Source organism: Pseudobacillus sp. FSL P4-0506 (assembly GCF_038003025.1).
Taxonomy (GTDB): Bacteria; Bacillota; Bacilli; order Bacillales; family Domibacillaceae; genus Pseudobacillus.
Genome location: NZ_JBBOOI010000001.1, coordinates 4,045,256 through 4,098,448, shown reverse-complemented (window position 1 = coordinate 4,098,448; position 53,193 = coordinate 4,045,256). Strand labels below are relative to the sequence as shown.

The 53,193-nt window shown below is 40.6% G+C and carries 76 protein-coding genes and 1 tRNA gene (2 of these 77 only partly in view); 59 read left to right on the top strand and 18 right to left on the bottom strand.

Going from position 1 to position 53,193, the window contains the following annotated elements; genetic code table 11:
- On the top strand, positions 1–516 hold the 3' end of the coding sequence (clpB, locus tag MKZ02_RS20550) for an ATP-dependent chaperone ClpB (RefSeq protein ID WP_340855955.1). It extends 2,082 nt beyond the left edge of the window; the window shows 516 of its 2,598 coding nt (coding positions 2,083–2,598); the start codon falls outside the window, past its left edge; the stop codon is at positions 514–516.
- Positions 517–651: 135 nt separating this feature from the next.
- Here clpB and MKZ02_RS20545 read toward each other — a convergent pair whose 3' ends face one another.
- Positions 652–834, bottom strand: coding sequence for a YjzD family protein (locus tag MKZ02_RS20545; protein ID WP_120036480.1), 183 nt, complete (start codon positions 832–834; stop codon positions 652–654).
- Between the two features lie 195 nt (positions 835–1,029).
- On the opposite strand from MKZ02_RS20545, the gene MKZ02_RS20540 reads away from it, so the two are divergent.
- The 6 genes from MKZ02_RS20540 (at position 1,030) to MKZ02_RS20515 (ending at position 5,925) form a co-directional block, all read left to right on the top strand.
- Positions 1,030–1,989, top strand: coding sequence for a BMP family ABC transporter substrate-binding protein (locus tag MKZ02_RS20540; RefSeq protein WP_340855953.1), 960 nt, complete (start codon positions 1,030–1,032; stop codon positions 1,987–1,989).
- Positions 1,990–2,003: 14 nt separating this feature from the next.
- Entirely contained in the window at positions 2,004–2,195 is a 192-nt protein-coding gene (locus MKZ02_RS20535) for a ComZ family protein (RefSeq protein WP_120036482.1), read from the top strand.
- 260 nt (positions 2,196–2,455) lie between these two features.
- Positions 2,456–3,388: a beta-ketoacyl-ACP synthase III gene (locus tag MKZ02_RS20530; protein ID WP_120036483.1), complete on the top strand. Its 933-nt coding sequence runs from the start codon at positions 2,456–2,458 to the stop codon at positions 3,386–3,388.
- A 43-nt stretch (positions 3,389–3,431) separates the two neighbouring features.
- A complete protein-coding gene (gene fabF / locus MKZ02_RS20525) occupies positions 3,432–4,676 on the top strand; it encodes a beta-ketoacyl-ACP synthase II (RefSeq protein ID WP_340855951.1) in 1,245 nt (414 codons plus the stop codon).
- 201 nt (positions 4,677–4,877) lie between these two features.
- Positions 4,878–5,084, top strand: a complete 207-nt coding sequence (locus MKZ02_RS20520) for a hypothetical protein (RefSeq protein ID WP_120036485.1) — start codon at positions 4,878–4,880, stop codon at positions 5,082–5,084.
- A gap of 85 nt (positions 5,085–5,169) precedes the next feature.
- Positions 5,170–5,925, top strand: a complete 756-nt coding sequence (locus tag MKZ02_RS20515; RefSeq protein ID WP_120036486.1) for a YjbA family protein — start codon at positions 5,170–5,172, stop codon at positions 5,923–5,925.
- Between the two features lie 82 nt (positions 5,926–6,007).
- Here the strand turns inward: MKZ02_RS20515 and trpS are convergent, their stop codons facing one another.
- A complete protein-coding gene (gene trpS / locus MKZ02_RS20510; RefSeq protein WP_142927240.1) occupies positions 6,008–7,000 on the bottom strand; it encodes a tryptophan--tRNA ligase in 993 nt (330 codons plus the stop codon).
- Between the two features lie 685 nt (positions 7,001–7,685).
- Between trpS and MKZ02_RS20505 the strand changes: the two genes are divergently transcribed.
- The 12 genes from MKZ02_RS20505 to pepF all read left to right on the top strand — a co-directional run bounded on the left by MKZ02_RS20505 (position 7,686) and on the right by pepF (position 21,725).
- On the top strand, positions 7,686–9,329 hold the full coding sequence (locus MKZ02_RS20505) for a peptide ABC transporter substrate-binding protein (RefSeq protein WP_340855945.1): 1,644 nt from the start codon (positions 7,686–7,688) through the stop codon (positions 9,327–9,329).
- An 85-nt stretch (positions 9,330–9,414) separates the two neighbouring features.
- Positions 9,415–10,350, top strand: coding sequence for an ABC transporter permease (locus MKZ02_RS20500; RefSeq protein ID WP_340855943.1), 936 nt, complete (start codon positions 9,415–9,417; stop codon positions 10,348–10,350).
- 15 nt (positions 10,351–10,365) lie between these two features.
- Entirely contained in the window at positions 10,366–11,280 is a 915-nt protein-coding gene (locus MKZ02_RS20495; RefSeq protein ID WP_340856464.1) for an ABC transporter permease, read from the top strand.
- 13 nt (positions 11,281–11,293) lie between these two features.
- Entirely contained in the window at positions 11,294–12,358 is a 1,065-nt protein-coding gene (locus MKZ02_RS20490) for an ABC transporter ATP-binding protein (RefSeq protein WP_340855941.1), read from the top strand.
- 2 nt (positions 12,359–12,360) lie between these two features.
- Positions 12,361–13,290 (top strand): ABC transporter ATP-binding protein, encoded by a 930-nt coding sequence (locus tag MKZ02_RS20485; RefSeq protein WP_340855939.1) that lies wholly within the window; start codon positions 12,361–12,363, stop codon positions 13,288–13,290.
- A 172-nt stretch (positions 13,291–13,462) separates the two neighbouring features.
- Positions 13,463–14,671 (top strand): putative glycoside hydrolase, encoded by a 1,209-nt coding sequence (locus MKZ02_RS20480; protein ID WP_340855937.1) that lies wholly within the window; start codon positions 13,463–13,465, stop codon positions 14,669–14,671.
- Positions 14,672–15,247, top strand: a complete 576-nt coding sequence (locus MKZ02_RS20475; protein WP_120036495.1) for a GNAT family N-acetyltransferase — start codon at positions 14,672–14,674, stop codon at positions 15,245–15,247.
- A gap of 370 nt (positions 15,248–15,617) precedes the next feature.
- Positions 15,618–16,013: a transcriptional regulator SpxA gene (spxA, locus tag MKZ02_RS20470; protein WP_041099230.1), complete on the top strand. Its 396-nt coding sequence runs from the start codon at positions 15,618–15,620 to the stop codon at positions 16,011–16,013.
- Positions 16,014–16,256: 243 nt separating this feature from the next.
- On the top strand, positions 16,257–16,916 hold the full coding sequence (gene mecA / locus MKZ02_RS20465) for an adaptor protein MecA (RefSeq protein WP_120036496.1): 660 nt from the start codon (positions 16,257–16,259) through the stop codon (positions 16,914–16,916).
- A gap of 137 nt (positions 16,917–17,053) precedes the next feature.
- A complete protein-coding gene (cls, locus tag MKZ02_RS20460; RefSeq protein WP_340855928.1) occupies positions 17,054–18,568 on the top strand; it encodes a cardiolipin synthase in 1,515 nt (504 codons plus the stop codon).
- Positions 18,569–18,697: 129 nt separating this feature from the next.
- Positions 18,698–19,843, top strand: coding sequence for a competence protein CoiA (locus MKZ02_RS20455; protein WP_340855926.1), 1,146 nt, complete (start codon positions 18,698–18,700; stop codon positions 19,841–19,843).
- Positions 19,844–19,907: 64 nt separating this feature from the next.
- On the top strand, positions 19,908–21,725 hold the full coding sequence (pepF, locus tag MKZ02_RS20450) for an oligoendopeptidase F (protein ID WP_120036499.1): 1,818 nt from the start codon (positions 19,908–19,910) through the stop codon (positions 21,723–21,725).
- A 49-nt stretch (positions 21,726–21,774) separates the two neighbouring features.
- On the opposite strand, the gene MKZ02_RS20445 is transcribed toward pepF, so the two are convergent.
- The 5 genes from MKZ02_RS20445 to MKZ02_RS20425 form a co-directional block, all read right to left on the bottom strand.
- Positions 21,775–21,936 carry a hypothetical protein gene (locus MKZ02_RS20445; RefSeq protein WP_182917102.1) on the bottom strand — a complete coding sequence of 54 codons (162 nt, stop codon included), beginning with the start codon at positions 21,934–21,936 and terminating at the stop codon, positions 21,775–21,777.
- A gap of 322 nt (positions 21,937–22,258) precedes the next feature.
- The gene (locus tag MKZ02_RS20440) at positions 22,259–23,077 is read right to left on the bottom strand and encodes a ClpXP adapter SpxH family protein (RefSeq protein WP_120038145.1); all 819 of its coding nucleotides are present in this window, start codon (positions 23,075–23,077) and stop codon (positions 22,259–22,261) included.
- Positions 23,078–23,100: 23 nt separating this feature from the next.
- The gene (locus MKZ02_RS20435) at positions 23,101–23,499 is read right to left on the bottom strand and encodes a globin domain-containing protein (protein WP_120036500.1); all 399 of its coding nucleotides are present in this window, start codon (positions 23,497–23,499) and stop codon (positions 23,101–23,103) included.
- Positions 23,500–23,661: 162 nt separating this feature from the next.
- Positions 23,662–24,321, bottom strand: coding sequence for a lytic transglycosylase domain-containing protein (locus MKZ02_RS20430; RefSeq protein WP_120036501.1), 660 nt, complete (start codon positions 24,319–24,321; stop codon positions 23,662–23,664).
- Between the two features lie 10 nt (positions 24,322–24,331).
- Positions 24,332–24,925, bottom strand: a complete 594-nt coding sequence (locus MKZ02_RS20425) for a CYTH domain-containing protein (RefSeq protein WP_340855922.1) — start codon at positions 24,923–24,925, stop codon at positions 24,332–24,334.
- 256 nt (positions 24,926–25,181) lie between these two features.
- On the opposite strand from MKZ02_RS20425, the gene MKZ02_RS20420 reads away from it, so the two are divergent.
- From MKZ02_RS20420 to MKZ02_RS20405, 4 genes are read left to right on the top strand one after another with little or no spacing between them, the layout of a single operon-like run.
- The gene (locus MKZ02_RS20420) at positions 25,182–25,559 is read left to right on the top strand and encodes a UPF0738 family protein (RefSeq protein ID WP_340855920.1); all 378 of its coding nucleotides are present in this window, start codon (positions 25,182–25,184) and stop codon (positions 25,557–25,559) included.
- Positions 25,560–25,586: 27 nt separating this feature from the next.
- Positions 25,587–26,231, top strand: a complete 645-nt coding sequence (locus MKZ02_RS20415) for a GTP pyrophosphokinase (protein WP_120036503.1) — start codon at positions 25,587–25,589, stop codon at positions 26,229–26,231.
- Between the two features lie 17 nt (positions 26,232–26,248).
- Positions 26,249–27,043 (top strand): NAD kinase, encoded by a 795-nt coding sequence (locus MKZ02_RS20410; protein ID WP_120036504.1) that lies wholly within the window; start codon positions 26,249–26,251, stop codon positions 27,041–27,043.
- 4 nt (positions 27,044–27,047) lie between these two features.
- Positions 27,048–27,947 carry an RluA family pseudouridine synthase gene (locus tag MKZ02_RS20405; RefSeq protein ID WP_340855915.1) on the top strand — a complete coding sequence of 300 codons (900 nt, stop codon included), beginning with the start codon at positions 27,048–27,050 and terminating at the stop codon, positions 27,945–27,947.
- A 118-nt stretch (positions 27,948–28,065) separates the two neighbouring features.
- Here the strand turns inward: MKZ02_RS20405 and prpE are convergent, their stop codons facing one another.
- Positions 28,066–28,803: a bis(5'-nucleosyl)-tetraphosphatase PrpE gene (gene prpE / locus MKZ02_RS20400; RefSeq protein WP_340855913.1), complete on the bottom strand. Its 738-nt coding sequence runs from the start codon at positions 28,801–28,803 to the stop codon at positions 28,066–28,068.
- A 122-nt stretch (positions 28,804–28,925) separates the two neighbouring features.
- On the opposite strand from prpE, the gene MKZ02_RS20395 reads away from it, so the two are divergent.
- A complete protein-coding gene (locus MKZ02_RS20395; RefSeq protein ID WP_120036507.1) occupies positions 28,926–30,782 on the top strand; it encodes a monovalent cation:proton antiporter family protein in 1,857 nt (618 codons plus the stop codon).
- Between the two features lie 173 nt (positions 30,783–30,955).
- Here the strand turns inward: MKZ02_RS20395 and MKZ02_RS20390 are convergent, their stop codons facing one another.
- Complete coding sequence (locus MKZ02_RS20390) at positions 30,956–31,735, bottom strand: enoyl-ACP reductase FabI (RefSeq protein ID WP_340855909.1); 780 nt, start codon at positions 31,733–31,735, stop codon at positions 30,956–30,958.
- A 289-nt stretch (positions 31,736–32,024) separates the two neighbouring features.
- Here MKZ02_RS20390 and MKZ02_RS20385 point away from each other — a divergent pair, with 289 nt between their 5' ends.
- Positions 32,025–32,561 (top strand): CotO family spore coat protein, encoded by a 537-nt coding sequence (locus MKZ02_RS20385; protein ID WP_340855908.1) that lies wholly within the window; start codon positions 32,025–32,027, stop codon positions 32,559–32,561.
- Between the two features lie 139 nt (positions 32,562–32,700).
- On the opposite strand, the gene MKZ02_RS20380 is transcribed toward MKZ02_RS20385, so the two are convergent.
- Positions 32,701–33,192 carry a CotY/CotZ family spore coat protein gene (locus MKZ02_RS20380; RefSeq protein WP_120036510.1) on the bottom strand — a complete coding sequence of 164 codons (492 nt, stop codon included), beginning with the start codon at positions 33,190–33,192 and terminating at the stop codon, positions 32,701–32,703.
- Between the two features lie 122 nt (positions 33,193–33,314).
- On the opposite strand from MKZ02_RS20380, the gene MKZ02_RS20375 reads away from it, so the two are divergent.
- From MKZ02_RS20375 to MKZ02_RS20345, 7 genes are all read left to right on the top strand, one after another.
- Entirely contained in the window at positions 33,315–33,677 is a 363-nt protein-coding gene (locus MKZ02_RS20375; protein WP_340855904.1) for a DUF1360 domain-containing protein, read from the top strand.
- Positions 33,678–33,923: 246 nt separating this feature from the next.
- Entirely contained in the window at positions 33,924–34,376 is a 453-nt protein-coding gene (locus tag MKZ02_RS20370) for a YhcN/YlaJ family sporulation lipoprotein (protein ID WP_120036511.1), read from the top strand.
- A gap of 12 nt (positions 34,377–34,388) precedes the next feature.
- Positions 34,389–34,865: a stage V sporulation protein AC gene (gene spoVAC, locus MKZ02_RS20365; protein ID WP_340855900.1), complete on the top strand. Its 477-nt coding sequence runs from the start codon at positions 34,389–34,391 to the stop codon at positions 34,863–34,865.
- Between the two features lie 26 nt (positions 34,866–34,891).
- Positions 34,892–35,248, top strand: coding sequence for a stage V sporulation protein AE (spoVAE, locus tag MKZ02_RS20360; RefSeq protein WP_120036512.1), 357 nt, complete (start codon positions 34,892–34,894; stop codon positions 35,246–35,248).
- Between the two features lie 79 nt (positions 35,249–35,327).
- Positions 35,328–35,459 carry a YjcZ family sporulation protein gene (locus MKZ02_RS20355; RefSeq protein WP_340855897.1) on the top strand — a complete coding sequence of 44 codons (132 nt, stop codon included), beginning with the start codon at positions 35,328–35,330 and terminating at the stop codon, positions 35,457–35,459.
- 185 nt (positions 35,460–35,644) lie between these two features.
- Entirely contained in the window at positions 35,645–35,902 is a 258-nt protein-coding gene (locus MKZ02_RS20350) for a stage VI sporulation protein F (protein ID WP_120036514.1), read from the top strand.
- An 86-nt stretch (positions 35,903–35,988) separates the two neighbouring features.
- Positions 35,989–36,252, top strand: coding sequence for a hypothetical protein (locus MKZ02_RS20345; RefSeq protein WP_340855895.1), 264 nt, complete (start codon positions 35,989–35,991; stop codon positions 36,250–36,252).
- Between the two features lie 108 nt (positions 36,253–36,360).
- On the opposite strand, the gene MKZ02_RS20340 is transcribed toward MKZ02_RS20345, so the two are convergent.
- The 4 genes from MKZ02_RS20340 to MKZ02_RS20325 all read right to left on the bottom strand — a co-directional run bounded on the left by MKZ02_RS20340 (position 36,361) and on the right by MKZ02_RS20325 (position 38,686).
- Positions 36,361–36,783 (bottom strand): GNAT family N-acetyltransferase, encoded by a 423-nt coding sequence (locus MKZ02_RS20340; protein ID WP_120036516.1) that lies wholly within the window; start codon positions 36,781–36,783, stop codon positions 36,361–36,363.
- A gap of 6 nt (positions 36,784–36,789) precedes the next feature.
- Positions 36,790–37,305, bottom strand: a complete 516-nt coding sequence (locus MKZ02_RS20335) for a YjcG family protein (RefSeq protein ID WP_120036517.1) — start codon at positions 37,303–37,305, stop codon at positions 36,790–36,792.
- Between the two features lie 106 nt (positions 37,306–37,411).
- Complete coding sequence (locus MKZ02_RS20330; RefSeq protein WP_120036518.1) at positions 37,412–38,137, bottom strand: alpha/beta hydrolase; 726 nt, start codon at positions 38,135–38,137, stop codon at positions 37,412–37,414.
- A gap of 321 nt (positions 38,138–38,458) precedes the next feature.
- Positions 38,459–38,686 carry a hypothetical protein gene (locus tag MKZ02_RS20325; protein WP_340855891.1) on the bottom strand — a complete coding sequence of 76 codons (228 nt, stop codon included), beginning with the start codon at positions 38,684–38,686 and terminating at the stop codon, positions 38,459–38,461.
- An 80-nt stretch (positions 38,687–38,766) separates the two neighbouring features.
- Here MKZ02_RS20325 and MKZ02_RS20320 point away from each other — a divergent pair, with 80 nt between their 5' ends.
- From MKZ02_RS20320 to MKZ02_RS20310, 3 genes are all read left to right on the top strand, one after another.
- Positions 38,767–39,555: an ABC transporter ATP-binding protein gene (locus MKZ02_RS20320; RefSeq protein ID WP_340855890.1), complete on the top strand. Its 789-nt coding sequence runs from the start codon at positions 38,767–38,769 to the stop codon at positions 39,553–39,555.
- On the top strand, positions 39,552–40,250 hold the full coding sequence (locus tag MKZ02_RS20315) for a hypothetical protein (RefSeq protein WP_340855887.1): 699 nt from the start codon (positions 39,552–39,554) through the stop codon (positions 40,248–40,250). Before MKZ02_RS20320 ends, MKZ02_RS20315 begins: the two co-directional genes overlap by 4 nt.
- 87 nt (positions 40,251–40,337) lie before the next feature.
- Positions 40,338–40,410, top strand: a tRNA-Val gene (locus MKZ02_RS20310).
- Between the two features lie 94 nt (positions 40,411–40,504).
- Here MKZ02_RS20310 and MKZ02_RS20305 read toward each other — a convergent pair.
- The 3 genes from MKZ02_RS20305 to MKZ02_RS20295 form a co-directional block, all read right to left on the bottom strand.
- Positions 40,505–41,704 (bottom strand): tyrosine-type recombinase/integrase, encoded by a 1,200-nt coding sequence (locus MKZ02_RS20305; protein WP_340855886.1) that lies wholly within the window; start codon positions 41,702–41,704, stop codon positions 40,505–40,507.
- A 119-nt stretch (positions 41,705–41,823) separates the two neighbouring features.
- Entirely contained in the window at positions 41,824–42,348 is a 525-nt protein-coding gene (locus tag MKZ02_RS20300) for an ImmA/IrrE family metallo-endopeptidase (protein ID WP_340855885.1), read from the bottom strand.
- Positions 42,349–42,418: 70 nt separating this feature from the next.
- Entirely contained in the window at positions 42,419–42,769 is a 351-nt protein-coding gene (locus MKZ02_RS20295; protein WP_340855882.1) for a helix-turn-helix domain-containing protein, read from the bottom strand.
- Between the two features lie 160 nt (positions 42,770–42,929).
- Between MKZ02_RS20295 and MKZ02_RS20290 the strand changes: the two genes are divergently transcribed.
- The 19 genes from MKZ02_RS20290 (at position 42,930) to MKZ02_RS20200 (ending at position 49,479) form a co-directional block, all read left to right on the top strand.
- On the top strand, positions 42,930–43,160 hold the full coding sequence (locus MKZ02_RS20290) for a helix-turn-helix domain-containing protein (protein ID WP_340855880.1): 231 nt from the start codon (positions 42,930–42,932) through the stop codon (positions 43,158–43,160).
- Positions 43,161–43,185: 25 nt separating this feature from the next.
- Positions 43,186–43,368 carry a helix-turn-helix domain-containing protein gene (locus MKZ02_RS20285; RefSeq protein WP_340855879.1) on the top strand — a complete coding sequence of 61 codons (183 nt, stop codon included), beginning with the start codon at positions 43,186–43,188 and terminating at the stop codon, positions 43,366–43,368.
- Positions 43,369–43,427: 59 nt separating this feature from the next.
- Entirely contained in the window at positions 43,428–43,961 is a 534-nt protein-coding gene (locus MKZ02_RS20280) for a hypothetical protein (protein ID WP_340855877.1), read from the top strand.
- A complete protein-coding gene (locus tag MKZ02_RS20275) occupies positions 43,958–44,278 on the top strand; it encodes a hypothetical protein (protein WP_340855875.1) in 321 nt (106 codons plus the stop codon). Before MKZ02_RS20280 ends, MKZ02_RS20275 begins: the two co-directional genes overlap by 4 nt.
- A gap of 1 nt (position 44,279) precedes the next feature.
- Entirely contained in the window at positions 44,280–44,849 is a 570-nt protein-coding gene (locus MKZ02_RS20270; RefSeq protein WP_340855873.1) for a host-nuclease inhibitor Gam family protein, read from the top strand.
- Positions 44,850–44,938: 89 nt separating this feature from the next.
- Positions 44,939–45,067, top strand: a complete 129-nt coding sequence (locus MKZ02_RS20265) for a hypothetical protein (protein ID WP_340855871.1) — start codon at positions 44,939–44,941, stop codon at positions 45,065–45,067.
- Positions 45,067–45,690 carry an ERF family protein gene (locus MKZ02_RS20260; protein WP_340855869.1) on the top strand — a complete coding sequence of 208 codons (624 nt, stop codon included), beginning with the start codon at positions 45,067–45,069 and terminating at the stop codon, positions 45,688–45,690. Before MKZ02_RS20265 ends, MKZ02_RS20260 begins: the two co-directional genes overlap by 1 nt.
- Positions 45,691–45,716: 26 nt before the next feature.
- Positions 45,717–45,947, top strand: a complete 231-nt coding sequence (locus tag MKZ02_RS20255) for a hypothetical protein (RefSeq protein ID WP_340855866.1) — start codon at positions 45,717–45,719, stop codon at positions 45,945–45,947.
- Positions 45,948–46,055: 108 nt separating this feature from the next.
- Positions 46,056–46,391, top strand: a complete 336-nt coding sequence (locus tag MKZ02_RS20250; RefSeq protein ID WP_041114696.1) for a BC1872 family protein — start codon at positions 46,056–46,058, stop codon at positions 46,389–46,391.
- Positions 46,388–46,744, top strand: a complete 357-nt coding sequence (locus tag MKZ02_RS20245; protein WP_340855860.1) for a hypothetical protein — start codon at positions 46,388–46,390, stop codon at positions 46,742–46,744. The genes MKZ02_RS20250 and MKZ02_RS20245 overlap by 4 nt, the downstream gene beginning before the upstream one ends.
- 10 nt (positions 46,745–46,754) lie before the next feature.
- Complete coding sequence (locus tag MKZ02_RS20240; protein ID WP_340855857.1) at positions 46,755–46,964, top strand: hypothetical protein; 210 nt, start codon at positions 46,755–46,757, stop codon at positions 46,962–46,964.
- A gap of 27 nt (positions 46,965–46,991) precedes the next feature.
- Positions 46,992–47,261, top strand: a complete 270-nt coding sequence (locus MKZ02_RS20235; protein ID WP_340855855.1) for a hypothetical protein — start codon at positions 46,992–46,994, stop codon at positions 47,259–47,261.
- Between the two features lie 84 nt (positions 47,262–47,345).
- Positions 47,346–47,744 (top strand): hypothetical protein, encoded by a 399-nt coding sequence (locus tag MKZ02_RS20230; RefSeq protein WP_340855853.1) that lies wholly within the window; start codon positions 47,346–47,348, stop codon positions 47,742–47,744.
- Positions 47,745–47,901: 157 nt separating this feature from the next.
- The gene (locus MKZ02_RS20225) at positions 47,902–48,102 is read left to right on the top strand and encodes a hypothetical protein (protein ID WP_340855850.1); all 201 of its coding nucleotides are present in this window, start codon (positions 47,902–47,904) and stop codon (positions 48,100–48,102) included.
- Between the two features lie 68 nt (positions 48,103–48,170).
- On the top strand, positions 48,171–48,326 hold the full coding sequence (locus tag MKZ02_RS20220) for a hypothetical protein (RefSeq protein ID WP_340855847.1): 156 nt from the start codon (positions 48,171–48,173) through the stop codon (positions 48,324–48,326).
- A gap of 301 nt (positions 48,327–48,627) precedes the next feature.
- Entirely contained in the window at positions 48,628–48,888 is a 261-nt protein-coding gene (locus MKZ02_RS20215; protein WP_340855844.1) for a hypothetical protein, read from the top strand.
- Positions 48,885–49,100, top strand: a complete 216-nt coding sequence (locus MKZ02_RS20210; RefSeq protein WP_340855842.1) for a hypothetical protein — start codon at positions 48,885–48,887, stop codon at positions 49,098–49,100. The genes MKZ02_RS20215 and MKZ02_RS20210 overlap by 4 nt, the downstream gene beginning before the upstream one ends.
- Positions 49,097–49,285, top strand: a complete 189-nt coding sequence (locus MKZ02_RS20205) for a hypothetical protein (RefSeq protein ID WP_340855839.1) — start codon at positions 49,097–49,099, stop codon at positions 49,283–49,285. Before MKZ02_RS20210 ends, MKZ02_RS20205 begins: the two co-directional genes overlap by 4 nt.
- A 2-nt stretch (positions 49,286–49,287) precedes the next feature.
- A complete protein-coding gene (locus MKZ02_RS20200) occupies positions 49,288–49,479 on the top strand; it encodes a hypothetical protein (protein WP_340855837.1) in 192 nt (63 codons plus the stop codon).
- Positions 49,480–49,563: 84 nt separating this feature from the next.
- On the opposite strand, the gene MKZ02_RS20195 is transcribed toward MKZ02_RS20200, so the two are convergent.
- Positions 49,564–49,797 (bottom strand): helix-turn-helix domain-containing protein, encoded by a 234-nt coding sequence (locus tag MKZ02_RS20195; protein WP_340855835.1) that lies wholly within the window; start codon positions 49,795–49,797, stop codon positions 49,564–49,566.
- 196 nt (positions 49,798–49,993) lie between these two features.
- Here MKZ02_RS20195 and MKZ02_RS20190 point away from each other — a divergent pair, with 196 nt between their 5' ends.
- The 5 genes from MKZ02_RS20190 to MKZ02_RS20170 all read left to right on the top strand — a co-directional run.
- The gene (locus MKZ02_RS20190; RefSeq protein ID WP_340855832.1) at positions 49,994–50,218 is read left to right on the top strand and encodes a helix-turn-helix domain-containing protein; all 225 of its coding nucleotides are present in this window, start codon (positions 49,994–49,996) and stop codon (positions 50,216–50,218) included.
- Positions 50,219–50,252: 34 nt separating this feature from the next.
- Positions 50,253–51,017: a phage antirepressor KilAC domain-containing protein gene (locus MKZ02_RS20185; RefSeq protein WP_340855828.1), complete on the top strand. Its 765-nt coding sequence runs from the start codon at positions 50,253–50,255 to the stop codon at positions 51,015–51,017.
- Between the two features lie 108 nt (positions 51,018–51,125).
- Positions 51,126–51,947, top strand: coding sequence for a conserved phage C-terminal domain-containing protein (locus MKZ02_RS20180; RefSeq protein WP_340855825.1), 822 nt, complete (start codon positions 51,126–51,128; stop codon positions 51,945–51,947).
- Positions 51,892–52,743, top strand: coding sequence for an ATP-binding protein (locus MKZ02_RS20175; protein WP_340855823.1), 852 nt, complete (start codon positions 51,892–51,894; stop codon positions 52,741–52,743). The genes MKZ02_RS20180 and MKZ02_RS20175 overlap by 56 nt, the downstream gene beginning before the upstream one ends.
- A 101-nt stretch (positions 52,744–52,844) precedes the next feature.
- On the top strand, positions 52,845–53,193 hold the 5' portion of the coding sequence (locus MKZ02_RS20170; protein WP_340855820.1) for a hypothetical protein. Its footprint extends 77 nt past the window's final position; the window shows 349 of its 426 coding nt (coding positions 1–349); the start codon lies at positions 52,845–52,847; the stop codon falls past the right edge of the window.

Here is a 53,193-nt window from a genome sequence, read left to right as displayed (position 1 = left end):
AATATCTTACTGCAAATGCTTGATGACGGACGAATAACTGATTCGCAGGGCCGAACTGTCGATTGTAAAAATACAGTGGTTATCATGACATCTAACATCGGCTCTGACTATTTGCTTGATCGCAAAGAAAATGAAGACGAAATCCTGGAAGAAACGAAAGAGAAAGTCATGCGGCAGCTGCGGAACCATTTCCGTCCTGAGTTTTTAAATCGCGTAGATGACATTGTTCTCTTTAAACCGTTAAGCTTGGAAAATATTAAAGGCATCGCCGAGCGGATGGTTAATGATTTAAAGAAGCGGCTTGAAGATCAGCAAATCAATCTGAAGCTTACAGAAGAAGCGAAAGAATTTATCGCGAAAGAGGGGTTTGATCCGGTATATGGGGCGCGGCCATTGAAACGTTTTATCCAGCACCAAATTGAAACGAAGCTTGCCCGGGCGATTATTTCCGGATTGATCCTTCCTCACAGTGAAGCGATTGTTGATGTGGAGAACGGAGAGCTAATTATCAGGTAAACGGAAAGCAGCTATTTTATAACAGCAACAAACCTCCGCGCTTCAAAAGACAAGCATTTTTAGTCAGCCTGGTGCTATAGGCGAAGCTCGGCTATAAAAACAAAAACGGCTGCTTGGGGCAGCCGTTTTTGTAATTTAATGCTGTTCAGCATGATCGTCTGTAATTAATGTAGAAAGAACAAACAGGATAATAGTTGCGATAATAGAGAGCATCAAGCCTGTCATGAAGCTGAATTCAGCGCCGTTCATTGAGCTGACAACGTATGTTAACATCTCTGTCAATAAGAAAGTCCAGAAGAAAGTCATAATGAATTGCATGAAATATCCCTCCTTCAAAAGAAGATATGTATATAAGCCAACATTAATCATAGCACAGTAGAGATACAGTTTGAAATGAATTTTTGTCAGTATTTTTAACATTTTTATTTATCTTATTCGAAAAAACTTTTTCTTCTTAATAAATACAGTTAAGATAAAGGAAGGTGGGTGTTGGTATATAAAAGGAGAAAGAAAATGTTCAACAAAAGATTACTAGCTATACTAGGGATTTGTTTCATGATGGTTCTTGCAGGCTGTTCAGGAAAACAAGAATCGAAAAAGCTGGAGAAAGTCGGTCTGCTCGTTCCTGATACAATTAACGATCAAGTATGGGGAACAAATGGATATAAAGGCATGTTAAAAATTCAGAATGCCTATGGAACGGATATTTTCTACAAGGAAAATATTAATTCCCAAGCATTAGTAGAACGAGCTGTAGAGGAGTTTTCACATAAAGGTGTAGATATTGTATTTGGTCACGGCAATGAATACGCCGATTATTTCAATAAGCTAGCCCCAGATTATCCTGATATACATTTTGTCAGCTTTAATGGCAATGCAGATGAAAAAAATACGACAAGCTTAAAATTTGAAGCACATGCAATGGGATTCTTTGGGGGGATGACAGCAGCCCATTATTCAAAAACAGGAACGATCGGGATCGTAGCAACACACAAATGGCAGCCGGAAGTCAAAGGATTTGTAGAAGGAGCGAAATTCGAACGCAACGATATTCGCGTGGCAACAGAATATGTAGAGAACTGGGATGACAGAGAGAAGGCGCTGCAACTGCTTGACAAAATAATTGCTGAGGACGCCGATGTTGTCTATCCAGCTGGGGATGGCTATAATGTACCTGTTATCGACAAATTAAAGGCAAATGGCTTGCATGCTATCGGTTATGTATCCGATCAGTCGGATCTTGGCAAAGACACGGTTTTGACAAGTACAGTACAACACGTGGACCAGCTGTATGTACTCGTTGCCGACCAATTTGTGAAAGGAAAATTGAAATCTGGTAATCTTCATTTTGACTTTGCAGATGGAGTTATTTCTTTAAGCCCTTTCAGTCCGGAAGTGGACAAAGTCTTCCAAAAGAAAATAAATGCGGATATTAACCGATATATCAAAACAGGCAAATTGCCAAATAAATAATCGGAGGAATAAAGATGAACGAGAATAAAAATATGGAATTTATGCAAATTGCTATGAAGTACTTACCGGAGGCACAAGAAAAATTAAAAGAATCAGGAATAGATTTCTCTATGGATTTAATAGAACCATTCATGGGGATGTTTCTTAACGTCATGAATGAAGCATACGAGTTAGGTAAAAAAGAAGCACAGCAAGAGAATAATTAATCAAAAAGAGACGGCCCCGCGATTCATCGATGATCGTGGGGCCGTCTCTTTTCTGTTGACTTGTTAAAGGTGGATGCTTTTTCATCTGTTGGTTGTAGCGGAGCTCAACAATCAAGTACAACAGTGACTTCTATGATGTAAGAATAAGCAACATGCGACAAGATTCATCTATTGCAAAATGAGCCCTTTTTAAGTAAAATTAGTACCAAGTCTTAATATTTGATTATATGCTAATAGAGCAGTTGAAAGAAGGGGTCCTGATGAACGCAGGAATTATTGGAATGGGCCAATTTGTGCCTGAAAAAGAATTAACAAACTTTGACTTGGAAAAGATGATGGATACATCAGATGAGTGGATAAGAACAAGAACAGGAATCGAATCACGAAGAATTGCAGGGGACGAGACGGATACATCTGACATGGCCGTAAAAGCGGCGCAACAAGCCGTTGAAAATGCAGGGATTTCTCCTGAAGAGATCGATTTAATTATCGTGGCAACCGTCACTCCTGACTATCGCTTTCCTTCTGTAGCTACAATGATACAGCACCAAATCGGAGCTACAAAAGCTGCGGCTATGGACCTTAGTGCTGCATGTGCCGGCTTTATGTATGGAATTGTAACAGCAAAGCAGTTCATCGAAGCGAGTGATTACAAGCATGTTCTCGTTGTAGGTGTAGAAAAATTGACAAAAGCAGTGGATTGGTCTGACCGTAATACAGCTGTTTTATTCGGTGATGGGGCTGGAGCGGCTGTTGTTAGCCAAGTATCAGAAGGCCGCGGCATTTTAGCTTTTGAGCTCGGAGCGGACGGTTCAGGACTAAAGCATTTGTATCAAAAAGATTATATCAAAATGAATGGACGCGAAGTATTTAAGTTTGCTGTGCGCCAAATGGGAGAATCTTGTGTGAATGTGTTGGAAAAAGCGGGCCTTCAAAAGGAAGATGTCGATTTTTTGCTTCCTCATCAGGCAAATATCCGCATTATGGAAGCAGCACGTCAGCGGCTTGATCTGCCAAAAGAAAAAATGTCGGTTACTATTAATAAATATGGAAACACATCGTCTGCTTCCATCCCGCTCACTTTAATCGAAGAACTACAGGCAGGAAAAATTAAAGACGATGATCTATTAATCATGGTTGGGTTCGGCGGCGGACTCACTTGGGGTGCAATTGCTATGAGATGGGGACGCTAATCTTATATAGTGATTGAATAAGTAGTACGAAGGAGTGGAAAGAGTGGAAAAACGAAGAGTAGTTATTACCGGGCTTGGAATTATCTCGCCTGTTGGAAATACAGTAGAAGAAGCATGGGCTAATATTTTAAGTGGAGTCAGCGGAGTTAAACCGTTAACTCGAGTAAATCCAGATGATTATCCGGTAAAGGTAGCTGCAGAGGTTACCGATTTTAATCCAGAAGACTTTATGGATAAAAGAGATGCCCGCAAAATGGACCGTTTTACACAATATGCGGTCGCTGCAGCAAAGATGGCTGTGAAAAATGCAGATTTAACCATTGATGAATCCAATGCAGATCGCATCGGTGTTTGGGTAGGTTCAGGGATTGGCGGCATGGAAACATTCGAAAATCAATTTAAAACGTTTCTCGACCGCGGCTATCGACGCGTCAGCCCGTTCTTTGTGCCGATGATGATTCCCGATATGGCAGCGGGACAAGTATCCATTTTCTTAGGCGCTAAAGGAGTGAATTCCTGTACAGTAACTGCTTGTGCGACTGGCACGAACTCTATTGGCGACGCTTTTAAAGTGATTCAGCGTGGAGATGCAGATGCGATGATTACTGGAGGAAGCGAAGCGCCAATTACGCAAATGTCCGTAGCTGGATTCTGTGCGAACACCGCTCTATCAACGAACCCCGATCCAAAAACAGCAAGCCGTCCATTTGATGCAAACCGTGATGGCTTTGTTATGGGAGAAGGAGCGGGCATCGTTGTATTAGAAGAACTTGAACACGCTAAGAAGCGAGGCGCTCATATTTACGCAGAAATTGTCGGGTATGGCTCTACAGGAGACGCCCATCATATCACTGCTCCAGCACCAGATGGTGAAGGTGGAGCAAGAGCGATGCAAATCGCGATTGAAGATGGAGGCATTAATCCTGAAGAAGTAGATTACATTAATGCTCACGGAACGAGCACGCCGTATAACGATGAATTTGAAACGGCAGCGGTTAAAACAGTGTTCGGAGAGCATGCTTACAATTTAGCCATTAGCTCAACGAAATCCATGACAGGCCACCTACTAGGAGCGGCCGGGGGAGTAGAAGCGATCTTTACGGCTTTAGCAATTAAGAACAATATGTTACCACCAACGATTAATTATGAAACACCAGATCCGAAATGCGATTTAGATTACGTGACGAACGTATCGCGCAAAAAAGAAATTGATGTTGCACTCAGCAACTCCCTTGGCTTTGGCGGTCACAACGCGACCATTGCTTTACGTAAATACAAATCAGAATAAGCGATCAACGCCGAAGATGAATAAAAGCTCCGCTTTTATTCATCTTTTTTATTTTCCACGCGTTCAAAACAGCAGCCGACTGCCTGCAAAAGTTGTAAAGGGATCTGTCTATCCCTGTTTTTTTGGCATTTTTTTTATTGAAGGACATACATATATAGGACAAGCTGCTGCAGCCTGATCAATTGATAAAGGAAGAGGAAGATGGCCCTACGCCTAGTTGCCTTTTTAACCGGATTTGGCTTATCCATTCTCGGTGGAGTAAGCTGCATCATGTACTTAAATCTGCTGACAGCCGGGTTCACTGTGCAAGAGTATGTCCAATTTGTTTTCGAGCGGGTGGAATGTTACTTATTGGCGGCTGGTATTTTACTAATGACAGCTGCTCTCTACTTTCCAACGAGGCAATAAAGAAAAAATAGTCGTTCAAGGAATAATTTTACTTCGCTTTGCCCATACTTTAAGACAAATAGATGAAGAAGTGAGGAGGTTCATTATGTTATATCTTCATGATGTCTGGGTGAACTGGTTTGAGGGGGAGGAGAACGGGTACAATGTATGCCACTATCACGAATGGCGCAAAGAGGACGCTGTTGAGTTATTAGATCAGGTACCTTTGCTTTTAATCGACGAGAAATTATTTTATTATATTGAAAATCATTTAGCGGAATTGCCAAAACAACTCCTAGAGGATGTACGTAAAAAAGCTTTCTTGAGAAGAAATCATGAAAGAATCCAGTTGGAGCATTGTTTTGTCGTTACGGATGGAAGAGGGATATTGGCTGTTGATACAATGGGATACACGATTCCCGTACGCAAAAGCCGCCTCGTCCCAAGACAGGAACAGTTAGCTTTCGAAATGTTTGAAGTGCATCCAATCACATCCTATGAGCTTGCATGGGAAATGGAAGAAAAAGAATATCATATTTTATCGCTTTCTCCTGAAAGCATGAAAGGTTTAACAAGAAAAGAAAGACAACTAAAACAACTATTGTTTATGGCGCTTGATCAATTGTTTTCTTCAAAAAATTCAGCCGAGATTCGCTATTGGTACACAGAGTGGATGCCTGAGCGTTATGAGGATATCCAAACGATGAACGTGGAAGACATTAAAAGAATTTTTCTTGAAGAGACGATGGAAGGATGGACAAGCCGGCATGATCGTCTCTGTGAAAACCTCATAAAAGGACAGCCATTTTTTGAAAAGCTGTGGGAAACGGAACACACATCCAAAAATGAATCGATCAAATAAAAAGCTGAACCTCATCAGGTTCAGCTTTTTTATTGAATGGATGGTCTGCCTTCAAAGAGCGGCCAGACAAGTCGGGCATTTGTTATTTTTTCTTTCTACCCAGCCCCATGGCATTTTCCATTTTCTTTAGCATTTTTCCAGCTACTTGATTGGCTTTAGCGGCACCTTCATCTAGAATGAGGTCCAGCTCTTCAGAATCGAGAAGCTCATAATAGCGCTTTTGAATCGGTTCTAAATGGCGGACAACAACTTCAGCTAGTCCGGCTTTAAAGTCACCATATCCTTTGCCTTCATAGCGCTTTTCAATGTCTTCAATAGATAGTTCACCAAGCACAGAATAAATGGAAAGAAGATTAGAAAGGCCAGGCTTTGACTCTTTATCAAATTTTACGATGCCGTCCGAATCAGTAACGGCACTTTTAATTTTCTTTTCAATTTGTTTGGGATCGTCAAGCAGAGAGATAAAGGCTTTAGCATTCGGATCCGATTTACTCATTTTCTTCGCTGGATCCTGCAACGACATAACCCGAGCGCCCGATTTAGGGATGCGAACTTCAGGAATCGTAAAGATATCATTGTATTTACGGTTAAATCTTTCTGCAAGATCTCTGGTCAGCTCTAAATGCTGCTTCTGATCTTCCCCAACAGGCACCAAATCAGCTCCGTATAGCAAAATGTCAGCAGCCATGAGCGGCGGGTAAGTCAAAAGACCCGCGGAAACCGCTTCTTTGCCAGCTGACTTATCTTTAAACTGCGTCATTCGCTCTAATTCACCGATATAGGCGACGCATTGAAGCATCCAGCCAGCTTGAGCATGAGCTGGGACTTCTGATTGAATGAATAAAGTAGCTTTCTTAGGATCGATTCCAACAGCTATGTATAAAGCAGCCAGACTGCGAATATTTTGACGCAGCTTTAGACGGTCTTGGGGAACCGTAATGGCATGCTGATCAACGATACAGAAGTAACAATTGTAATCGTCCTGCAGTTCAGTAAATTGTTTGAGAGCACCAATATAGTTGCCAAGAGTAATTGTACCGCTCGGCTGGATGCCGGAAAAAATTGTTTTCATCACATAATCCCTCACTTCTTGTTGACAAAATTATAAACAAATACTCTGCAACTTTCAAGATAAGGAAAGAATGAGCATATAAAAGTAGAAGATATAATATAAAGCGAAAAAAAACAATATATGGAGTGTTTCTTTTCTAAACCCTTATAAAACAACTAGTGTAATTATAACTACTTAAATTGTAAGCTTCTGTCATTGAATTGAAGAGGCTTTAAAAAATACAAAACTGTTGTTAATTGGATTTTATAGTCGTAAAAAGAGATAAAATTCATAAAAATGAATAATAATTCAACAGGTGACACCTGTCACCTTTTCAAGGGGAAATAAACAATTAGCCTTCGTTATATAATAAACATACAAAGAGAAGGGAATAATCCCCATATTTTCTGTGAATCAGGTTTAAAAGAAGAAGATTTAAGTGATGAAACTATACTATGAAAATAACAATAGAAAATTTGTTTGGAATGACCAATAAATGAAAGCGTTTTATCTAAGTGAATTATTATTCAATTTAATGAAAAAATGCCATTTAGGGCTATTGGAAGGGGATTAATTACTCAATTAGGAAAATATATACTTTTTAAAAGGAATTGAAAAATAATTATTGCAAAAAAATTAAGAAAGTTTATAATTAGTAAAGAAATCTTCTGAATAATTAGGAAGAAAATAATGATTAAGGGGGATTTAGATGAAGAAAAGAAATTATACTTTTTTTCTTGCTTTATTGCTTGTGCTGAGTATGTTTCTTGCAGCATGTGGCGGCGGTAGCGGCAATGGCGGCGGTAACAAAGCTGGAGAAAATGCAAAAGAGGACAACAAAAATGAATTAAAAATTAATATTAAAACCGAGCCATTTTCTATGCATCCAGGCCTAGCAAATGATAGTACGTCTGGATCAGTCTTAAGAAATACTTTTGAAGGGCTGACAAGAATTAACAAAGACGACAAACCTGAAAATGCAGCAGCTGAAAAAGTAGACGTATCAGAGGATGGCAAAGTTTATACATTTACACTTCGTGATCACAAATGGTCAAACGGTGATCCGGTCACTGCGAAAGATTTTGAATATGCATGGAAATGGGCGCTTGATCCAAAGAATCAATCTCAATATGCTTACCAACTTTATTATTTAAAGAATGGCCAAGCTGCCAATGAAGGAAAAGCTAAAATTGATGAGGTAGGAGTTAAAGCGTTAGATGAGAAAAAGCTTCAAGTAACGTTAGAAAACCCTACGCCTTATTTTCTAGAGTTAACTGCCTTTTATACTTACTTACCTGTTAACAGCAAAGTTGCTCAACAAAATCCGAATTGGTATAAAAACGCTGGTGAAGATTATGTATCCAATGGACCATACGTAATGGACCAATGGGAACATAGCGACAAAATTGTTTTGAAGAAGAATGACCAGTATTGGGATAAAGACACTGTAAAGCTTGATACAATTCAAATGTTTATGATTAATGATGTAAATACAGAACTCTCCATGTTTAAAAAGGGAGAACTTGACTGGGCAGGTATGCCGTTCAGTTCTTTACCGACAGATGCTATGTCAAGCTTGAAAGATGAAAAACTATTAAACGTTGAACCGATCGCTGGGGTTTATTGGTATAAGTTCAACACAGAAATGAAACCGCTTAACAACGTGAATATCCGCAAGGCACTCACTTATGCGATCGACAGAAAGTCCATTGTAGAGAAGATTACAAAAGGTGGCCAGATTCCAGCAATGGCTGCAGTACCTCCTAGTATGTTTAAAGAAAATGAAAAAGGTTATTTCAAAGATCACGATGTTAAAACTGCAAAAGAATATTTAGAAAAAGGTTTAAAAGAATTGGGCTTGAAAGACGCTTCAGAACTTCCGGAAATTACAATTTCTTATAATACGGATGAAGCTCACCAAAAAATTGCTCAGGCAATCCAAGATACTTGGAAGAAGGAACTAGGTGTTAAAACGAAGCTTGGAAACGAAGAATGGGCTGTTTATATTGAAAAACTTCACTCTGGAGACTATATGGTTGGACGTATGGGATGGCTAGGAGACTTTAATGATCCAATTAACTTCCTTGAATTGTTCCGTGAGAAAGAAGGCGGAAACAACGATACAAATTGGGAAAATCCAGAATTCAAGAAACTTTTAGTGGAATCACAAAAAGAAATGGATCCTGAAAAGCGTGCTCAAATGTTAAAAGATGCTGAGAAGATCTTTATTGATGAAATGCCTGTAGCTCCAATCTATTTCTATACGAACTCTTGGGTACAGAGAGAGAACCTAAAAGATGTAGTTATGTCCGGTTTAGGCGACGTGCAGCTGAAATGGGCTCACTTTGAGTAATTAATTTCTAAATCAAGGGTATGTGGGACAGGTTCCCATGTACCCTTGAGTTTTGAGTTTTATGCATAATTTGGAGGTGTACAAAATGATCAAATATTTTGGTAAGAGATTCTTCTACATGTTTTTGTCCTTATTAGTAATCATTACAGCAACGTTCTTTCTTATGAGGCTTGCTCCGGGAAACCCATTTACCTCTGAAAAACAATTGCCCCCAGAAATAGAAGCCAACTTAAATGCTCATTACGGGCTTAATGAACCGTGGTATATTCAGTATTTTGATTATTTGAAAAAAATTGCTACTTGGGATTTTGGCCCTTCTTTTAAATATAAAGGCCAAACCGTCAATGACATTATTAGTGAAGGTTTTCCAGTTTCGTTAGCACTAGGAATAGAAGCTATCTTTATTGCTCTAGCTTTAGGTGTTTTGTTAGGAGTACTCGCTGCCTTATATCATAACAAGTGGCAAGATTATTCATCAATGATTCTAGCTGTCATTGGCATATCAGTACCGTCTTTTATTATGGCTGCTCTTTTGCAATATATCTTTGCTATTAAGCTACAGATACTTCCTGTAGCCCGTTGGGATTCTTTTGCTCACACAATTCTCCCGGCCCTGGCTTTAGCGACTACTCCGCTTGCGTTTATTGCCCGTCTAACCCGTTCTTCCATGCTTGAGGTGTTGTCTAATGATTATATTAAAACAGCTAAAGCGAAAGGGTTAAGCCGTGGAGTTATTACTGTTAAACACGCAGTTCGTAATGCGATGATGCCAGTAGTGTCTTATCTTGGCCCACTTTCTGCAGGAATTATCACAGGAAGCTTCGTCATTGAAAAAATCTTTGGTATTCCGGGATTAGGATCACACTTTGTAACAAGTATTCAAAACCGCGATTATACAGTCATCATGGGTGTAACTGTGTTTTATAGCATTCTATTGCTTCTATCAATTTTTATTGTTGACATTATCTATGGAATGATTGACCCAAGAATCAAACTAAGAGCACACAAGAAGGGAGCCTAATCTGAAATGAGCGCGATGCCAGAAAAGAACAATAAATTTGTAGTTGTCGGATCACAGATAGATAACGCCGAAAAAATTGATAAACCGAGTTTGTCCTTTTGGAAAGAAGCATGGATTCATTTTAAAAAGAATAAATTGGCCATGTTTGGCGCATTCCTTCTGATTGTATTAATCCTCATGGCTATCATTGGACCCCATATTGTGAAATATGATTATGCTACTAACGATCTGATGAATTCCAACCAGCCGCCGTCTGCGAAACATTGGTTTGGCACAGATGATCTTGGCCGTGATGTGTTTGCACGTACATGGGAAGGAGCGAGAATTTCACTATTTATCGGGATTGCTGCTGCTCTCATCGATTTGCTTATCGGAATTATCTGGGGAGGAATTGCTGGCTACAAAGGCGGCCGGGTAGATGAAATTATGATGCGGATTGCAGACATTTTGTACGGTATTCCGAACCTTCTTATGATTATTATTTTAATGGTAGTGCTTGGTCAAGGCCTTGGTACGATGATTTTAGCAATGACTATTACGGGCTGGATTGGGATGGCTAGGATTGTCCGCGGCCAAGTTTTGCAGTTGAAAACTCAGGAGTTTGTATTGGCTTCAAGAACACTGGGTGCCGATTCAAAAAGAATTTTATTCAAACATTTAATCCCTAACTCGATGGGGCCTATCCTTGTTACCCTTACTCTGACTATTCCTACCGCTATATTTACAGAAGCATTTTTAAGCTTTCTTGGTTTAGGTTTAAATCCTCCTTTAGCAAGCTGGGGAACAATGGCTTCCGATGGATTGCCGGCTCTTGAGTACTTCCCGTGGAGATTATTTTTCCCGGCAACATTCATTTGTTTAACAATCTTTGCTTTTAACGTGATTGGGGACGGCTTACGAGATGCGCTTGATCCACGGTTAAGAAAATAGGAGGACGTATACGATGGAAAAGTTATTGGAAGTTAAAAACTTAGAGGTCGGATTTCAGACTTATGGTGGTTATGTGCATGCTGTGAGAGGTATCAGTTTTGATGTGAACAAGGGAGAAACACTGGCAATCGTTGGTGAATCTGGGTCAGGAAAAAGTGTAACGACACAGGCAATTATGAAGCTTATACCTATGCCTCCCGGTGAAATTAAAAACGGACAAATTCTTCTGGAAGGAGAAGATTTGGTTCCTAAAACTTCTAAACAGATGGAAAAAATACTCGGACAAGATATTAGCATGATTTTTCAGGATCCAATGACCTCTTTAAATCCTACGATGAGGGTAGGAGCCCAAATTACAGAGGTAATCTTGAAGCATAACAATGTGAGCAAGGAAGCAGCCAATAAACAAGCGATTGAATTATTAAAGCTTGTTGGCATCCCGAAAGCTGAAGAACGGGTTAGACAATATCCCCATCAATTTTCCGGCGGGATGAGGCAGAGGGTAATGATCGCGATTGCGCTGGCGGCTAATCCCAAACTACTGATTGCCGATGAGCCCACAACAGCACTTGATGTAACCATCCAAGCTCAAATACTAGAGCTGATGAAGAACATTAAAAAAGAAGTTGGGTCTTCCATTATTTTTATTACTCATGATTTAGGCGTAGTGGCTAATGTAGCAGACCGGGTAGCGGTTATGTATGCTGGACAGATTGTAGAGATTGGTACAGTGGATGAGATCTTTTACGATCCCCGCCATCCATATACATGGGGACTGATGGCTTCTATGCCTAGTCTGGAGACTGTAGATGACGGACAATTGGAAGCGATTCCGGGAACGCCGCCTGATTTAACGAATCCTCCAAAGGGCGATGCATTTGCTCCGAGAAATCCTTACGCTCTGCAGATTGATTATGAAGAGGAACCACCAATGTTTCAGGTATCACCTACACATTTTGCAAAAACTTGGCTTCTGCATCCTGACGCTCCAAGAGTGGACCCTCCTGAAGCAGTCCTTAAAATTAGAAAGAAATTAGCGGGAACGTTTGAGAAGCCGGTTATGGTAAGGGGGGTTTAGTAATGAAAGAGAAATTAATTGAAGTCAAAGGATTAAAGCAGTATTTTAATATCGGATTTCCTAATGAAGTGCGAGCAGTAGATGATGTATCCTTTGATATTTACCGCGGAGAAACACTCGGATTAGTAGGGGAATCAGGATGCGGGAAGTCAACAACTGGGCGGACAATTATTCGCTTATATGATGCTACTGGGGGACAGGTATTATTTAATGGAAAAGATGTGCACGGCAAGAAGTCGAAAAGAGATTTAAAAGAATTCAACCGTAAGATGCAAATGATCTTCCAAGACCCTTATGCGTCACTTAACCCGCGTATGAAGGTAGCGGATATTATTGCAGAAGGAATCGATATTCATGGTTTGGCAAAAACAAAAAAAGAGCGAATGGATAAAGTATATAGTTTGCTGGAGACGGTCGGCTTGAACCGCGAGCATGCCAATCGCTACCCGCACGAGTTTTCTGGCGGCCAGCGCCAGCGTCTTGGGATTGCACGTGCCCTTGCGGTAGAGCCGGACTTTATCATTGCAGATGAGCCGATTTCAGCGCTGGACGTATCGATTCAAGCGCAAGTTGTGAACTTGATGCAGAAGCTGCAAAAAGAAAAAGGTTTGACATACTTATTTATTGCACATGATCTGTCAATGGTAAAGTACATCAGTGATCGTATCGGTGTCATGTATTTTGGAAAGCTGGTGGAACTCGCACCAAGCAATGTGCTGTATGAAAAGCCGCTTCATCCGTACACACAGTCTCTGCTTTCGGCTATTCCACTTCCGGATCCGGACTATGAAAGAAATCGTACACGAAAAACATACGACCCAGCGGTTCATAATTATGCTGCCGGTGAAGAAGTAAGAATGAGAGAGATAGCACCGGAGCATTGGGTATACTGCTCTGAAAAAGAGTTTAAACAATACAAGGCAAATTATTAAAAGAAAATGGGCCCTCTGCCCAGTCTATCTATGGCTGGCTTGCAGAGGGCCTCATTTTTTTGAATCAATGACTAACAATATTTAAGTAGTTGTAGATTTTCTGTTTAAAGTAAGTGTAAGAGGATAAAAGATAACGAGACTGGTGAAAAAAGGATAGGAGGGAGGAATAGGTATGGAGAGATGGAAAAAGATAGGAACGGCTGTTCTTCTAATTGGAATGCTTCTTCTTCCTGGAGCAACTGGCACAGCACAGGAAGAAGTGAATTTTAAAGAACGGCCCATACCATCCTTAAACAAAGAAGTTCCAAGCAAAGTGGCGCGCTTCCAAAGCAGGTCTGATTTGCACTTTACTTATCCGGATGCAGTTCGGGGGATTTATGTGACTGGTCACTCAGCAGGAGGGGCTCGGTTTGATAAGCTTCTCAAAATGGTGGAAGCAACGGAATTAAATGCAATGGTCATTGACATAAAGGACGATCATGGAAATCTTACATACAAACCGAAGCGTGACTCTCCATATGAAGGAATCAGCCAGCCGTTTATTAAAGATACGAGAATGCTGCTGGAGAAAATGGAGGAAAAGCAAGTATATCCGATTGCACGCGTGGTTGTTTTTAAGGATACTAACCTGGCAAAAGCCAAGCCGGAATGGTCTTTTACTGAAAATGGGAAGGTATGGTCAAATGGCGGTGGGGAATCTTTCGTCAATCCATTTATGAAAGAAGTATGGGACTACAACGTAGGCATAGCCATTGAGGCAGCAAAAATGGGTTTCCAAGAAGTGCAATTCGATTATGTTCGCTTTCCAGAGGGATTTGAGAAACGGGATAAGCAGCTCATTTACAATCTCGGTGAATATGCAAACTCAAAAGAAGATGCTGTTCATCGACGGGTACAGGCGGTAACAGACTTTGTTCATTATGCGCGAGAAAAACTAAGGCCTTATGGAGTAAAAGTGTCTGTCGATATTTTCGGTTATTCCGCTACGCTGCCGGAAGCTCCTGGAATTGGGCAAAACTTTTCAAAAATTGCCGAGAACGTGGATGTGATTTCTTCAATGGTCTACCCTAGTCATTGGACCTCTTATTTTGGGATTGCCAAACCCGACACGGAACCCTACAAATTAATTACAGAATATGTTAAGGTGGAGAACAAGAAGCTGAAGGAGTTGAAAACTCCACCGCTTTCGAGACCGTGGCTGCAAGACTTTACAGCTTCTTGGCTTGGAACCGGCAATTATCGTCCTTACGGCAAGGCTGAGGTAGAAGCACAAATTCGCGCGTTAAATGAAAATGGCATAAATGAATTTTTATTGTGGAATGCTAGCAATAAGTATACGCAGGATGTGGATTATACACCCTTAAAAAGAAAGGAAGATTAAATGCATTGGTATGAAAAGCTAAATCAATATTTTCCGATTGAAGAAATGAAATCAAGAGAACACATCGAATTACTTTTAGAAGAGCAAAGCGATATTTATCATAAAGATGAAGGCCCTAATCATGTGCTTATTTATGTGGAATTCGATGATTTTATATTTGTTGATTATTTATTTGTATCAAAGAATGCCCGCGGACAGGGGCTTGGCCATAAGCTAATCGACAAGCTAAAAGCAAAAGGGAAAGCGATCATCTTAGAGGTGGAACCGGTTAACTACGAAGATACAGACAGTGAGAAGCGCTTGCGTTTTTATGCGAGAGAGGGATTCAATCATGCTTCAACCATCGGTTACTCCCGTCGTTCCCTCGCTACTAATGAAGTAAACGATATGGAAATTCTTTATTGGACATCAAAGGATGAAACAGAGGAAAAGATCTATGAAAGCATGAAAAAAACGTATCGGCTCATCCATAAGTATAAAGATGAAGAATTGTATGGAGAACCATTTGATCCTGTTCAAGAGGTTTTATCCAGGGATGAAACGAGAGACGAAGATATACTAAAGGAATTAACATAACGAGAGGTAGGTCCCAAATAGAAGGCCAGTTACTGTCAGATTGCATGGTATCCGCTAGTGATTAGAGGGAAACTGGTCGTTTGGGATCTTGTTTTGCTTGTTTAGTAAAACATTTATAAGTGGTTTAAAGGGGAAAAAGAAAGGGTAAAAATAAGAAGTATGTCTATTATTTTTAAATAAAGAAGAAATGAAAAAAATTTGTAATTATTATTACAATGTAATGAAAACTGTATTCATGAGCTGTTCCATCATGTATAATATATATTGTAGCCGGGCATTTGAAATTATTCAAATCGACTGCTTCATGAATGGAGATTCCTCATGAAAGAACAGGTATTATATTTTAATCTTTAAGGAGTGTGTTTGAGGAATGGTTACTTTATATACTTCACCAAGTTGTACTTCCTGCCGCAAAGCAAAAGCATGGTTAGAAGAACACGAAATTCCATACGTTGAAAGAAATATTTTTTCCGAGCCTTTGAGCATCGAAGAAATTAAAGAGATATTACGAATGACAGAAGATGGCACGGATGAAATCATTTCCACACGCTCAAAGATCTTTCAAAAGTTAAATGTAGATCTTGAGGCGCTGCCTCTACAAAATTTATTCGAGCTGATCCAATCTAATCCAGGGCTGCTTCGCCGTCCGATTATTCTGGATGAGAAACGATTACAAGTAGGCTATAACGAGGATGAAATTCGCCGATTCTTGCCAAGAAAAGTGCGTACATTCCAATTGAAGGAAGCGCAACGGCTCGTCAACTAAAGAAGAGAACCTTCATACCGGAAGTATGGGGGTTTTTATTTTTATTTCCGGGTTGTAATTTTTATAAAATTCAGATAGAATAGCGAGACACTCTTTTTATTTTAGAATCATTATATTTTCATTTGCTTTGCGTTTAGCATACAATAGAATCAGGTAGATGTATATCATCAAGCTATTTGGGGCAATGCCTAATAATAAGGGGAGTCGTCCTCAGGTACCCTTAGACGGAAGGGAGAGGTAGTTATGGAAATTGAACGTATTAACGACAACACAGTTAAGTTTTACATTTCATACTTGGATATAGAGGAAAGAGGCTTTGATCGCGAGGAAATTTGGTATAATCGCGAGAGAAGTGAAGAACTTTTTTGGGACATGATGGAAGAAATACATGATGAAGAAGACTTTACAGTCGATGGACCGCTATGGATTCAAGTTCAAGCCTTAGACAAGGGGCTCGAAATATTGGTAACACAAGCGAATCTAACGAAGGATGGTCAACGAATTGAGCTGCCGCTTCCCGGAGATAAGTACCGGGATTTCCCAGTTGACGATCGTTTGGAAGAACTGCTCGATGAACATTTTCAGGCAAATGAAGATGCCGAAGCGAAAGAGCCTATGCTGGAATTTATGCTTTCATTTAATGATTTTGAGGATCTCATACAATTAAGCAAGCGGACAGATCTAGATGAGCTGTCAACACAATTGTATGCCTACAATAATAAATACTATTTATTTGTGGAATTTCCAGAGGGGACTCTGGATGAGGAAAAAGTGGAAAATACATTAAGCCTGTTGCTAGAATATACAGATGAATCAGGAGTGACCGTCCATCGCCTTCAGGAATATGGAACATGCGTGATGGAAAGCGATGTATTTGAAACTGTTCGCAAATATTTCAATTAATAAAGCCAGCGCGGATTTCTTTGGAAATCAGCGCTTTTTTTATGAATAAATAAAAAGAAGAGCGGGCGTTTCTTTGGGAAAAAAGGGTATAATAGCAGGAAATGAGCAACAGGAGTAGAAGGGGCAGGAGAAAACGAATGAAACATACGATAAAAGTAGCCGGTTTTGTGTTAGCTGTGATTGTGCTCTATATATTGTGGGCGGATCACTATATGAACGGGCTATTGAAATATACGAGCGTGGCGTTAACACTTTCTGTAATTGTCATTAGCTTTTTAATCTTTTTTGAAAACAGGCACCCGACGCAAACAGTTACATGGCTTGTCGTGTTAGGTGCTTTTCCGCTTTTTGGATTTATTTTTTACTTATTATTTGGCAGAAGCTACCGGAAAGAACGGATGTTTAAGAAAAAATATATTCTGGATAAAGAAACATATCAACAATACAACTTTACCCATACACCGGAAGATTTAAGGCAGCATTTCCAGAAGTATGGAGAGCATAAAGTGTATGCCCTAGCGGAAAGGCTCGGCAATATGGAGATCTCTTTTCACACTGAAACCGAATTATTGACAAATGGCGAGGAAACATATGATTCCATTCTGAGAGAATTGAAAAAAGCCCGTCATCATATTCACATGGAGTACTATATCGTACGCGCAGACGGCATTGGCAACGAAATTAAGGATGTGCTGATTGCTAAAGCTAAAGATGGTGTAAAGGTCCGCTTTTTATACGATGCGGTGGGTTCCTGGAGGCTGTCGAAAGCCTATATTGAGGAATTGCGGGAAGCTGGCATTGAAATGGTGGCCTTTGGTCCAGTAAAAATGCCGCTTCTAAACAGCAAGTTCAACTTCCGCAATCATCGTAAGATCATTGTTATTGATGGCAAAGTGGGATTTGTCGGTGGTTTAAATATCGGTGATGAATATTTAGGGAAAGATCCCCAGTTTGGATTTTGGCGCGATACTCATTTATACGTACGTGGAGAAGCGGTCCGTTCGCTGCAGTTAATTTTCCTTCAGGACTGGTATTACATGACGAATGACAGCTTCATTACACCAGGATATTTAACACCTGAACCGGAGAAAAAGGTACGGAGAACAGGGGGAGTCCAAATGATCGCTGGAGGCCCAGATAATGAGTGGAGCGTCATTAAAAATGTTTTCTTTTCCATGATTACATCGGCACAGGAGTTTGTTTGGATTGCTAGCCCTTATTTCATCCCGGATGAAGATATTTTTTCAGCATTAAAAATTGCTGCTTTAAGCGGGATAGATGTCCGCTTATTAGTGCCAAAGCACCCTGACAAGCGGATCGTCTTTCATGCCTCTCGTTCCTATTTCCCGGAATTGCTTGAAGCCGGGGCGCGCATTTTCGAATATAGGGAAGGATTCATGCATAGTAAATTTATTATCGTGGATGGCGAGATAGCTTCCATCGGTACATCAAATATGGACATGAGGAGTTTCCATTTGAACTTTGAGGTGAATGCTTTCCTGTACCACACTCACAGCATCGAATCACTCGTGAGGGAATACATCAACGATATTCATGCCTCTGATGAAATCAACTTGGATGACTTTAATGGGCGTCACCTTGGTTATCGTCTCATTGAATCAACATCGAGGCTCCTATCGCCATTATTGTAAGAGCAAAGCCTAAGGCTTTGCTCTTTTTGTGAATGGGGAAGAGGCAGGGAAATATAACTTCCTTCCATTTTCGGAAGGAACGGGAAGAAAGAGGGCGAATAAAGGTAAGGAGGAAAGGAGTGTCAATTTATGCTAGTGGCTATTAATCAATTCGGTCAGGTGATCAGCCTGGAAAGCCGCCTTGAAGAATCAGTGATTCGGAAAATCCGCGATTCTTCTTACTTTTGTCCCTCTTGCCGACAGCCAGTGGTTTTGAAGGCAGGGGCTATAAAGATGCCCCATTTTGCTCATCAGTCATTGCGTGCATGCGCGTCGTTTTCTGAAGGAGAATCCGACCGCCATTTGAAGGGGAAAGCTGATTTATACAAATGGATCAGTCGCACTCATAAAACAGAGCTGGAGGCCTATTTGCCAGAAATGGCCCAGCGCCCTGATTTACTCGTAGAAGGAAAAGTAGCGATCGAATATCAATGTTCTCCTCTTTCGGCTACTCTGTTTGCCAAAAGAACAAAGGGATATGAAGAAAATGACATTGTTCCGTTCTGGATATATGGAGGCCCGCCGGTTAAGAGACAGAATCGACTTTATCAAATCTCCGCCTTTCATCGCCTCTTTTTTCGGTATTCTCCGCATTTTGGCTTTTGGTTTCTGGCCTACTGTCCAGATCGCCAGCACTTCATTCTCTATTCTCAACTTACTCCAATGTCCCCGTCTCTTTATTCAGCTTCTGTCCAAATAATACCGCTCTATTCTTTATCCTATCCCCCAACATTTACTAAAGCTCATACACTTGCTGTTTTTTCCCTGTCCGACTGGTTTCGCCAAAGAGATTGCTGGCTGCAAAAACAACTATATTTTAAACAAGGGTTATATGATTCATTTTTCAGCGCAGTATATAAAACAAGTCATCACCCGTCCTTGTTGCCCCTTTGTATAGGAATGCCGGTTCGATTTATGGCACTTATTAAAAATCATCCGATTGAATGGCAATTTTATTTATGGAACGATTTGTTGGTCTCTAAAAAGAACGCAGTAGCAGAAGAAGCAGTAGCGGTGATTGAGAAGAGGATAGAGCGGGGAGAGCTGCAGATGAATACTTTTCCATTGTGTCCATCACCGGGAATTCTCTGTCTTATGACGGAATATTTATCCCTTTGGCAAGCGGTGGGAACGGAGAATAAACGAGTAAATCGCACAGTATTTGAACGGACAGAGAGAGAAAAAATTTTTATAAATGATTTTGAAGAGTTTATCATCCCCCGGCTTATTTTTTGAGTTTTTCGGCATACAATAATATGATTAAGAGGAAGAGAAATTATGGAAACTGGAGGGGTTAAAGATGACGAACGAACAAGCAGTAAAGCAGCTTCCGGCAAGGGATAGTGTACAGGAAGAGCTAACATGGCGGCTCGAAGATATCTTTGAAGATGACCAGCAATGGGAGCAGGAATTTGAGCAGGTTAAGAAACTGTCAGAACAAGCACAAACCTATCGGGGAACACTCGGAGAAAGTGCAGAAAATCTTTATCGTTTTTTCACTTATCAAGATGAGTTATTAGAGCGCATGGGCAAACTGTATACATACTCTCATATGCGCTATGATCAAGATACAACAAATTCTCACTATCAGGGAATGGACGATCGCGCGAAAAATTTATACACCCAAATTGGAAGTGCTCTTTCATATGCAACGCCTGAAATCTTAGCGATTGATGAAGAAAAGTTAAAGCAATTCATAGGTAGCTATGAAGGGTTAAAGGTGTACAAACAGGCGATTGAAGAAATCAATTTACAGCGTCCGCACGTATTATCGGCGGCGGAGGAGAATTTATTAGCTCAAGTATCAGAAGTCACAGCTGCTGCCAGCAATACTTTTGGCATGCTGAATAACGCCGATCTTGAATTTCCGGTCATTAAGGATGAAGAAGGGGATGACGTCCAAATTACGCATGGCCGTTATATTCAATTTCTGGAATCCAGTGACCGCCGTGTAAGAGAAGAAGCATTTAAAGCGGTCTATAAAACATATGGGAACTTCAAAAATACGTTTGCAAGCACGCTTAGCAGCCAAGTGAAAAAGGATAATTTTTATGCGCGTGTGCGGCATTATAACAATGCGCGAGAAGCCGCATTGGCAGGCAATAATATTCCGGAAGCGGTGTATGATAACCTTGTTAACACAGTAAATGACAATTTGCATTTGCTCCACCGTTACGTGGAACTCCGAAAAAAAGTGCTTGGTGTTGATGAGCTTCATATGTATGATTTATATACTCCGCTCGTAAAAGATGTAAAGATGAAAGTGACTTATGATGAAGCGAAAGAGTATATGATCAATGGATTGGCTCCAATGGGAGAAGAATACAGCCGGATCTTGAAAAGTGGCCTAGAGAACCGCTGGGTCGATGTGGTTGAAAATAAAGGGAAGCGCAGCGGGGCGTATTCTTCTGGTGCGTACGGAACCAATCCGTATATTTTGATGAATTGGCAGGACAATGTGAACAATCTATTTACATTAGTTCATGAATTTGGCCACAGCATGCACAGTTATTTCACGAGAGAATCCCAGCCTTACGTATATGGCAACTACTCCATCTTTGTGGCAGAAGTGGCTTCTACGTGCAATGAAGCACTGCTGAATGACTATATGCTTAAAAATCTAGATGATGAGAAGAAACGGCTTTATATTTTGAATCATTATCTTGAAGGGTTCCGCGGTACCGTTTTCCGTCAAACCATGTTTGCTGAATTCGAGCACCTGATTCACATGAAGGCTCAAAACGGAGAAGCGCTGACAGCGGATTCTTTAACGAAGGAATACTATGAGCTAAATAAAAAATATTTTGGCAGCGGCATGGTTATTGACGAAGAGATCGGCCTTGAGTGGGCGCGCATTCCACATTTTTATTACAATTACTATGTGTATCAGTATGCAACGGGCTTTAGTGCAGCGACAGCGCTCAGCAAACAAATTTTAGAGGAAGGCCAGCCGGCGGTAGACCGTTATATTAACGAGTTCTTAAAAGCAGGCAGCTCTGATTATCCAATCGAAGTATTAAAGAAAGCAGGAGTCGATATGACCACTGCTCAACCAATTGAAGAAGCTTGCAAAGTGTTTGAAGAGAAATTAAATGAAATGGAGCAATTGCTGTCATAAAAAGAAAGAGAGTGTCCGGACGTCCGGGTACTCTCTTTCTTTTTCGTGTTCATCTTTTTTGGCGATTCATAACGTATACGGGAATAAATAAAACAAAGAATAAAGCTGGTGCTGTTACATACAATGGGTATAAGTTCAGCAGACCGAGTAAATTAAAGAAAAAGGCAGCGGCTATAAGTGAAACATAAAACCAAAAGGCAACCCATTTCATAGAAAGACCTCCTGCAGCAAGTACCATTATATGTTAGTTTACGCTTTCTATTCCATTGTTATGACAAATGTGTGAAATTAAGCACAAACACTTGTTTTTAAGGGTTTATGCATGATAAGATGAAAAACGTGAAGTTGATCACATACAAACATATACCCCTTTGTTTGACCGTGAAAAATTTCTCCCATCCCCTTTGTTCGTGAGAAAAGGCCTTGTAATTATACAAGGCCTTTTCTTTTTTGCTGTTTTATTTCAAATAAAAAAACAGCCTTTGAGACGAGGCTGTTTATCGAAAAAATGCTGGAACGAGCTTCCAGCACCATCATTCATCAATAAATTCCCATATCGAGCCAAACTTTACTGGTACTTTACGGACCTTTCGTTGAAGAAGAAGCTTTTTCATCTCTTTTTCAACTTCTCGTTCTGTCCAATTGTACACCGTACTAATTTCCTTTGAAGCTGTGAACCGAAATTGTTTTAGAAAATCTTCAAGAGAAGGTGGCTCTTGCGGTTCTGGTATTTCATCAAGCATTTCTTCAATAATCTGCACATAAATATCATAAGAATAGAGTCCGGTAATCTTGATGCCTTCTTCTTCAATGTTTTCATTGAAGAAAACAAGCGTTGGTGTTTCTGTTACTTCCATCTCGGCAGCGATCTTTAAATCGCATTGAAAGGCTTTGGCTGCACTGGAAGAGTGAACGTCGTTCAAGAATTCTGCCTTGTCCAGTCCAGCTTCCTCTGCACAATCGGTTAGGACCGCCAGATCAGAAACATTTTGTTTTTCAATAAATAGTACTTCCTGCAGCTTTCTTAAAAAGCGGCTTCCTGCTCTGCGACCTTGCAGTTCTGCAGCTTTAATAGCAACAGAAGCAAGAAAAGGGGAGGACATAGACTGATCCATCCATAGAGCACCATCACATGACATGCCAGTTCTAGCAGCAGTTGCTTCCCAATTGCGAACCTTAGACTCCGGGAGATTCAGCGCTGCAAGATTCCCGGTTAGTACTTGCTTCAAACGGAAATAACGACCATATTCGATATATAATTTTCGGATAAATGGCTCAAGTGCCCAGCATTCCGCACAGAGCGGATCAACAAATAAATAGATCTCCAGCGGCTTTTGCTGAGTGGAACACATCCGGTTAAGCAGTAATGATGGTTTCAATAGTTTTCACCCGGTCCTTCCGGCTGATTAACCATATGATTTGCCGTTAACTCAAGCCGATGATAAAGGAAGTCCCGTAAATCACCGTGAAGCTCCACTTCGTCCATCGCTTCCTGCATGCAGGAAAGCCAGGCGCGGGCACGTTTCGGAGTGATCGGAAAAGGCATATGACGAGCTCGAAGCATCGGGTGGCCATGTTCTTCGGTATATAAAGGAGGCCCGCCCAAATATTGAGTAAGAAATTGCTTTTGCTTGCGGGCTGTTTCAGTTAAGTCGTCAGGGAAAATTGGGAATAAATCAGGATGCTGACTAACCTTTAAGTAAAACGTGTCAACTAGTTCTGAAAGCTTCTTTTCACCGATGTATTCAAATGGTGCTATTGATTTTTCGCCCATACCAATAACTCCTTTTTTCCTTGTAGTCTAAATTTATTTTATCAAGGGGACTGTTATAACACAAACAAAGTGCTTATGCCTATTTTTTACAAGCTTGCGCAGGAATATGGTCCCGGTATAAAAGAAAACAGACCATTCAACGGTCTGTTTAACATACGGGCATTAGGCATAATAATGGGAAGTAATTTTTTGAACATAATTTTGTGTTTCTTTGAATGGCGGTATGCCGCCGTACTTCTTGACATTGCCTGCTCCGGCATTATAGGCAGCAAGTGCCAGCTTAATGTTTCCGTTAAATTGGTCAAGCATTTGCCGGAGATATTTTGTGCCGCCGAATATATTTTGTTCAGGGTCATAAACGTTCTTCACACCGAGTCCACGCGCAGTCGCCGGCATTAATTGCATCAAGCCAGCTGCACCAACGTAGCTTCTCGCATTCGGATTAAAATTCGATTCCTGGCGAATAACTGCCTGGATAAGCTTTTTCGGTATGTTGTATTTTTCGGCAGCTCGGGTAATAATATCATCAAAATCCGTCTTTACTGTTGTGTTGATGTTCTTTAACAAGTCCGCTCCTGGTTTTGTTGGAAGCAGCGCGGACGGCAAAGCTGAAGGGGAGGAAGTGTCGGTATCTGTGTTTTCCAAAGAATCAGCGACAGATCCTCCACCGACAAGTTCAAGCCCCTGCATTAAAGCCTGTTGCAGAACAGCACCAAATATTTGGCTCGGAGCTGTTGTGACAGAGGTCGTGGTGTTCGGGTACGTAGACATACTTTGCATAATGCCTGTGGCAAACATAGTTTGGAATGGGTTGCTGCTCATCGTTCGCTCCTTATTGATCACCAGCTGTCTGGCGTAACTTTTCTTTATAAAATCTTCTTACTTTATTATCGGCTTGCTTTAAAGGAATTTGATAATTTTTTAAGAAATTATTAAAGGTTTCTTCTCCGCTTTGTCTCTCTGCTGCCTCGTATTCAATTTCATAATCCTCGCATCCTAAATAAAAGCTATGATCAAAAACGAGCAGTCCGCTTTCATGCACCACTTCTGCCCTTTTTGTAGATAATGTCCCAAAAGGTTTTAACTTAGTTAAATCGGTTATTAAGTATTGAAGGGCTCTTTTTACTGCTCCATCAGGAAAAGCCCCGCCTGCTAAAAGCATCTCTGCCTCTGAACGGGAAAGTGTTTCATTGGTTTCGAGAAGGCCACCCGTTGCCGGCTCCTTCAAAGTTAACTCAAAGGCTTCATTTTTCTCACGGATACGCAGAGCACAACCCGCCTGTTTTAAAAGAAAGTCTTCTGTATCAAAGTAATGATTGTGTTGGATGTGAAAATCTGCCGGCTGCAGTTGAAAGGCATCCATTAGACGCTTAAAAGTTGTTTCACTTACCATGTTCTTAAACTCGATTTCTAATTCCTGACTCATGCTTTTTTCCTCTTTCCCTAATTTAGTTTCGTATATCCATAGTTCTGTATTTGAAATGGACAGATGTGTTAAAATATGAAATGAGTTTTTATTAAAGCCTGTCTGCAGGTACCGCAAGGCAATGAGGCTGTTCCACCTGCGTAGCAGAATGGTGTTTACCCGCCTTTTGCTTTTTAGATCAGTGGCCTATTGCGGCAGATCAGGCGCTTCCGCTTTTAAAGTTTAACATAGCAGGCATGGAGAGGGGAAAGAGAGAATGAGAAAAACAATTCATTTCACGAAAGCACAATGGAATGGCGATGGGATTGAACTGCATGCAGACTCACCTGTAAAGATGGAGGGTATTAAAGCAGCAGGGCAAATGATCGTCGATTCCGATCAAATGGCTTTTGTTTATTTAGCAGAAGAAAAGGATGAATTTATTTATTTATACATACATGAAACAGCATGGGGAGATTTGGAGAAAGCGTTAAAAGAAGAAGCCTGTCTCTTTGCAGCAGGCGAAGACACCACTCTCGAACTGACTGGCTGGAAAGAAGAGCTTATTTATTTAATTAACAATATCGAAGGCAACAGCAATTATGGAGAAGAAATGGTGAAGAAGGTAGAGGCTGTCTTTTTACATCATCAATAATGCAGCTATGTCTGAGAGGGAAGAAAAATGATAAATTGGGATGAGTTTTTAATACCTTATAAACAAGCGGTGGATGAGTTAAAAGTGAAGCTGAAAGGAATGCGAAAACAGTTTGAATATGGGGATGAGCATTCACCGATTGAATTTGTTACAGGACGCGTGAAACCGATTGCCAGCATTCTTGACAAAGCGAAAGATAAAAACATTTCTTTGGACCGGCTTGAAACGGAGATGCAGGACATTGCTGGCGTCCGTATGATGTGCCAGTTTGTTGATGATATTATTAAAGTCGTCAAGAAACTGCGCATGCGCAAAGACTTTAAGATCATCGAAGAGAAGGACTATATTTCCCATAAAAAGCCGAGCGGCTATCGTTCTTACCATATGGTCATCGAGTATCCGGTGCAAACCATCCACGGCGAAAAGAAAATCCTGGCCGAAATTCAAATCCGGACGCTGGCAATGAATTTCTGGGCAACTATTGAGCATTCATTAAATTATAAATATGATGGACAATTTCCAGAAGAAATTTTAATGAGGCTGGAGAGAGCGGCAGAGGCTGCTTTCCGACTGGACGAGGAAATGTCGCTTATTCGTGAGGAGATTAAAGAAGCTCAAGCATTTTTTACGAAGAAAAAAGAGCAGGTGAAGGACCACAGAACGAAAGAATAGGAAGAAGGTGGTTTTACATGAAGTTTGCAGTAACATCCAAGGGAGATGCCAAATCTAATGCGTTAATGCATAAGATTCGGGCCTATTTGCTCGACTTTAAGTTAACCTATGATGAGAACAGGCCAGATATTGTCATTTCTGTCGGTGGAGATGGGACGCTTTTATACGCTTTCCATCGTTACATTGAGCGTCTGGATAAAACTGCCTTTGTCGGCGTTCATACCGGGCATCTTGGCTTTTACGCCGATTGGGTGCCGGATGAAATTGAAAAGCTCGTCATCGCTATCGCCCGCACACCGTATCAAATTATCGAATATCCGCTTCTAGAGGCCATTATCCGTTACCAGCACGGTGGAAAAGAAACGCGGTATTTGGCATTAAATGAGTCTACCGTCAAGGCTGTGGATGGCACGCTTGTCATGGATGTCGAAATTCGCGGAGATCAATTCGAACGCTTTCGGGGCGATGGGTTGTGTATCTCTACTCCATCGGGAAGTACAGCCTATAATAAAGCTTTGGGGGGCGCCATTTTGCATCCATCTATTCGTGCGCTGCAGCTTGCTGAAATGGCCTCCATTAACAACCGTGTGTTCCGGACAGTAGGATCGCCGTTAATTTTGCCCGCTCATCATACGTGTATGCTGAAGCCGGTTAACCGGTCTGACTTTCTCGTTACGATTGATCACTTAACCTTGCTTCATAAAGATGTAAAGTCGATCCAGTACCGGGTGGCTAATGAGAAAATTCGTTTTGCCCGCTTCCGTCCTTTCCCATTTTGGAAAAGAGTGCACGATTCTTTCGTGAGTAGTTGAAACAATGAGATTTCAGCTGAAATGGATGGCGGAAGAACGAGATAACCAAAAGCTGTTAAGGGATTTTTTAGCTGAGCAGCAAATTTCTAAGCGGGCGCTGACAGATATTAAATTCGGCGGCGGCCGTATTGCAGTGAATGGTCAAGAAGAGAATGTCCGCTTTTTATTAAAGGCAGGAGATGAAGTAGAGGTTCTTTTTCCGAGAGAAACACCGAGTGAGGGCATATTGAAAGAGCGGTTCCCGCTTTCTATTATATATGAAGACGATTATTTACTCGTTGTAGAAAAGCCGGCAGGGATGACCACCATCCCCTCCCGGGAGCATCCGTCAGGCAGTCTCGCCAATGGACTGCTTGGTTATTATGAGGAACAAAGAATCGATGCAACTATACATATCGTTACGAGACTTGACCGTGATACATCGGGTCTCGTGCTAATTGCGAAGCATCGGCACGTTCATCACCTATGTTCCAAAATGCAGAAAAATAATCAAATTTCCCGAGCCTATGAGGCGTTAGCTGAAGGAAGATTGCTATCGCAAAACGGCATCATCGAGAAGCCGATCGGGCGCAAGGAAACAAGTATTATTGAGCGAGAAGTAAGAGAAGACGGACAATACGCATGCACGTATTTTAACGTGCTGGAGTCATTTTCAGATTTTACACGGGTGGCGCTTCAGCTGCAAACAGGCCGGACTCACCAAATTCGTGTTCATATGGCTTATATTGGCCATCCATTGCTCGGTGACGAATTGTATGGAGGCTCTATAAAAGAAATGAATCGGCAGGCCCTTCACTGTGGCAAGTTGTCTTTTTCGCATCCGATTACAAAGCAGCTATTGCACTTTGAACGCTCTCTACCGAAGGATATGCAAGCAGTAATCGATCAAGCGAGACCATCTTGAACCGCTTGACCAGAGTGATAAGTAAGATAACTAATTAATAAAATACCTCTGCCCTAACAAGAGCAGAGGTGACGATAAGTGGTCCCCCTAGGAAGGTTGTTGGCGGACCACTTTGTGTTTATTCAATTGGGCGGAATTTCTCGGCAATAAATGGCATAGAGGACGGCACAGAGACCGTTTGTTTTTCAGGATAACGAAAGGCGGTCAATGATCCGCCAAAAACGGCACCTGTATCAATATTGGCCGTGCGGTTGATGATGCGTACGTCTCGTGTTGGAGTATGTCCATAGACGATCCACGGCTCGCCGTGATAATGCTTGGCCCAATCGCGCCGGATCGGAAAGCCATCAATGTCGGCAGCGCCAGTGATATCACCATATAGGACAAATGTTTTTACTTTAGAAGTGTATTTGCCAATGTCCTTTTCACGAATGCCTGCATGGGCGATAATTAAGTTGCTGTCATCAAGAATTTGATAAAGAGGGGATTGCTCATACAGGGTGATGAATTGCTTTTTTACCCGCTTGTAATGACGGTTATCCAACGCATTTAACTCGTCGACTGTTGTTTCCAATCCGTTATTAATTTTTACTTTATTGCCGATCAGCATTCGGTATAGCTTATTGCAATGGTTGCCGGGGGAATAGTACGCAAGCTTTTTTTCCCATAAGCCGTAGACCGTTTCAATTACACGGACAGAGTCTGGACCGCGGTCAGTTAAATCGCCGACAAAACCAAGCACACGGTTGTGGGGATGAACAGGGAGTCCGCTTTCCCATGAATAACCTAATTTATTAGTTAACTCTTTCAATTCCGTAAAGCAGCCGTGAATATCTCCAATAATATCAATCTTCATATGAGAGGCACTCCTTTTATGGTTATCTTTATCATACTGCAAGTTATAATAAAAGAACATTTACACTCCTTTTGCTATAGTAGTGAAAGGCACAACAATTTTATGGAAAAGGAGGGGATTGCATGGAAGAGCATGGTTCATTGATTTCATTAGTTATTGTTATTGTTGCCGCTTTTTTAACCCCTATTATTTTGCACCGGTTGAAGTTGAACTTTATCCCAGTTGTTATCGCGGAAATTATTGTTGGCTTGATCATTGGACAAAGCGGTTTTAATATAGTTGATCAAGATGTCTGGCTGGAAACACTTTCCACGCTCGGATTCCTCTTTTTGATGTTTTTGAGCGGGCTCGAAATTGATTTTTCGGCATTTTCCAACAAGAAAAAAGAAACATCGAGAATGCTGCCAGGGAAAGAAGAGCCTAATGCCTTTGCTGCTGCTTTAATGATTTTTACCGGCATCTTAGTGCTATCCTTCGGCCTCTCTTACTTATTTGTCCTGCTTCATTTAATTGAGGACGCCTTCTTAATGACATTGATTATCTCGACAATCTCTCTTGGGGTGGTCGTGCCGACATTAAAAGAAGCTCATTTGATGAAAACCGTCATTGGACAAATCATTTTGCTTGTCGCCGTCATTGCCGATCTCGTCACGATGATTTTGCTCGCTGTATTCGTGTCGGTAAATGGATCGGATGGGGGAAACATGTGGCTTCTGCTCGTGCTGTTTGCTGTTGGAGTCCTTCTTTATTTCATTGCCAAGCGTTTCAAAAACAAACCTCTTTTTGAAGCGTTGTCTACGAGCACGGTGCAGATCGGCACGAGGGCAGTGTTCACATTAATGATTGTGCTCGTTGCTTTGTCAGAATATGTAGGGGCGGAAAATATCCTTGGGGCTTTTCTGGCCGGAGTTCTTGTTTCGCTGCTCGCTCCCAACCATGAACTCGTTCGTCAGCTGGATTCGTTCGGCTATGGTTTTCTAATCCCGATTTTCTTTGTGATGGTCGGGGTCGAACTCGATCTGTGGTCACTGCTAAGCGATAAGAAGATGCTGCTGCTTATTCCCCTGTTAATGATTGCATTTTTTATTTCTAAGATTCTGCCGCTTCTTTACTTAAGAAAATGGTACGACATGAAAACGGTAATGGCTTCGGCCTTTTTGCTGACATCTACTTTATCACTGGTTATTGCTGCGGCCAAAATCGCTGAACGGGTCGGAGTCATCACTTCCCAAATGAGTGGTCTGCTCGTTCTTGTAGCGGTGCTTACTTGCTTAATTACGCCAGTGGTCTTTAAAAAGCTCTTTCCGCCTTATATGAAAGAAGAAAAGCGGATTAACATTGTATTTGTCGGTGCCAACCAGTATACAATGCCGATCTCTAAAGAATTAAAGTCGGCTCTATATGATACCGTTGTTTACCGGAAAAAATCAGACGCAGAAGAGAATAACTTAAGCAATTCATTATTTGATGTCGAGGAACTTGATGATCTTACGGTTGATACGCTCGAGAATACCGGTGTGTTCGCTGCTGATATTGTGGTATTTGCGACCGGTGATTTAGAGCAAAATGCACAGCTGGCGATGGCAGCTAAGTCCAAGGGAACCGAACGTGTTATTGCCCACGTGGAAAAAGAAGAAACAGAGAAAAAATTAATAGAAGAAGGCATCGAAACCTTTTCTTACTTCCTTTCTGCCAAAGCGCTTCTGCGTGCTCTGATTGAGTCGCCGAGCATCATTAGCATCCTGACGAATAAAGAAACTTCGCTATATGAAGTAGAATTGATGAATGACAATTACGAAGGTCTAACCCTTAGGAATTTTCCATTCACCGGCGATGTGATCTTCGTTCGGATATTCCGGGGTAACGAATCCATTGTTCCTCATGGGGATACCGAGCTCCGCCTGCATGATCGGTTGATTTTAACTGGATCAAAGGAATATGTAGATGAGCTGAAAGTGGAATTAGAGTACGGCGGTTAAATGCAAAAAGAAATGTAACAGCGTCCTGAAAGGCTTTGGGCGCTTATTTTTTGGCTATTGGCCGAATTTTAAACCGATGCTTTTCAATTAAAGATTTTCCTGTTCTTTGAATTTTTCATATAAAAAGCATCGGTTGAGAAAACACAAACCGATGCTTTTTTGGATTCAAAAGGTTAACCTACGATATTATAACCGGAGTCAACGTAAATGACTTGTCCAGTAACACTCCGTGATAAATGGCTTAACATCCCAACTGTCATGTCGCCAACTTCTTCTTGTGTAACATTGCGTTTTAAAGGTGCTTTTTCTTCAATAATTCTTAGTATGTCGTTAAATCCAGGGATGCCTTTTGCTGCTAGTGTTCTAATAGCTCCAGCAGAAACAGCATTTACTCTGATATCATCTTTTCCTAATTCGAGCGCTAAATATCTTACGCTTGATTCAAGAGCGGCTTTTGCGATCCCCATAAGGTTGTATTTCTCAACTGCACGTTGTGCGCCTAAATAACTCATGGTCACAATAGAGCCACCTTCTGTCATAAAAGGCTTCGCTTCTCTTGCAATGGCAATTAATGAATATGCACTTGTATCATGTGCAAACGCAAAGCCATCTCTTGATGTATGAATAAACTCACCATGTAAATCTTCAGCGTGAGCAAAAGCAATGGAATGCACGATTCCATGAATGACTCCTACTCTTTCGCCAATTTCTGTAAATGCTTTGTGAATACTTTCATCATCATTTGCATCACATTGGAAAATCAAATCTGTTGGGTGCCCGTTTTTTTCTAATAGCTTGGTCAATTTTTGCAGGGATCTGTCTAAGCGGTATGTATAAATTACATTTGCCCCAGCTTTATAAAGAGATTGTGCAATGCCCCAAGCAATACTTCGCTCATTGGCTACCCCAGTCACAACCACGTTTTTTCCTTCTAGTTTAAGTAAATCTTCCATTTTATCCTCCAATTAATTATTGATAGTTAATTTATATACGTTTTTTATTATACCTGGTTTTAGCATCTGAAACTATATTTGAATTTACTATTATTCATTAATCGTTCCCTGGAATGGAAATCAACAGCCCACATTTACAATCAAAATAAAAAACACTGCAGCAAACTCTCGAATTTCATTGAGTTTGTCTACAGTCTGAAAACCCACCCAAGGCGGGTTTTTTGTTTTTTTCATGAAATGAGGAGAACAGGCATATAAATGAAAAGAAAGCCTTGCAGGAGGTGTAAGTATGAAGAAAAATAAAGAAAAGCGCGAGCCGCTTATGTATATTCATCAGCCCGAATTTGTTTTTCCGGAACCTGTAATGCAAAGCACTTATCACACGAGAAGTCAGCCAGAGCAAATAAAAGAAAAGCAGGTAGAAGATAAACAGGAGAGTAAAGAGCCAGAGAACCGAATTCATGAAGCTGTGAAAAGGGAAAAACCGATGATGGCAGAGAGCAAAAAGAGAAAAAAAGAGCCGGAGACAGCTCCTGTAGAAAGTGAACCATTGGTGGAAGAAAAGCAAGAAATTGGGGAACAGCCTGTCTGGAGAGGCATGAGGCCAGTCAAGAGATTTTATGACATGGAGATGGATGAAAAGCTTCAACACTTAATGACCCAGTTTACTTCCCTTCCCTGTGTATTTGATTGTGGAGAGGTTTCTCATAAAGGCATACTCCGTGAAGTCTCTCCAGATCAGCTGAAAGTACAAACATTAAAGGGTGAAACGGTCATCATTGAACGAAAAGATTTGCAGCATATTCAATTACTTGGTCCGTTGTAAAAAATGAGCGCCCTGGATCAATAGGTTCTTCTCTTTAGAATCGTAAATAATTAAGAGGGGTTTATCAGAATATGAATGGATGGAGCTCCAGTTTACAAATGAAAAAGCAACGGCAACAACCGCTGCTTTTCTTTTTTCACTAGTCACAAATATCTAAATCAATATCTTTGATGCATTGAACAGCGCAGAAGCAATTTAAATCAACAGTAATGCAGCTGAATGTTTTTTCGAAATCTTCCACTTCACACACCTTGCAGAGATCAATACCAGATCCTTCTGCAAGATTGACTGCTCTATGATCTTTTATTGGTTTCAACACACGAAGACGCGCACAGCAGTTATCGAACACCTCTTCCACGCGGAAGAATATAGAAACGCAAGCATCACAGTGGCCGTGGTCAGAGTCTTTGGACTTAAAGAAAGCAAAGAATGGGGAACCGTCTTTTAATGTTAATGTGAAAACACGGGTATCGGCTATATCGCGGACACCAGCTAAATCGCCAAGAGGTTCCGTCAAACAATCTTTACAGCCCCTGCAATCATCACGGTCTGCTGCATCTTGAAGATCTTGGATAGCTCGCAGAACTTCACAAACACAACTAGAATGGTTATCGTTGCATTTACAGCTCATGAGTAAGCTCCTTTCTTCGGGTTATTTTCTTACATTATTAACATATGGCGTTTATGCCAAATGGGTACGGACAATTGCCGTGTTTAACAGGAAAATTTGTGTATGAAAAGAAAGGATAAACGATGACTATTACAATGCTCGATCTTGTTGTTCTTTTCCTTTCGTCTTTCAGGCTGACAAGACTGCTCGTCTTCGATGATATTATGGAGAGGTTTCGAGCTCCCTTTTTTATTGAAGTAGAAGAAACTACAGAAACAGGGGAAAAGGAACTATTTATTGTGCCAAGGCCCCATGGGTTGAGGGGATGGATTGGACGCATGCTGAGCTGCTATTGGTGCACTGGAGTATGGGCTTCTGCTTTTTGCTGCTTGCTCTATCTATTTTTTCCGCCAATTGGATGGTTCTTTTTAATTATTCTTGCTGTAGCCGGTGGTGCCGCATTAATTGAGTCGGTTGTACAGCGATTGATTAGGGAATCAGATTAACTCATTTATATGTGACATCATACAATAATGTGATAGAGAGAAAAGGATGTGAACAATGAATGAATGAGTATCTAAACCCGAATTACGGAAATAAAAAACCGAAAAAGAAATCATCATGCGGCTGTACAGGAAAGAAGAAAAAGAAAAAAAAACCGTCTCAATGAGGGCGGTTTTTTCTTTTGGATAAATAAAAACAGAAAAACAGAAAAAACTAAGCGGTAAATGAAAGAAGAATGGAGGAAGAACATGAAGGCGGTCATTTATGTATTGGCAGCTGTACTACTGGCGGGATGTGGCTTTCAGAAAGAAAGGGACGACAGCCGGCTTGCTTTACTAAAAACAACGAATCCGGAGCCAATACAAATTGAAAAAAACGGGGTTTCTGTGGAAAATATCCGTAAAGAAGTAGAAGCGATAAAAGAAATTTACGATGCCGCTGTTATTAAAGGAGACCATAATATCCTTGTTGCTTACAAAGTCCGTCATTTGGACCGTTTTCAAATGAAGAAAATTGAAAAAAACTTAAAAGAGCGTCTTGAAAAGGAATATGGTCAGGAAACCTTTATCGTATCAAGCGATTATAAAATTTTTCTTGAAGCGGTCCGTCTTCGCGAAGATATCGATTCCGGCAAAACAAATGATAAAGAAGCGGACAAGCGGCTTCATGAAATTATTAAATTAAAACAAGAGCGGACATAAAGGAGAGGACCTATGGCTAACAACAATGAAAAAAAGACACCTACCCAGCAACAGTACGATAAACTCAATCAGAAGCATGAGTTAAAGCGGCCAGTTCTTAAAAATTGCCTGCGTGCTTTTTTTGTTGGTGGAGTGATTTGCACGATTGGTCAGGCGATTACTTATTTCTTTATTTACTTTTTTAACTTTACTGAACAAACAGCTGGCAATCCAACAGTAGCCACTGTGGTGTTTCTTGCTATGCTGTTGACGGGGTTTGGCATTTATGATCATTTGGGGCAGTATGCTGGAGCAGGAAGCTCTGTACCTGTGTCAGGGTTTGGAAATGCGGTGATCTCTGCAGCGATCGAACATCGAACAGAAGGCTTCGTGTTAGGGGTCGGAGGGAATATGTTTAAGCTGGCTGGTTCGGTTATACTGTTCGGCGTGTTTGCCGCATTTGTTATAGCGTTAATCAAGACTATTCTGATGCAGTGGGGCGGGCTGTAATTCATTATAAGGAAGGAGAAGAAAAAATGCTGGCAATGTTTTTTTGGGCTTTTGTCATCGGCGGTCTGATTTGTGTGATCGGACAGCTAATGATGGATGTGGGCAAGCTAACACCAGGCCATACGCTTAGCACATTGGTAGTGGCAGGGGCTATTCTTGCCGGCTTTGACTTGTATGAGCCATTAATTGATTTTGCCGGAGCAGGGGCGACCATTCCAATTACAAGCTTTGGAAACTCGCTTGTTGCGGGAGCGATGCAGGAAGCAGAGAGGCATGGTCTGGTCGGTGTTCTGACCGGTATGTTTGAAGTCACGAGCTCTGGGATTTCTGCAGCGATTGTTTTTGGATTTATCGGTGCCGCTGTATTTAAGCCAAAAGGTTAATCTTCATGTCATTTGCCCAAACGCATCCTCGTTTTCCTCATATAGTAACAGTGTAAAGATGAAAAGCGAGGTGATAAAGATGGGCTATGGTTACGGATATGGCGGCTGTGGTTACGGCGGCTATGGTTATCGCGGTACATCAACATTCGTGTTGATTGTGGTGCTTTTCATTTTGTTAATTATTGTCGGAGCAAGCTTTTACGCCTGCTAATGGCTGTCGAGCTGACGTAAACGGACCATGCAACATTCCATTTACGTTAGCTTTTTTGCTGTTTCAATAAATAGAAGATCCCTCTTTTCTAAGCAAAGGACAGGCCGTTTTTCTGTGTTCATCATGATGAACTTTTTTGAAAATGGAGCATAAGATGAAAAAGAACAGAAGGGGGATGAACCAAGTTGGAAAATGGGTTTTTTAAAAATATTGAACAAAAAACAGGCGTGCGGATGAAGGACATCATGGAACTGGCAAATTCTTTGCAAAATGCTAACTTTAAAGATGAACGGACAGTTCGGGGGATTATTAAACGGGTATCAGCCCTTGCTAACAAGCCTGTACCGCAACAGCTCGAAGACCAGATTGTACAGTCAATTGTAAAAGATGGACAAAAGCTTGATATGCAAACAATTACAGATATGTTAAATAAAAAGAAATAAAAGAAGGAAAATTCAAAAAAATGTTTAATTTATTTAAAACTTGGGTAAAGAAGAAAAAAGTTTTGTGAAGAGAGGAGAAAAGAAAAATGGGCTACATCCTGCCGATCCCGCAATATCAATACAATCAGTATCAAGAACGCGTAGTGAATCATGTTGGTGATAGCTATTCATCCATTGATCCTGTAGAAAGAGTTTCTTTTGGCAAGATACTTGATAACAATTCTGATGCAACGATGGCTTCGGATGATCGTACAGAGGCCCGTCTATCAAAGAAAAAAGAATATGAAGCTTTCCAGGTCCACCTTGCAAAAATAAGCGGCAAAGGTGTACAAATTGATAGGTTTGCCTAGCTTAAAGACAGGTTTTCGGTCCATAGAAAAAAGCTGTTCCACTCGTCTAAGTGGAACAGCTTTTTTGTTTAGCATCTGGTTCTTATATAGATAAGAGAGAATTTGTAGTTAAAAATCTTTTTTCATGGATTTGTGTGGAATGCCGGCATCCATGAATTCTTCTGAGATAATTTCATAACCGAGACGTTCATAAAATGGGATGGCATGCACCTGGGCATCGAGTTTCAAAGCTGGGACCTTTTGCTCTCTCGCTTGCGCCTCGACGGCTTCCATAATTAGACGTCCGGCTCCTTTACCGCGGTAATCAGGTAAAATACAAATACGCTCTGCTTTGCCAAGGCCGTCTTTTATGCGGAAACGTCCGGCTCCACATGGCTTGTTCTCATCATATAAAACGAAATGTACCGCGGAATCTTCATATTCATCAATCTCTATATCGAGAGGAACACGCTGTTCTTCTACAAAGACCTTCTTGCGGACGTCATAAGCGTGTTCACGTTCCTGCTCGTTTTTTACAGTAATTACTTTCACTAGTGATTATCCCTTTCCGAGTAAGAATGTTTCATATACTGTCCATGAACCGTTTTCCAGCTGGTAAAGCAAATGGAAACGATCCACTGTTTCTTCATGGTCAATGTCTGTCATTTTCAAAGAATTGTACACATCATCGTGCTCCAAGTTTGACAGCTTTTGTCCAATAGTTAGGTGAGGCACAAAGGCATATTCAGGCTTGCCGCCAATCATATCCTCTTGATACAAATCTTCATTCAAGGCAGTCAATGAATCACTTGGATCAACTTTCCAATAAATCACATTATTCAATGGATGGAAAGTCTTTACTTTGCTGAGGTGGAACGAGAATGGCTGATGTTTTTTAGCGACTTCTTCTAGCTGGCTTGTTAAGTGCTTTAGATCGCTTTCATCGGCTTCAAATGCACTTTTTAGTGTAATGTGAGGCGGAACGAGTGCATAGTGAGGGTCATATCGCTTTCGGTAGGAATTAGCGAGATCCTGAAGTTTTTTTGATGGGAAAATAACGATACCTAGTTTCATGTTCTTTCTCACTCCTTATAAATAAAAAATAATTATGAATCATCTTTCTATTATAACAAATTTTCTCAATATTCCATAGAAAAGACACTTTTCTGCGAAAATGTTTTTATTCAAACATTGTGAGCAATGCGCGTTTTAAGTCAGGCTGCCAAAATTTCCATGTATGTCCCCCTTGGAATTCATCATAAAAGCACTCAAAGCCTTTCTCGTAAAAAAGGTCGTGAAGCGAGCGGTTCGGTGTCAGGAAATCATCGGTTTCTCCATTCATTCTCGTAACTTTTGTTTCTTCCAGACCAATGACATGGTAAAGGCTCAGGTGTTTATAATCCTCTGCTTCACTGACAGCATTCATGACCTTGTCATCTACATGTGGAGAGTGCATAATTACTTTCCCGAACGTATGCGGATAGCGCAGGGCAGCCATTAGGGAGACCGTAGCTGCCAGTGAGTCACCGGCAAGTGCCCGTCCGTAGCCAACATGATAGCCAGGATACTTTTCATCTAGAAATGGCACGAGCTCGTGCGCTAAAAAGCGAATGTACGCTTCCTGTTTTTGCCCGTCCGGATGATATTTTTGCCATCGGTCTTCCGCATTTCGATAAGGAACACCGACAATAATGAGATTCTCAATTTGTTCTTCCGCGAGCAGTTCATCGGCTATACGCGGAATACGCCCCATCTGAAAATAGTCTTTCCCATCTTGGGCAATTAACAGCGAATATTTATATAACGGGGAAAAATTCGCTGGAAGGTATACAAGCAGCTCGATTTCCTCATCAAGCTCCTTCGAATAAATCGTTTCATCTGTGATTGTGCCGCGCTTTATCGCCATAGCGAACCTCCAAATAATTAATAGTTATCCATCTTTGATTTTAGCACAATTGAGCCGGGCAGTAAGGGATGAAGCCTTCCTAAACTAAGGGCTACCCGCTCGTAATTGGAATAGTTGCAGTATCTGTACCTTAACGGTTATCCAGCATTGTTCACAAATGGATTTTTTTACTATAATAAAATAAAAAAGCCGCCCTGAAAAATCAGGCCGGCTTAGACTATTAACAAAGACGCGCTTTCCTTGTTGCTTATGAACGTTAGGATTGAAAAATAAGCGTTCTCAATCAGCTTTTGCCTACGCGTAGAGAAGCCGTGAGAAAAATTAGGCGGATTGGCTGTTTCTTCGTAAAATGGAAGCAGGATAAGCCGCAAGTATATTAGAAAGCAAAAAGCGCCGCTTTTGTTTGCGATAAAAGCAGTAGGCATAGACAGCAGATGACGAAAGGGACTTCACAACAATATTGCGTCTTGTGATCGTGCCGTCCTGAGCCTGATACATAATGACAAGAGGCAAATTTTCACGCTGGCTTCGCAGTAATAAAGCATTCATGTAAGATCAGCTCCTTGTTCTTATTATACACGAACATGCGTTCTTTATGCAAATCAAATAACAACATTAAGGGGGAAGACATGGGGAAAATAATTGAGGCAACAGAAGCTGGATTTTCGGTGAATGGGAAAGATATTTTAAAGAGGATAACGATGGAGGTAGAAACGGGAGTGTCTGTTGCTGTCATGGGAGCCAATGGTTCAGGAAAAAGCTCACTTATTAAGCTGCTGGCAGGAATCAGCGAACCGCAGACTGGAAGAATTCAACGGAATTTCACCTCGTATGCCTATGTGCCGGAGCACTTTCCTGAGCATCTTTCATTCACCGTGAAGAACTATTTGCAGCTGCTCGCCGGGATGGACCGCAGACAGGAAGGAGAGAAGGCGGCTCACTATGCGAGGCTGTTCGGGCTTGAACCTTTTCTAGATACTCCATTAAAAAAATGTTCGAAGGGAACGAAGCAAAAAGCTGGCTTTATCCAGGCTTTAATGAAAAAGGCAGAGGTGCTTTTTCTCGACGAACCGTTCACCGGCATGGATGAAAGCAGTGTTCAGATAGCGGCTAGTTTGTTGATGGAGTGGAAAGGGACAACTGTATTCACCCTTCATGAAACCGAGCTGGCTTATCAGCTCGCTACACATATCGCTATTCTAGAGAATGGTCATCTTACCTCACTCTCACCTGTACAGCGAACGAGCCATCTGATGGAGATTACCTATCGAATGAATGAAAACAGACTGAAGGCTGTTCAATTAGTGGGTGATACTTACCGGCTGACTGTTGAAGAAACAGAGTCAGATAAAACGATCGGCGAGATTCTGAAAAACAGCGGGCATATTATCGAAGTGAAGGAGAAGGAAGCACGATGAAAACATTTGTTACTTATCAGATGCTCTCTCTATTTCACTCACTGAAATGGATGCCGCCAGCAATTTTGTATGTAGCCTGGCTCTTTAGTCAATACTCTTATCAAAACTTGCCGATCGCTGACAGCCACTCGATCTCGGCGTTCTTTCTCTATCCAGTAGTGGTATGGCTCACCATGATCGTTTTTAACTTGGAAAAAGGCAGTGAAAAACTCATTTTGCTCTCGTATATGCGAAAAAGAGAACACTTTCTTTACGGCAAAATGGTCGTCGTTTTTTTGGGCGGCCTCATACTCGCGGCTGTTTCATTTATGATGCCGATAGTGTTAGGAATCTTCGCAGAACCGCTCACAAGCGAACGCATAGGTCTCTTTTTATACGGTCACATTGTTTTTGTGATGTTAGGTCTCTTTACAGGCAGTCTCTTTAGCGCCACTAGCATGGGCGGGAAAAAATACTCGTGGAGCGGCAGCGCCTTTGTCGTCTGTGCGGCCATTGCTGGCTCTAAAATCATGGATGTGCTTCCAGAAGCATTAAAGTGGATCGTTTTTATCCTGCCACCTGTGACGGCAGTATCCAATACGATAAAAGAAGGAATGTATGACCATCCGGTAGGGATTGTCTGGAGTGTAGCTTACGTGATTATTGGATTCATAGTATTAAGAAGTCTGTTTTTGATGAGGGAAAAAGTAAATTAATAACCAATAGAAAACTTCTCCAAGAAAAACAAAATATCCGTTGACAACTGACCAGAATTTTCATAGAATAGAACTTGTCAGTTGAACGATTCCGTAGCTCAGCTGGGAGAGCGCTACCTTGACAGGGTAGAGGTCGCTGGTTCGAACCCAGTCGGAATCATAACTAAAACCCTTGTGTATCAAGGGTTTTTCTTTTTGTCTATTTTTATAAAAAGCCCCCAAAAGAGGGCTTGTTGACGAATTGTTGACGAAATTTAATTTACTTTGTTTTTTTTGCCAGAAAAAAGCCCGTCTAACTTTTGTGCAGCTTCTTGATCGGCTGACTGCAAAGCGTGTCCGTAAGTGTCCATTGTAACCCGAATGTCAGCATGACCAAGACGCTCAGAAATAATTTTTGCGTGTACGCCTTGGTTGATTAATAACGTGGCTGATGTATGGCGTAGATCGTGAAGTCGTATATAGCGGACATCTGCCGTTTTCAAAAGTCGTCGCCACCAAGTTGTAGGGGTGGTTGGATAAAAGTGTTGACCATTTTCGTTGCAGAATATAAATTCATGCTCTTTTTCTTCCAATCTATCGTATAGTCTCATGCGCTCCTTTTTCCAGTATCGCTGGAAAGTCTTCAGTTCTTCTAAAACAGAAGGTGGGAGAGTGACCATACGCATAGATTTTTTTGTTTTTGTTTTTTTTAATAAAGGTTCACCGTTTTCACCACGAACAATTGCTTGTCTAATGGATAATACTCCTTTTTCAAAGTCCACATGTTTCCATTCTAATCCTAGCAACTCTCCGCGACGAAGACCTGCAGCCAAAGCTAATGTAGTAAAAACTCGCCAATGGAACGGCTTTTCTTGAACAGCCTTAAAAAGTTGTTCAACTTCCTTTTCGCTGTATACATTTATTTCTTTTAAGTCCCCTGTATTTTTAGGTCTTTTAACAGAAGCAACGGGATTTTCCTTAATTAACTTCCATTCAGTTGCTCGCTCTAATATGTTTCGGAGTACTCTATAAACATATTGTTTTGTCCCTGATGAAAGTGGAATATTCTTGCCGTCTTTTCTTGTTAGGCTATCCAATAAGTTAACAACATGGATCGGCTTGATTTCGTCTAGTCGTTTGTTTTTTAACTGAGGGAGAATATGATTATTTAAAGCTTGTCTGTGAGCTTCTAAAGTTCCAGGAGAAAGCTCGTTTTTTGCGTATTTCTTTTCCCATTCTTTTGTGAATTCATCGAACTTCATCTTTTCAGGTGCAATATATTCTCCACTTTCTACTTCCGTTTTAAATTTGTATAGTTCTGCTTGTAGAAAGTCATTCAATTTTTTCTTTGTTTTTAATAAAGAGTCTTCTACGCGTACCGTTTTGGTTCGTTTTTTTCTTTTGCCGTTGCCGTCATACCCTGCTTCAACTACTAATAAAAACGAATTATTTCCTCTTTTTTGGATACTAGCCATTTGGTTCACTCCTTTAATTCAATGATTTAGGTTGCTTATGTATGATGAAAGGTTGGAAGTAATACAAAAAATAAGATCGTATGTTCTATTTTCACGTAAAAGAAAAACCCATGAAGGGTTTATCGCCTGTGCAAGTAAGAATTCTCTCTTGTAATGACGTGATCAAAAAAGTATATTTCTTCTTTTTTGCGTAACCATTTTTCTAAGCGAAATGCAGCAAAATCTAATTCAACATTGAATGTATCAGCTATAACAGCAATGACCTCTTGCTTTCTCCAAGGGAATGTCATTTTCTCTAACATAAAAGTAGGAACACAAAAATTCAGAGCAAAATTAGTTGCTTGCCATTCTTGGAGATATTTGAAAGCAGGAGGGAGAAAAGATTGATCCCCAACATGCCTCAGTATGTGGCAAAGCTCATGACTAAAATCCTGCCATTGTTGAGGTAAGTTTAAGTATTTGTTTAGTGCTATATAAAGCCTCCCACGACTCCTTAAAGCTTGACTGGGTTCATCCCAATAAATGACACGGATATTCATCTCCTTCGCAATTCCTTGTAAATCTAATTGTTCAGGAGTGTATATTCCGATAGTTGTATATAACTCTTTAATGTAATCTTCTAACAAAGTAGGATAATATTTCACGCGACTCACCTCAACTGATAAGAATATGTGTTCTGTTTAATGTTAAAATAAATGCACGCTCAAGGCGTGCTTATTCATCATCTTTAATAGCGTCCCAGATTTTCTTTAATCTGCGCAACCGATCTTCTGGGTTCTTAGGAAGTTCTTTATACCACTGCTCAAGCTCTGGATCATCAGCAAAAGCAATGAATTCAGGATTATTTAAGTCATCTATGTCAGAAGTGTTCGTTCTTCCTAAAAGAAAATCAGTAGATACATCTAGAACGTCGGCGATTTTTGCTAATTCATGATCTTTAATTGGTCTTTCTCCAGATTCGATTCTATTCATAACACTCGGATTCAAACCAACTCTTCTAGCTAATTCTCGTTGGCTCCAGTCCTTTTTTTCTCTCTCGTTTATAATCCTCTGACCAACACTCATTTTCTCACCGCTTTCTAATTCAGCAATATTATGATAACACGTTTCTAAAACGGAAATGAAAAAATTTCTAAAATAGAAATATTTATTATTGACATTTCTAAAATAGCAATATAATATGTAATCAAGGAGTTGCTATTTTAGAAACAAAAGGAGGGTGGTTATGGAAACACTAAATCTTTCGTATATACAGAAGAGAAGGAAAGAATTAGATCTTTCTCTTCAAGAAATGGCTAATAAAATGGGATTCAAGAATGGCTCTACTTATATGAAGTACGAGAAAGGAACGTATTCATTTAAAGCTGAACAACTTCCTTTGTTGGCCAGATATTTAAAGTGTAACATCACAGATTTTTTTGATCAAAACGTTGCTAAAATAGCAACGATCGAATGATTATGTAATGAAAGGAGAAATGGAAATGAACCGCCAAACAATGACAGTTCAAGAAACTGCTGATTATTTAGGTGTACACACAGACACTATTTACACCATGGTCAAGGAAAAACAAATTCCACACTTTCGAGTTCGCCGCCGTATCTTCTTTACTACTACTGCAATAGACAACTGGATTCATGAACAGGAACAAAGAATCGTTTCTTAAATCATACAGGAAGGTTGTGTATTGGTTGTAGGTCATTCCATACAAAAGGAGAAGCAAATGTGGTTATCAAAAAAGCGGCATATGTAGGAAGAGCTGTAAAAACGCTGCTTGAAGAGGAGGCAGTCACAATAGAAAGTATGTCAGCAGATCTCAATATTTCCAGTCAAATGGGCAGTCACATTAAAAACAATCGGCGCCGTATGCAACAAGGTGTAGCCAAACACTCATTACAGGTGTATGAAGATTCACCAGAATACATGTTGGATCTGTTATATGAGTTTTCAGATGGATTTACATCTCCTGTATTCCGTGGAGAAACAATGGAACAGCATCGCCTGGCTATGAGAGACCATACAGCGATCAGTTTGAAACAAACGCTTGATGTGCTTCAAAAAGTATCTCTTGCTAAGAAGCCAGAAGCCACCAACGCAAAAGAGCGGGAGAGCGTAGAAAAGTTAATAGATCAACTAATAGAAGCAAGATGCTTTATTGACAACTTGAACGTAGCGCTCGAAAAAGAATACGGCATATCTGTTAAAAAGCGAGCAAAAAAACTATTACCAAAATGGAAGATGGAGGGATGGAAGGAATGATGAAAGAAATCCAGCAAGCTGAGGAGATTCTGGCATCTAATAAGCCTTGGGGCAAAGTGAATGTCGATGCTCAAACTGACATGGAGGCACTGAGATACTTTGCAGAAGCCAGAACGAAACTTGGATTAAATTTCCGGTTTGATAGTAGCGAAACTTACAGTGCTATGGTCGCGGAAAAAGATAACCTGCGCTTCACGATATTTTTCCCACCGACCGAACAGGAAAAGGCCGCACTGGAAAATGATCTCGCTGAATGGATGAGTGATCAAGGATTTATGGAAATTGATGTACCACATTACGAAATGGAGGAGATTTAATATGAAACCAATCGAAGAAGTAGTGTCCAACTTAAATGAGCAGGAAGAACAAACATTTCAAGGTTTTATTGTTACTACATTAGAAGATGCAGCAGAAGCACAACGCCGAGTGTCTTATTTCAAAGATCGTCAGGCTGAAATTGATGCAATCATTGAAAAACAGATTGAGCCGTTTCTCAAGAAAATCGAAATGATCAAAGAATGGGGCGAAGAAGCCAAGAAAGAATTCATCGAAAAAGAATCCTACTATACAGCCACATTAGAGCAATATTTGCGCTCGGAAGTCGAAAGACAAGTGGAAGCAGGCAAGAAACCGAAAAAGACATTAACGCTGCCATACGGAAAAATCAGCTTGAAGAAACAGCAACCGGAATTCGTGAAGGATGAAGAAAAGATTTTTGAATATGCCAAACAGTCAGGGCTTATCAAGGTGAAAGAATCCACTGATTGGGCTGAATTGAAGAAACAGTGCCAGGTTGTGAATGGTGTCATGGTGGATGAAAACGGTGAAGTAGTACCAGGGATTCAAGTGGTGGAACGTGATGACAAGTTTGAAATCAAATTGGATTAAAAATAGACTAACTACGCCGCCAAGCAAATAGTCAGTCCGTAAACAAACATAATCTGTGGTTATTTTACCACATAAAGGAGCGAACGAACATGATTGTCTTTCATGCTAACAATAAATTCTTTCTTCCTAACATGCAGGAAGTAGCATTAGCCACATTGATTGAGTGGCAGGAGCAAGGCGCACGGATTGAGATTCATGAAAAGGAGTTGATCGACTGATGAAAACAAGCGAAAGCATTAATGAAATTGCTAAGGCGTTGGCGATGTTCCAATCAGAAGTAAAACAACCGGAAAAAGACGGGACGAATCCTCATTTCAAAAGTAAATACGTTACGTTGGATGGTACGGTAAAAGCCATTCATGAATGTGCGCCGAAGCATGGATTATCTTACACACAAATGCCAGTAAGTAATGAGAGTGGCGTGGGTGTAGTGACTGTCATTTTCCACACTAGCGGCCAGTTCATTGAGTTTGATCCTTTTATACTCCCTCTTGATAAAAAGACAGCACAAGGCGTAGGAAGTGGGCTGACATATAGCAAGCGCTATGCATTATCAGCGGCATTCGGAATTGTTTCTGATGTAGATGATGACGGAAACGAAGCAACAGACAATGCACCTCAAAATACACCTAAACAAGCCAGTAGTAAGCAAGTCGGAATGATAAAGGCGAAAGTATTGGAATATGCAAAACTTCGAGGAAGAACAGCTCAGGACGTATATCAAGTATTGAATATTACGGTAACTGACCTTGAAACTCTTTCTTCTAAAGATGCAAGCGACATGATCAAGACCCTTGATGGATGGATCACTAAGGCGAAGGAAGAACAGCAGGGGGCTTAATGCTCCCTCTTAAGAGGAGAAACGATATGTCAAATTACGAATTGAGCAAAAAGAAGTTAAGCCGATTAGAAAAAGTAATCAAATTTAACGAAAAGAATCCAGATAAATATTGTTGGTCGGATTTATACGATATGGCTGTATGTGATGACAGAGAAGAAAGAGTTGAATTAAGAGATTCAGCTAAAAAAATGCTCTCTTGCAAAATGGATTTAGAAGCAAATGGTTCTTGTTGGTGCGGGAAATTCCGACGGAAATAAGCCGAGGAAAGAGGGAGAAACGATGACAGTCTATATCGTGTCGGTTTGTGCGCTGATTTGTATTGTCTTAATATTCGGAATCCTAAAGGATATGAAGGAGGATGCGGAATGAATAATCGTGAAATAGATCGGCTGGTTGCAGAGAAGGTCATGGGGTGGACTTTAAAGGAAATGACAGCAACTTCTGCTTGGATGGATAGTCAGGGTGGATGGACTTTATATCAAATGTGGAAGCCTTCAACAGATATGCGTGACGCTTGGTTGGTGGCAGAAAAACTCTATATTACTGTATGTCCTCAACAAGGAGCACCGACAGAAATGAGTGTTTGGGCTGAAATAAACAAACAACCATTAGGTAATTGTTATGAGGCATTCGCAAAAACAGCGCCAATGGCTATTTGCTTGGTTGCTTTGAAAGCTGCAGGAGTAGAAATAGAGTCATGATCGCCAAAACCAGCAAAAACAATAAATTCAACGATCCTTTGCACCGTGCCAAACACAGACTCGGCCGCCTGCAATTCGACTATGACCAGCTGGAAGAAAAGTATGAGCACATGAAAAAGCAAATGGCACAGTTCCAGCTTGTGAACGAACATCAAGCCGAGCGGATTATACAGTTACAAAATGAAATACGCATCTTACGTGAGAACCAGCGTCCCTGCATCCGTCAACACGGTAAAACGATGCTGGAAGGCTATTTCACTTACTTAGGCAGAGAATACACGGTTGGTCCATATAAAACAGAAGCAGAAGTGTTAGAAGCGGTAGAACAGGCGAAGAAAGCGATAGCGGAGTGAGGTGGACTATATGGAATTACTTAAAACTCAAACATGCCCGTACTGTGCCAATGAAGTTGAAGATGCTTATGCGCAATGGGAGGACGACAGCCACATTGTAGAGTGTGAAGCTTGCGGCATTGAGTACAGGGTTCAACCTATTTATGAATTTAAAGGTTTTGAAATTCAGAAGTTGTGTGTTAGTTGCGGTGAATTTGATGATGATTGCTGCTGTGAATAAAGCGATAGCGGGATAGGAGAGATTGAAATGAGCGATATGGGCGATTTCTGGCGAGATATAAAGGAGCATAAAGCAGAAAAGAAACAGAATAATTACACCCAAAATAAAAGATCACTGGAAAACAATGGTGTGAAGTTCATTGAAAAACCAAATGGTCACTTTATCATTCTAGATTCTGAAGAAAAGCCAACACATGATTTTTGGGCGACTACCGGTTTAATCATCGAGCGCAAAACAAAGCGGCGAAGCAGAGGCATTCGCAACTTACTCCGGTTTGTTAAATCAAACAGAGAGTAGAGGAGGCCGCCATGCACCTATTACTAATCCTAGCCCCGACTTTCATCGTCGGGGTGCTGGCTCACATAGAAAGGATGATTAAGTTTGCAAACAAAAACATTTAAAGATAACAAAGGATTGGTTCTAACTATTAAAAACAGAAAGTCTGCGGTGATATTTGAATCAGACAACGAACCAACAAATGGTTCATTTGATTATTTATTTGAGTTTGACGACATAACATTCAACGAATTGAAAACTTATATACAAATAACAGCTAATGAAGCATGGCCGAACATTGCAGCCAAACAATGTGATAGCTTTGGTTCTGATTACTTTGAATACTACGATAGATATTTAGATGGCAATGGATATTTAGCGATAGCTGAAAATGGCTTGCGCTTAAGCAAACCTTTCGCTAAAAGCAATAAATTATATCAATTTAACAAAAAGAAAATGCAGTCGTTCTTATATGACTTAGAAAAGAAAGCGATAGCGAAATAGGGGGAAGAAAAATGATCGAATACCGTTGCACGGATTGCGATAAGTCAGAGTTTCACACGAAGATCATTCCCATGAAGAAATGTCCAGGCTGCCAGTATCTTATGGAAGCTGTGGAGTATGAAGGGTGATGGAAACAGAAATAAGGAGGTCAAAATGTATGAAAATAACAGGCACAGTAACTATCCGATATGAGGTAACTGTTGAGGCTGATGATATTTCACAAAAAGTAATGAGCTTATATGAATCAGACACCCTTATCGCAAAAGCAATTGATAAGAAGTTGCCAGTTGGTTTTTGGGTAGAAGACGATATTCGAGTTCAAAAAACAGAAAAGGATAATCCGCAAGCTATAGATTAACCAAAAAGGAGGCTCACCATGATCTTAGATGTCTATGTATGCTGCTGTCATGAGGTTAAGGAGTAGGAATGATGTTCGGATTTTTTAATAAGTGGGCAATCGCCAATATAGCTGGTGCGCTTTATCTTGTTCTGGTGTTCGGCCTGTTGCAAGATTGGGCGCTTATGGCTGCCAGTATGGTTAAAGCGATCGGTTGGGCGATCTTAGCTAGTGCTAGTGAGTAGATACAAAATGCGAAGGAGTGAAAGTATGATTTGGATTATATTAGCCCTTATTCAGCTTCCATTTACATTAGCAGGGCTATGGATAATAGGTCAGTTGATTTACGAATGGTTATGACATAGTTCGTGGAAAACGCGCTATAAGGAGGAGACCGAAAATGCCATACGACAAGTGTATCGTTTGTGATTCACCGCTAGGAACAGCGGTAGAAAAAGAGGAAGAGGCGTTTTGTTATAACTGTTACCACGATGTAGACATTAGTGGATAGTTTGTTGAAAAAGCACAGCGACAGGGGGATTGATCATGAACAACGGCATATATGAATCACGTATGGAGATCCAGCGGTTGAAAGAGAGAAATAAGCAGCTGGAAGCAGAGAATGAACAGTTCGAAAAAGAATCAGTCGAAGTCATTACAGCACTTGCAGAAAAAGTAAGATGCTATGAAAAAGCCATTAGTGCTGCCTATAGAGTGGCGAGTGCAGAAGGCTATTGCGGCGTCTGTGATGAACTATCGGAAGCTATTAATGCATATAACATAGATGTTTGGGAGGAATCAGAATGAGTAGTGCATGCACATGTCATATTGATCCAAAACAATGTTGGTGGTGTCTGTATGAAGTGGAGAAAGCGAAGGTTCAACAGTACAAGAAGGCTTTAGAGTTTTACGCTTATCCTGAAATGTATAAACAGCACCATTATCACAGCTCAACAACAACTGCTGTACAACTAGACGGTGGTAGTTTAGCCAGAAAAGCATTGGAGGGGATGGAATGAAAGGCACGACTGTAGGTGAGCTTGTTGAAATGCTAGCTAAATTTCCTTTTGATACAGAAATAGTTGTTGGGTGTGGTGGCTGTCAAAAAGGATCAGTCAACGACGTAATCACCATTAGTGACCGAACAGATCAGACATTTGGATACATTGAATTGAACGTTAATCAATCATGGAAGGAGAAATAATCATGTGTAACCTACACAGCGAAAATGAAAATGTTGTCAACGATCTGGGATATGCCTGGATGATTCAACCGTGCCCAAATCTAACAGAAGAAGAGATTGAGGAGCGCAAGTTGGAAAGTATGAAGAAGATGAAGGCTATCAGATTGAAGATTGTGCAACTTAGAAGAGCAGCGGCTTTGAAGGAGGTGATATAGGAGGGGAAACCCTTCTTTCTTTTCACTTTCAGAAAGAACATGTGTTTGGTTAAATTTGGAAAAGAAAAAGCTCTTCGATGGAGCTTAATCTTCCTTGCTGGATTTATCAATAACTAATAATTCATGGAGTTCACATTCCAGAACTTCACAAAGTATTTCAAGAGTTTCATATGCAACGTTGTTGTTTTGGTTGTTATGAAATTTATCCAGTGTCTTACGGCTGATCGAAAGCCCTTTTTCTTGAGTCATGCGATGTAATTCAGACACACTCTTGATTCCTTTCTCAGCCATGAGTACTGACAAACGATTCTTAATCATTATACAGTCTCTCTCCTTTTCATTGTTTACCTTATCGTATGTATTATTAGATATTATTATACAACTTTTTTATATTTTAGGTAGTATTTTTTCACCAATGATATTAAAAATAAGTCTTTGTGCCTACCTTTTTCCATTGATAAATTTGGTACAAAAGGTTAAAATTTAGGTATGAAAGGTTGAAAGGAGGGTAGCTATGGCCATTCATAACAACATGAGAACCCTCATGGCGAAAAACAGAATTAAAACGCTGCAAGAAGTCGCCGACAAAACGGGTTATCCCTATCACACTGTCCGTGGATTTGAAAACGGCACACATAAACGTGTAAATGGGGGGTTGATCGAAGCGCTTTGTGATCTTTTCAACTGCAGTATTCAAGATTTAATGTTTATCGAAAAAAAGAAAAAGGCTGGCGTCTAGAGCGGTGCTAGCCTCACGAAAAGGAGAGGGCTGAATGAATCAACTGAAAACTTTTAAGCATGATGTTTTCGGAGAACTTCCTGTAATTATTATCGATGGGATCGAGTGGTTTGGTGCAACTGATGCAGCAAAATCACTGAGTTTTGGAAATCCTTATGATGCTTTAAAAAATCACGTTGATGATGATGACCTAGCGATCCACGAGGTCATCGATAACTTGGGTAGAAAGCAGAATAAAAAATTCATTAATGAATCTGGATTATACAGTTTAATCATCGGAGCTTCCAAGCAAGGTAACAACAAAGAGATTAAAGAAAAAGCTAAACGGTTCAAACGTTGGCTAACAGCTGATGTATTACCAACTATCAGAAAAACAGGCGGATACGTTGCGAATGATGATCTCTTTATTCAGACGTATTTACCACATGCGGATGAGCAAACGAAAATGATGTTCCGAACAACGTTAGGAGCAGTAAAGAAATTGAATGAAGAAATAGCGGTTATGAAGCCTAAAGCAGAATATTTTGATGCTCTGGTTGATCGTAGCTTGCTAACTAACTTCAGAGATACAGCAAAGCAATTGAAAGTCGGTCAAAAAGAATTAATAGATTGGTTGCTTGATAACAAGTTCGTCTATCGCGATCAAAGTAAGAAGTTAAGACCATACATGCAATATGTTCCAGAGTTGTTTGATATGAAGGATTGGGAGAGAAACCAAAAGGCTGGTGTTCAGACTTATATCACGCCAAAAGGTAAAGAAACATTCCGGTTACTCTTAGAAAAAAGAAAAGAAGCTTGATGTTGGTAGCATCAAGCTTCTGAAAAACCCGTTCGTAAATATTTTGTTAATTAGATTATACCACACTGAGGGTGTTAAGTCACCCTCTTTAATAAAAGAGGTGCCAGCATGAGTAATTATATCGCTATACGAGAGTTGATGAAGAAGATTAGTGGGCAAGATAACACAATTACAATTCCGAAACTGTACATCGAACTGACTGGAGACTTAACGACTGCACTCGTGCTTAACCAAATTGTTTTCTGGTCGGACAAGTCAAAGAGAGCAGATGGATTCTTTTATAAAAGCTATAAGGAATGGCAAGAAGAAGTTTTTCTCTCTGAACGCCAAGTGAGATATGCAGTAAAGAAACTAAAAGACAACGATTTTGTTTCAACTAAGTTGAAGAAAGCTAACGGAGCGCCAACGCTGCATTATAAATTGGAATTCGACAATTTGTTAGATTCGATTCTTACAATTTGTCAGAATCCATTATTACAAAATGTCAGTATGGAAAATGACAAAATGTCAGATTCCTTGGATGCTGACAAAATGTCAGAAACCTTAACAGATGAATACAACAGTAGATTACAACAGAAGAATACAACAGATAAGAAAGATAACGTCGCTTTGGCTCCTTCGCTTCCTTTCTCTGACATAGTTGATTATCTGAATGAAAAGGCTGGAACGAACTTTAAATCAACAACCCAAAAGACACAATCACTTATTAAAGCCAGATTTAAAGAAGGATTCACATTAAATGACTTCAAGAAAGTAATCGACATCAAAACAGCAGAGTGGTTGAACAACAAAGAAATGAATCGATACTTACGGCCAGAGACTTTGTTCGGACCCAAGTTTGAATCTTACCTTAACCAAAAGGCGGTGAAAGGCAATGGAGCCAATGCGAATGCCCAGCAACTTGCTCAAGACTATGACCTTCCATTCTGATTACTGCGAACACAAATACAAAGTAGGTGGGAAAGAAGTTGTGAAGCGTATCCAGATGATCTTAGTGGACGGACAAGCTGTTTGCCCGCGGTGTGAAGCTGAAAGAGAAACAGCCAAACTACAGGAGATTGAGACGGAGAGATACGAACAAACGGAATATGTAATGTCAGAGGGCCAGAAGAAGAAAAGAGTATTTAATCGAGATAGCATCGTGCCGGACGACACCATTTCAAAGGCTGAGTTTTCTAACTACCGTGAAGATGGACCAGAAGAGACAGAGAACAAACGTAAAATGATTGATCTCACGAACGATTTGAAAGCCGGACGAGTTTTCAACATCATCTTACAAGGGAATCCCGGAGCTGGTAAAAGTCATTTAGCTTATGCAGCACTGAGAGAGATTAACCAATCAGATTTAGAAGTTTCCTGTTTGTTCATCAGCATAGAGGACATGATGAGGCGAGTTAGAAACTCTTTTAGCAACAAAGACAGCAAGTATACGGAAAGCTACTTTATAGAGTTGCTGTCGAGTGTAGACTTTCTGGCACTGGACGACTTAGGAGCAGAAACAGGAGCGATTGGCACGGACAAGCAGGCAACAGACTTTGTTCAGCGGTTGTTGTACGCCATTACGACAACCAGACAAGACAAAGCTACAATCGTTACGACTAACCTAAGTGGAGAAGAATTATTCAAAATCTATGATAGCAAGATGGTTTCTCGGCTGTTTAGAAGGCCGCAATACATCGTGTTTAAGGAAACAAAAGATAAACGGAGAATCGATCTTCCGTTTTGAATAAGGGGGCTTGTCTCTAGCCCCTCTTTCTATAACCTATGCAGCGGTGAGCGGAAGTAGAACGGATGAGATACAAATAATGAAATAGAGGAGATGTAAAGATGAGTGAAGATTTGCAATGGAGAGCTAGGATATTTGCTGATAAAGCATTAAAAGCAGAGGTGCAAAAAGAAATCACTAAACTCGCTTTAGTTGTGTTAGGAAATCACAAATTAAAAATTGAACATAACAAAGAAGGTTTCGATTCTTATGTATATTGCAAACACAACACTAAACAATTTTGTCCAGTCGGCAGCAGAACAAAGCATTACAGAGGTCGTTTTCGTGGATATGTAGTATACGGTCACACAAAAATGGATGTTTACCTAGAGGTTTTAAAATTATTAGCAAATGATAATTCTGTTTATTTTCCGATAGTTGCACCTAGAACTGATGATGAATGGGTTGAGC

Excerpts from the sequence above, each read along its gene's own strand:
- spxA (WP_041099230.1), top strand. The coding sequence starts at position 15,618 with ATGGTTACTTTATATACTTCACCAAGTTGTACTTCCTGCCGCAAAGCA.
- MKZ02_RS20490 (WP_340855941.1), top strand. The coding sequence starts at position 11,294 with ATGGAAAAGTTATTGGAAGTTAAAAACTTAGAGGTCGGATTTCAGACT.
- MKZ02_RS20320 (WP_340855890.1), top strand. The coding sequence starts at position 38,767 with ATGGGGAAAATAATTGAGGCAACAGAAGCTGGATTTTCGGTGAATGGG.
- MKZ02_RS20275 (WP_340855875.1), top strand. The coding sequence starts at position 43,958 with ATGATGAAAGAAATCCAGCAAGCTGAGGAGATTCTGGCATCTAATAAG.
- MKZ02_RS20305 (WP_340855886.1), bottom strand. The coding sequence starts at position 41,704 with ATGGCTAGTATCCAAAAAAGAGGAAATAATTCGTTTTTATTAGTAGTT.
- pepF (WP_120036499.1), top strand. The coding sequence starts at position 19,908 with ATGACGAACGAACAAGCAGTAAAGCAGCTTCCGGCAAGGGATAGTGTA.
- MKZ02_RS20485 (WP_340855939.1), top strand. The coding sequence starts at position 12,361 with ATGAAAGAGAAATTAATTGAAGTCAAAGGATTAAAGCAGTATTTTAAT.
- spoVAE (WP_120036512.1), top strand. The coding sequence starts at position 34,892 with ATGCTGGCAATGTTTTTTTGGGCTTTTGTCATCGGCGGTCTGATTTGT.
- MKZ02_RS20245 (WP_340855860.1), top strand. The coding sequence starts at position 46,388 with ATGATCGCCAAAACCAGCAAAAACAATAAATTCAACGATCCTTTGCAC.
- MKZ02_RS20330 (WP_120036518.1), bottom strand. The coding sequence starts at position 38,137 with ATGGCGATAAAGCGCGGCACAATCACAGATGAAACGATTTATTCGAAG.
- MKZ02_RS20180 (WP_340855825.1), top strand. The coding sequence starts at position 51,126 with ATGAGTAATTATATCGCTATACGAGAGTTGATGAAGAAGATTAGTGGG.
- MKZ02_RS20480 (WP_340855937.1), top strand. The coding sequence starts at position 13,463 with ATGGAGAGATGGAAAAAGATAGGAACGGCTGTTCTTCTAATTGGAATG.
- MKZ02_RS20355 (WP_340855897.1), top strand. The coding sequence starts at position 35,328 with ATGGGCTATGGTTACGGATATGGCGGCTGTGGTTACGGCGGCTATGGT.
- MKZ02_RS20375 (WP_340855904.1), top strand. The coding sequence starts at position 33,315 with ATGACTATTACAATGCTCGATCTTGTTGTTCTTTTCCTTTCGTCTTTC.
- MKZ02_RS20235 (WP_340855855.1), top strand. The coding sequence starts at position 46,992 with ATGAGCGATATGGGCGATTTCTGGCGAGATATAAAGGAGCATAAAGCA.
- cls (WP_340855928.1), top strand. The coding sequence starts at position 17,054 with ATGAAACATACGATAAAAGTAGCCGGTTTTGTGTTAGCTGTGATTGTG.
- MKZ02_RS20395 (WP_120036507.1), top strand. The coding sequence starts at position 28,926 with ATGGAAGAGCATGGTTCATTGATTTCATTAGTTATTGTTATTGTTGCC.
- MKZ02_RS20410 (WP_120036504.1), top strand. The coding sequence starts at position 26,249 with ATGAAGTTTGCAGTAACATCCAAGGGAGATGCCAAATCTAATGCGTTA.
- MKZ02_RS20545 (WP_120036480.1), bottom strand. The coding sequence starts at position 834 with ATGCAATTCATTATGACTTTCTTCTGGACTTTCTTATTGACAGAGATG.
- MKZ02_RS20405 (WP_340855915.1), top strand. The coding sequence starts at position 27,048 with ATGAGATTTCAGCTGAAATGGATGGCGGAAGAACGAGATAACCAAAAG.
- MKZ02_RS20185 (WP_340855828.1), top strand. The coding sequence starts at position 50,253 with ATGAATCAACTGAAAACTTTTAAGCATGATGTTTTCGGAGAACTTCCT.
- spoVAC (WP_340855900.1), top strand. The coding sequence starts at position 34,389 with ATGGCTAACAACAATGAAAAAAAGACACCTACCCAGCAACAGTACGAT.
- MKZ02_RS20390 (WP_340855909.1), bottom strand. The coding sequence starts at position 31,735 with ATGGAAGATTTACTTAAACTAGAAGGAAAAAACGTGGTTGTGACTGGG.
- MKZ02_RS20440 (WP_120038145.1), bottom strand. The coding sequence starts at position 23,077 with ATGTGTTCCACTCAGCAAAAGCCGCTGGAGATCTATTTATTTGTTGAT.
- MKZ02_RS20520 (WP_120036485.1), top strand. The coding sequence starts at position 4,878 with ATGGCCCTACGCCTAGTTGCCTTTTTAACCGGATTTGGCTTATCCATT.
- MKZ02_RS20220 (WP_340855847.1), top strand. The coding sequence starts at position 48,171 with ATGATGTTCGGATTTTTTAATAAGTGGGCAATCGCCAATATAGCTGGT.
- MKZ02_RS20195 (WP_340855835.1), bottom strand. The coding sequence starts at position 49,797 with ATGATTAAGAATCGTTTGTCAGTACTCATGGCTGAGAAAGGAATCAAG.
- MKZ02_RS20425 (WP_340855922.1), bottom strand. The coding sequence starts at position 24,925 with ATGAGTCAGGAATTAGAAATCGAGTTTAAGAACATGGTAAGTGAAACA.
- MKZ02_RS20505 (WP_340855945.1), top strand. The coding sequence starts at position 7,686 with ATGAAGAAAAGAAATTATACTTTTTTTCTTGCTTTATTGCTTGTGCTG.
- MKZ02_RS20290 (WP_340855880.1), top strand. The coding sequence starts at position 42,930 with ATGGAAACACTAAATCTTTCGTATATACAGAAGAGAAGGAAAGAATTA.
- MKZ02_RS20285 (WP_340855879.1), top strand. The coding sequence starts at position 43,186 with ATGAACCGCCAAACAATGACAGTTCAAGAAACTGCTGATTATTTAGGT.
- MKZ02_RS20295 (WP_340855882.1), bottom strand. The coding sequence starts at position 42,769 with ATGAGTGTTGGTCAGAGGATTATAAACGAGAGAGAAAAAAAGGACTGG.
- MKZ02_RS20385 (WP_340855908.1), top strand. The coding sequence starts at position 32,025 with ATGAAGAAAAATAAAGAAAAGCGCGAGCCGCTTATGTATATTCATCAG.
- MKZ02_RS20270 (WP_340855873.1), top strand. The coding sequence starts at position 44,280 with ATGAAACCAATCGAAGAAGTAGTGTCCAACTTAAATGAGCAGGAAGAA.
- MKZ02_RS20415 (WP_120036503.1), top strand. The coding sequence starts at position 25,587 with ATGATAAATTGGGATGAGTTTTTAATACCTTATAAACAAGCGGTGGAT.
- MKZ02_RS20205 (WP_340855839.1), top strand. The coding sequence starts at position 49,097 with ATGAAAGGCACGACTGTAGGTGAGCTTGTTGAAATGCTAGCTAAATTT.
- MKZ02_RS20190 (WP_340855832.1), top strand. The coding sequence starts at position 49,994 with ATGGCCATTCATAACAACATGAGAACCCTCATGGCGAAAAACAGAATT.
- MKZ02_RS20200 (WP_340855837.1), top strand. The coding sequence starts at position 49,288 with ATGTGTAACCTACACAGCGAAAATGAAAATGTTGTCAACGATCTGGGA.
- MKZ02_RS20215 (WP_340855844.1), top strand. The coding sequence starts at position 48,628 with ATGAACAACGGCATATATGAATCACGTATGGAGATCCAGCGGTTGAAA.
- MKZ02_RS20495 (WP_340856464.1), top strand. The coding sequence starts at position 10,366 with ATGCCAGAAAAGAACAATAAATTTGTAGTTGTCGGATCACAGATAGAT.
- MKZ02_RS20260 (WP_340855869.1), top strand. The coding sequence starts at position 45,067 with ATGAAAACAAGCGAAAGCATTAATGAAATTGCTAAGGCGTTGGCGATG.
- MKZ02_RS20430 (WP_120036501.1), bottom strand. The coding sequence starts at position 24,321 with ATGAGCAGCAACCCATTCCAAACTATGTTTGCCACAGGCATTATGCAA.
- mecA (WP_120036496.1), top strand. The coding sequence starts at position 16,257 with ATGGAAATTGAACGTATTAACGACAACACAGTTAAGTTTTACATTTCA.
- MKZ02_RS20380 (WP_120036510.1), bottom strand. The coding sequence starts at position 33,192 with ATGAGCTGTAAATGCAACGATAACCATTCTAGTTGTGTTTGTGAAGTT.
- MKZ02_RS20335 (WP_120036517.1), bottom strand. The coding sequence starts at position 37,305 with ATGAAACTAGGTATCGTTATTTTCCCATCAAAAAAACTTCAGGATCTC.
- MKZ02_RS20475 (WP_120036495.1), top strand. The coding sequence starts at position 14,672 with ATGCATTGGTATGAAAAGCTAAATCAATATTTTCCGATTGAAGAAATG.
- MKZ02_RS20435 (WP_120036500.1), bottom strand. The coding sequence starts at position 23,499 with ATGGGCGAAAAATCAATAGCACCATTTGAATACATCGGTGAAAAGAAG.
- MKZ02_RS20255 (WP_340855866.1), top strand. The coding sequence starts at position 45,717 with ATGTCAAATTACGAATTGAGCAAAAAGAAGTTAAGCCGATTAGAAAAA.
- MKZ02_RS20210 (WP_340855842.1), top strand. The coding sequence starts at position 48,885 with ATGAGTAGTGCATGCACATGTCATATTGATCCAAAACAATGTTGGTGG.
- MKZ02_RS20540 (WP_340855953.1), top strand. The coding sequence starts at position 1,030 with ATGTTCAACAAAAGATTACTAGCTATACTAGGGATTTGTTTCATGATG.
- MKZ02_RS20445 (WP_182917102.1), bottom strand. The coding sequence starts at position 21,936 with ATGAAATGGGTTGCCTTTTGGTTTTATGTTTCACTTATAGCCGCTGCC.
- MKZ02_RS20530 (WP_120036483.1), top strand. The coding sequence starts at position 2,456 with ATGAACGCAGGAATTATTGGAATGGGCCAATTTGTGCCTGAAAAAGAA.
- MKZ02_RS20265 (WP_340855871.1), top strand. The coding sequence starts at position 44,939 with ATGATTGTCTTTCATGCTAACAATAAATTCTTTCTTCCTAACATGCAG.
- MKZ02_RS20315 (WP_340855887.1), top strand. The coding sequence starts at position 39,552 with ATGAAAACATTTGTTACTTATCAGATGCTCTCTCTATTTCACTCACTG.
- MKZ02_RS20535 (WP_120036482.1), top strand. The coding sequence starts at position 2,004 with ATGAACGAGAATAAAAATATGGAATTTATGCAAATTGCTATGAAGTAC.
- MKZ02_RS20420 (WP_340855920.1), top strand. The coding sequence starts at position 25,182 with ATGAGAAAAACAATTCATTTCACGAAAGCACAATGGAATGGCGATGGG.
- MKZ02_RS20455 (WP_340855926.1), top strand. The coding sequence starts at position 18,698 with ATGCTAGTGGCTATTAATCAATTCGGTCAGGTGATCAGCCTGGAAAGC.
- MKZ02_RS20345 (WP_340855895.1), top strand. The coding sequence starts at position 35,989 with ATGGGCTACATCCTGCCGATCCCGCAATATCAATACAATCAGTATCAA.
- MKZ02_RS20325 (WP_340855891.1), bottom strand. The coding sequence starts at position 38,686 with ATGAATGCTTTATTACTGCGAAGCCAGCGTGAAAATTTGCCTCTTGTC.
- MKZ02_RS20225 (WP_340855850.1), top strand. The coding sequence starts at position 47,902 with ATGAAAATAACAGGCACAGTAACTATCCGATATGAGGTAACTGTTGAG.
- MKZ02_RS20500 (WP_340855943.1), top strand. The coding sequence starts at position 9,415 with ATGATCAAATATTTTGGTAAGAGATTCTTCTACATGTTTTTGTCCTTA.
- MKZ02_RS20515 (WP_120036486.1), top strand. The coding sequence starts at position 5,170 with ATGTTATATCTTCATGATGTCTGGGTGAACTGGTTTGAGGGGGAGGAG.
- MKZ02_RS20175 (WP_340855823.1), top strand. The coding sequence starts at position 51,892 with ATGGAGCCAATGCGAATGCCCAGCAACTTGCTCAAGACTATGACCTTC.
- prpE (WP_340855913.1), bottom strand. The coding sequence starts at position 28,803 with ATGAAGATTGATATTATTGGAGATATTCACGGCTGCTTTACGGAATTG.
- MKZ02_RS20250 (WP_041114696.1), top strand. The coding sequence starts at position 46,056 with ATGAATAATCGTGAAATAGATCGGCTGGTTGCAGAGAAGGTCATGGGG.
- MKZ02_RS20240 (WP_340855857.1), top strand. The coding sequence starts at position 46,755 with ATGGAATTACTTAAAACTCAAACATGCCCGTACTGTGCCAATGAAGTT.
- MKZ02_RS20370 (WP_120036511.1), top strand. The coding sequence starts at position 33,924 with ATGAAGGCGGTCATTTATGTATTGGCAGCTGTACTACTGGCGGGATGT.